Here is a 57,671-nt window from a genome sequence, read left to right on the forward strand (position 1 = left end):
TGTTTATTCGCATAAATCATAATTAGCTATTTACAAAGCTAATTCTGTTACCGAATTACTAAACCTTTACAATTGCGAGGAACGAAGCAATCTTATCCTTTTATTTCTTAAAAATGGGTTCTCATCATTTTGCTACAGCATTAAGATTGCTTCGTTCCTAAGCGATAACGATTTATCGAAGGTTAATCAATTATATCAAATCCGGTATACTTCACTAAAGCTTCCGGAATTTTAATTCCATTTTCGGTTTGGTAGTTTTCTAAAATCGATGCTACAATACGCGGTAAAGCTAATGCACTTCCGTTTAATGAGTGTGCAAGCTGTGCCTTACCTTCTTTTCCTTTAAAACGTAGTTTCAAACGGTTACTCTGGTACGTTTCGAAATTTGAAACAGAAGAAACTTCTAACCAGCGCTCTTGTGCAGCACTCCAAACCTCCATATCATAAGTCATGGCTGAGGTAAAGCCCATATCGCCACCACATAAGCGCAACACGCGGTAATGTAATCCTAGTTCCTGCAAAAGGGATTGCACATATTGGCTCATCTCTTCTAAAGTTTCGTAAGATTGATCAGGATGTGTAATCTGAACCACCTCAACCTTATCAAACTGATGTAGGCGGTTTAAACCACGTACATGGGCACCATATGACCCCGCTTCTCTACGGAAACAAGGGGTATAAGCCGTATTTTTAATAGGAAGATCCTCTTCTTTAATAATTACATCGCGGTATAAATTGGTTACCGGAACTTCGGCTGTTGGGATTAAATATAAATCATCAACAGTTGAATGATACATCTGTCCTTCTTTATCAGGTAACTGGCCTGTACCAAAACCAGAAGCCGCATTAACCAAATGAGGCACTTGCATTTCCTTATAACCCGCTGCAGTAGCATGATCTAAAAAGAAATTGATCAGCGCTCGTTGTAACCTCGCGCCTTTTCCTTTATATACCGGAAAACCAGCACCGGTAATTTTTACGCCCAGTTCGAAATCGATAATATCATATTTTGCAGCTAGCTCCCAATGCGGTAACGCTTTGCTTGGTAATTGAGCAGGCTCTCCATATGTTAAAACAATCTCGTTTTCTTCTGCAGTAGATCCAGGTTTTACCAAATGATAAGGCAGATTAGGTAATTGAACAACTAAATTGTGTTGAGCGGCTTCCAGCTCATTCAATTTATCACTCAGATTTTTAATATTTTCTTTATGAGAAGCTGTTTGCGCCTTAATTGCTTCGGCTTCTTCTTTTTTACCTGTACGCATTAAATCGCCAATCTGTTTGGCAGCTGCATTAGCCTCAGCAGAAATATTATCCAAGGAAGTTTGAGTGGAACGGCGGTCTTCATCAATTTTAATGATTTCATCTACCAGTTCTGGTTGTTTAAAATTACGGATACTTAAACGTTCTAAAACTTTCTCTCTATTTTCGCGGATATAGTTAACTTGCAGCATTATTTAATTTTTTAAGCAAAGATAATAATTAAGTCGTCATTGCGAACGCAGTGCGGCAATCTCTCAACAAAAAGATTGCTTCGTCGTTCCTCCTCGCAATAACAGATATTTGGAAAATATGGATGGTAAACTATTTCTCGTACCAACACCTATAGGCAATTTAGAGGATATGACCTTTAGGGCAATCCGTATACTAAAAGAATGCGATCTGATCCTCGCTGAAGATACCCGTACCAGTGCCCCGATGCTCAAACATTTTGGCATTGATAAAAGAGTTTTCTCACACCATCAGCACAATGAACATAAGGCAACTTCAGAAATTATCAAGTTTTTAAACGAAGGACAAAAAATTGCCCTGATATCTGATGCTGGAACACCTGCTATTTCTGATCCGGGTTTTTTCCTGGTACGCGAAGCCATTAAAAACGATGTCGCTGTAGAATGTTTGCCCGGTGCAACGGCTTTTGTACCTGCACTGGTTAATTCAGGTTTGCCTGCCGATGCATTTTGTTTCGAAGGTTTTTTACCAGTTAAAAAAGGCAGACAAACAAAGTTCAAAAAATTGGCCGAAGAAGACCGCACCATCATACTTTATGAAAGTCCGCACCGTTTATTAAAAACTTTGGAAGAGTTTGCACAATATTTGGGGGCCGATAGGCAGGCATCTGTAAGTAGAGAACTAACTAAAATGTTCGAAGAAACTGTTCGCGGAACTTTGGTAGAAATAAAATCACATTTTGAAAACAATACTTTAAAAGGAGAATTTGTAATTTGCATAGCGGGGAAACCCAATGTTAAAAGCAAAAACAAATATGAAGATGCCGAAGAGTAGCATCAAAAACGTAACCAACACAACAATTTTAAAAATATTATGATTAGCATAGATAGATTTCTGAGTGACGAACAAGACCCAAAAGCGGTTGAAAAAGTTATTGGAAAATTAAACGACCTTTTAACCACAGGCGAAGAACTTTTATATTTAGCCGTACAGAAAAAACCAGCAGTAAACTTGTTACCAGATAGCATCGCCATTTCGAACAAGCGTATTTTTTATTGCGAGCCAGGTAATTTAGGCTTAACCATGAACTTTAAAGACATTTCGTGGAAAAGCATTAAAGAGGTTTCATTTAAAGAAGAATTTTTTGGTTCTAAATTTATCTGTGTACCACAACATGGCGAAAATATCGTAACCGAATTTATTCCAAAAGTACAAGCGCGTAAATTGCATCAGGCTGCAAATCAGCAATTAGAAGAGTATAAGGAAATGCTCCGTCAGCAAAAACTGGAAGAAAACCGCGCAACGGCATCTCCCATAAATTTAAATGCACAGCCCCTTGCTGAAATTCCTGCTTACGAACCAACTCCTGAGCCAGTACAACCTGTTATTCAAATAGCTGAAGTGGTAGATGAGCCGGAAGACGAAACCACATTAAAATTACGCAAGCTTAAAACGCTGTACGATAAACACCTGATTACACAGGAAGAATACGAAGCCAAGAAAGCAAATATTTTGGATAGTTTGTAGGCAAGATACGTCACCCTGAATTTATTTCAGGGTCTTAATTCAACCTAAAAAACAGCATTTGAGATGCTGAAATAAATTCAGCATGACGACCTTGACACCTAAATGAACAAGAAACAAACCTACCTCCTCGCCCTCTTAAGTGCATTTTTACTTTGGCTAGCCTGGCCACCAATGCCTTTTACCACACCTTTGTTGTTAATTGGTTTGGTACCGTTATTCATTGCGCTTGATTCCATTTCGGGTAATGCCGAAAAAAAACAGGGAAAAAGAATTTTCCTGACTGCTGGTTTAACTTTTCTAGTCTGGAATACGGCATCAATTTATTGGGTATACAATGCTATAAGTGCTTATAATGGCCCGGCAGTTGCCCTCCCAGTTTCTTTAATTCCTTATGGATTGGGTGCACTTTTAATGACCTTTGCTTTTTGGTTATACTACAGGTTAAGTAAATATGTAAATAAAAAGATCGCGTACCTTGGGTTAATTGCCTTTTATATCGCTTTAGAATATCTGCAGCAAACCTGGGATTTGGCCTTCCCTTGGATGACATTAGGTAATGGTTTAGCAGGAATGCATCAGTTGGCGCAATGGTATGATTATACAGGTGTTTACGGAGGTTCGTTGTGGATTTTAGTGAGTAATATCCTGGCTTTTGAAGCTTATAAGAAATTAAAATCAGAAACAGGTTATTTAAGGTTTAGAACCACAGGAACCTGGGCTTTGGTGGTAATTATCCCCATCGGCATTTCATTAACCAAATACTTTACAGCAGAACAAAAAGGCACACCAAGTAATGTAGTAGTAGTTCAACCCAATATCGATCCCTATCAAAAGCTAGAAAATATTCCACCAGCTGAGCAGATTAAAATATTAACACACTTATCCGATTCGATTGGGCAAACCAACACCGAATATTTTATCTGGCCCGAAACGGCCATACCAAATTATGCTGATGAAGATAGGATCAGAAGCAATAACGATTTCATCACCCTGCAAAGCTTTTTATCAAAGTATAAAAACGGGACATTGATCACAGGTATAGAAAGTATTAAAATTTATCAGGATAAAAAAACAATCACCTCAAAATTTGATAATCAGCGGGGTATTTATCTTGATAATTTTAACACAGCCATGCAGGTAGAAAATTCTGCAAACGTTCAGTTTTACCATAAATCCAAATTGGTTCCTGGAGTAGAAAAAATGCCCTTCCCAAAAGTATTTTCATTTTTAGATGGTGTTTTTGCTCAATTAGGCGGAACTGTTGGCGGATGGGGTTGGCAAGATAAACCAAGTGTGCTTTATGCGCAAAGCGGTATTGGGGTTGCTCCTGTGGTTTGTTATGAAAGTTTATGGGGCGATTGGATTGGCGAGCAGGTTAAAGATGGTGCTCAATTTATCGCTATTATTACCAACGATGGCTGGTGGGGTAATACCTCTGGTAAAGACCAGCATATGATGTACGCCAAACTGAGAGCAATTGAAACCCATCGCGATGTGGCCCGCTCGGCCAATACCGGAATTTCTTGCTTCATTAACCAACGCGGAGATGTAACACAAAAAACCAAATGGTGGACCAGAACTGCAATTAAAGCAAACATTAATTTAAATGATGAAATTACCTTTTATGTCAAAAGCGGTGATATTATTGCAAAATTCTTTAGTCTTACAGCCATTCTTTTAGCTTTGATCATTCCATATAGAAAATGGATCAGGAAACCAGGCCATGCTTAAACAACAATACGATTTCATTTTATCATCCAGAAATACCCTATTAACTTACATCGGGAGCATTTCTGAACAGGATTTCTTAACCAACAACAGTTCGTTCAGCAGAAGATCTATCAGAAATTTATTGGTTCACATTTGCCAAACCTATTGTGCCTGGATTGGCGAAAGGGCTTTAAACATTAAACAGGAGTTTTTACCTTTCGAAAATTACCAGAACTTACACGACTGCCAAACTTATTTTAACCAGGTAAATGAATATATTGATTTATTTATCAAAAAATTTAAAGGAAATGAGCTGCAGGAAATGGAGTTGAACAGGAATGGAGAGATTTTAACAGTTAACCCATTAAAGTTGTTTACCCATGTTATTACCCACGAATTTCATCACAAAGGGCAAATCATGTCGTTAAGCAGGCATTTAGGTTACACACCGGTTGATGCCGATATTATCAGATAAAAATTATGCAAAACATAAAAAACCTCCGCTGGTCGGTATTGCTCTTGTTACTAGCCTTAAATTTTGGCTGCGATCAGATTTCTAAAAAAATTGCACGTACTGAGATTAGCGATTACGAACACATCAGTATCATAAAAGATCGCTTCACCTTAACCAGGGTAGAAAATACTGGTGCATTTTTAAGTTTAGGCGATCAGATGCCATATTTTTTCAGGTTAATCATTTTAACAGGTTTGCCGCTACTATTTTTGTGTTACGGCCTATATTACCTCTTCGCTAAAAAGAATCTCCCTGTTACCATGCAGGTTGCCCTGTGTTTCTTAATAGGTGGTGGTATCGGGAACCTTTATGATAGGATTATATATGGATCGGTTACCGATTTTATGCACATGGACTTTTATATTTTCCAAACGGGAGTTTTTAATTTTGCTGATATTTCCATCATGATCGGAATAGGGATCTTGCTTTTTCAATCCATTAAAAGCAATGCTACAAAACAGCATATAGATCAGGAGCAGTTAGACCATAATGCTGATTAAAAATACAAAATTAACGTATTAAACATACGTATTTGTGTTTTTTATATTATATTTAATGATGTAATACTCAGTTACAGCAAATTACGATCTAAACTAAAAACCTAAACTATGAAAAACCTATTTAAAAAGACTATGCTGATTGCATTGCTCTCAGTAGTGGTAATCTCCTGCTCGAAGAAAAATGAGATACCAGCAGATCAGGAAAAAGAAACCGTTCAAAATCAAAAAGTTCTTGCTTACATCAAAAATCTTGGATTTTCTGATGCGCAGATTGTAGAAAGTGGAGATAATTATGTCGTGGATGGCGATATCGTATTCAGCAAAAATATGGAAGTTCCTGCCGATAATGGAAAACCGATTACCGAACAGTATTATAATGGAAATATTGTAACCAACAGTACTAACATCCGCGTTAAAATCGACCCGTCTATAACCAGTATGACCAGTGAAATTAATTCTGCTATTAACCAATGGAATACAGTACCGAACTCGAAACTCAAATTTGTAATCACAACCGGTACGGTATATGATATCCTGATTAAGGTTGATAATACCATTGGAAGTTCTACATGCGGACAGGCATACCTATCAACCTCAAACGGTAAGGCTGGTAATACGGTTTGGATTAATCAGAACCTGATTCAAAACAATTCTTTTGCACAACGTACGAGAACCATCACTCATGAATTTGGGCATACCATTTCATTTAAACACACCAACCAATCTACAACCATTAATGTTCCAGGGGTTGGCGGAACCGATGCACTATCATTAATGAATGGTGGACAATGTGGAAGTGGGGTGCTACTGTTTTATCAGCAAAAGATAAACAGGCTACCGCAGTATTGTACCCTTTATAATTTAAAAATCAGATAAATAACCTCAAAAGATCGTAAATGCAATAGAAGCTGTTTCTCTGAAGCAGCTTCTTTTTTGAAATAATATTTGAAAATGATTTTAACACAAGGATTTCTTAACAAAGAATTGCCACCTTTAAACAAACATATTTTTATCTTTAGGTGTTAAACAATCTAAAAATAAAATCCAATCATGAAAAGAAATGCAACGGCCGTATGGCAAGGTTCAATTAAAGAAGGTAACGGTAACATCACAACCCAGAGTACCACTTTAAATCATACTCAATATTCTTTTAATTCCCGCTTTGCAGAAGGTGTTGGTACTAATCCAGAAGAATTAATTGCTGCTGCACACGCAGGCTGTTTTACCATGAAATTATCTGCTAACTTAACTGAGGCAGGATTTACAGCTGATAAATTGGAAACTAAATGCGAAATCAACCTTGATCCATCTAAAGGTGAAATTGTAGAATCGCATTTAACCTTAACTGCTTCTGTGCCTGATTTAACGCAGGAAAAGTTCGATGAGCTGGTAGCTGATGCAGAAAAAAACTGCCCGATATCTAAATTATTAAACACTACCATTACGGTTGATGCTACTTTAGTATAAAGCACTGTCATGCTGAGGCACGAAGCATCTGCCCAATAGCCTGTAGATGCTTCGTGCCTCAGCATGACAGCAGTTTTTAGTTGCCCTTGCGTAATCGGCCGTTCACAATTTAAACGATTAACCGCTTAACCAGTCAACCAACAATCAAACCAACCTAAGCCATATACTTCCCTACAATCGGCATTCTTCTTCCCATACCAAATGCTTTTGGCGATACCCTTAAAATAGGTGGTGTTTGATAACGTTTAAATTCTGCAATATTTACCATTTTTAGAACCCGCAGTACCAATGCTTCATCAAAACCCTGAGCAATGATGGCTTTCGAGCCCTGTTTCTTTTCAATGTGCTGATATAATATTTTATCCAGAATTTCATATTCAGGTAACGAATCTGAATCTTTTTGGTCGGGCCTTAACTCTGCTGATGGTGGTTTAACAATAGTATTGATCGGGATAATTTCCCTTTCTTTATTAATGTACCTCGCCAACTCAAAAACCTGCATTTTATACACATCGCCAATTACACCAATAGCACCACACATATCGCCATACAGTGTGCCATACCCCACGGCGCATTCGCTTTTATTAGAAGTATTCAACAAAATATAGCCAAACTTATTACTCATAGCCATATTAATAATACCACGGATACGGGCCTGGATATTTTCTTCAGTAAGGTTAAAAGGTAAGCCTTTAAAAGCTGGGGCCAATATATGATCAAAAGCTTCTGCAACCTCTTTAATCGGCACAATTTCATGCATGCAACCAATATTGTTAACCAAATCTAAAGCATCCTGAACAGAGTGATCAGAAGAGAATTTAGAAGGCATCAAAACGGCCATAACATTCTCTGGGCCTAATGCACGGCAAGCTAAGGCACAAACCACAGCTGAATCAATTCCGCCAGACAGCCCTAAAACGGCTTTACCAAAACCAGATTTCCTAAAATAGTCTTTTATCCCTAAAATCAAAGCATCATGAATCTGTTCAATATCTGTTAATCTCTCAGATTGGGGATATTTATTTCGCACATTTTCAACCTCTTCCAGGTCAAAAACCTGAAGATCTTCTTCAAAATACTTCATTTCTGCCTTCATGGTTCCATCAGCATCGAAAACCAAAGAACCGCCATCAAAAATAATTTCTGTCTGTGCGCCAACCTGGTTTACATAAAATACGGGTAGGTTATACTTTTTTGCATTATCGGCCAATACTTTTATACGTTCATCATCGTGGGTATAGGAGAAAGGAGATGCTGCAATATTAATCATTATATCGGGCTGCTGCTTAATCAGCTCATCCATTGGATTTGACACATATAGCGGATTATCATTAATATTCCATAGGTCTTCGCAAATGGTTAAAGCAATTTTTTTACCCTTAAAATCGATACAGTTAAATCGTGTGGCAGGTTCGAAATAGCGATATTCATCAAACACATCATAAGTTGGCAACAGTGCTTTTTTAACCACAGCCTTAACTTTTCCTTCTTCAATAAAATAGGCTGCATTGAATAGGTCTTTTCCCTGCAAAACTTCATTTTTAATCGGCAAGCCAACAATACAAGCAATATCTTTACAATGTTTGGCTATTTCCTGAGCAGCAGTTTCGCACAATGCGATAAACTCATCGAACTCCAAAAAATCTCTTGGCGGGTAACCACAGATAGCCAGTTCAGCAAAAACAACCAAATCAGCTCCTTTATCTTTCGCCAATTGAATATTTTCGGCTATTTTTTTAGTATTGGCCTCAAAGTTTCCGATATGGTAATTAAGTTGTGCTAGTGCTATTTTCATGTTTAATGTATCAAGTAGTGAGTATCAAGTATCAAGACAAATATCCCGATTAAAAGAATACGCCGAAATTAAGCGCTAAATAATGATTTCTAACATCTCTGGCTTTATCTGTTACGATATTGGTGAAACCATTATTAAAAGTTAAACCGGCAACAATACTGGTATTACCTGAAATATCAAATTCGCCACCACCACCGATAATTAATCCGGCACGATAAAATTTAATGTTATCAGATACATTTAAATTATCGCCAACAACTGTTCCTCCTGTTACAGCGTCCTGTTTAGCGCTGATGTTGATTGAATTTGATAATCCAAACTGGCCATACCAGCGTTTTCCATCAGTCTTTACCGTTTTTAGCTTAATGGTTAAAGGTAAGTCTACATATTGTAGTTTATATTTTAAATCGTAAGCTTTTGGTGTTGTACTGCCACTGCTTGCGTAATAAGGTAAAACATTTGCCTCCGTACTTTTACCATTAATTGAGGTGATGGTTAGTGCAGTAGAAAAACTATAATTCGGAGCAAAATTAAAATCACCAATTAATCCATAAGAAAAACCCAAAGCTACTCCGTCTGTTTTCCCCTGCTCGGGTTTAATCCAACCAAATGTTGGTGTAGCCGTTAAACCTAACCTAAAGCCGTAACTGGTTAAAGGAGAATTTTGCGCCCATGCGCCAATACTTAAAAGAGACAAAATTAAAATGGTCGATATTCTTTTCATGCTATAGGTGTTTATATATATTTGTTGTACATGATTTATAACGTAAAACACTGGCAAATTTATCTAATTTTTCTTTTTGCCATCACATTTATTTCCTGCAAGCAAAGCAACAGGCCTGATGTAAGTAACATACAGATAAACATTAAAATAGAAAGATTTGATAACGAGCTATTTGCCGGAAAAAATAAAGATGTTATTGCCGTAGATAAACAACTTGCTTCGAAGTATGGCATGTTCTATGACGATTTTATCCACCGGATTTTAGACAGTAAATATTCAAGCACCGAATCGTTAACCAATTTATACCACGATCAGGCCTATACCGATCTAAGTAAAGAAGTAGATAGCGTTTTTCCAAACTTAAAAGTACAGGAAGAGGGATTAAACGAGACTTTTAAATACATTAAATACTATTATCCAAAAGCTAAAATTCCAAAATTTATTTCTTTTGCATCAGGTTTTGCTTACCAAATGCCAGTGGGCGATAGTTATTTGGGTATTGGCTTGGATATGTTCCTTGGCAAAGACAGTAAATTTTACAGGGCTATTGTGCAAAGTGTACCCTTATACCTCTCGAGAAGATTTACGCCTGAATATATTGTGCCGCGTGTGGCCGAAACATATGCCCACGAGGAACTTTTTGCTGAGCCTGATGATAATAGAACCCTGTTATCTAAAATGATTTTCCAGGGAAAGATTTTATATTTTCTAGATCAGGTATTGCCCGAAAACATAGCCGATTCTACCAAAATTGGATACACTCAGCAACAATTGGATTGGGCGCAAAATTTTGAAGGTGATATTTGGGCATATTTTTTGGAGAACAATTATTTATATGAAACCGATTACCAAAAGATCCAGGTATTTTTATCAGAAGGACCTTTTACCCCTGGTTTAGGCGAAAATAGAGATTCGGCACCAAAATTGGGTGTATGGACAGGCTGGCAAATTGTAAGGAAATATATGAAAGCACACCCTGATGTTACTTTACAACAGTTAATGGCAGATAATGACGCACAGCGGATTTTAAATCAATCGAAGTATAAACCGAAACAACGGAAATAGTTTGCCGTTGCCAGTTAACCGATTAATCAGTTTAAACAATTAACCTCAAAAAAATGAAAGTTGGCATTGTATTATCAGGCGGAGGTATTAGGGGAATAGCGCATTTAGGCGTTTTAAAAGCCTTTAGCAATTTGGGCATTACCTTTAGTCATATTAGCGGTACCAGCGCAGGTGCAATAGCGGGAGCCTTTTTTGCAGCAGGCATAGATCCGGAAGAGGGATTAAATATTTTCTTAAAAACAAAACTTTGGCGCTTTGTGAGACCGGCTGTAGGCTCATTAGGTTTAATTAATATAGAAAACACAGCTTTAATTTTAAAGGAATACTTTCCTGACGATACCATTGAGAAGCTTAAAATTCCACTAACCATTGCCGCAGTAAATTTTAGTGAAGGCCGATTGGTTTATTTTACAAAGGGACCACTTATTAGGGCCATTCATGCCTCTAGTTGTATACCTGGCATTTTTAAACCCATTATGATTGATGGTCAGATGTATGTGGATGGCGGCATTTTAAATAATTTCCCGGTTGAACCTTTAATGGATGACTGCGATTTCATTATAGGCTCTTCCTGTAACCATCTTAAGCCCGTTGATAAAATTACAGGTATTACCAATTTAATGGGCCGTGCAGGCATAATGTCTATCAACCACGACATGGAAAGAAAAGCTAAATTCTGTAATGTATTAATAGAACCAAAAGGTTTAGGAGCCATTAGTACATTCGACATGAAACGTGCAGAAGATATTTATTGGCTGGCACACGAAGAAGCGCTAATTACAATTAAAAACAGTCCTACAATTTCTGAATTAATTACCAAATAAGGTTAATCCAAATATCATCTTCGTTCAAATTGTAATATTAAGAATACATATATATAATTTTATTAGATATTAAAAAGAGTGTAAATAATACACTCATGCAATAAAAATATTACATTTCTCTTGGCAGTAACATATTAATATTTTACTTTAGGATTATACTTCACATATGTGGAGGAAAATAACCTAAATGTCTATCTATGTTTTTCAACCTAATTATTCTTTTCCAAAGAAGAAGAATTCCTGTGTTCACAATTTTCTAACCTGATTTCCAGCCAAAAACAGATCATTATTTTTTACCTAAAAAACCTAAAACATGAAATTTTTAAAATTAAATAAAACCTTATTAACAGCCCTTGTGCTAACTACAGTATTATACGCCTGTAAAAAAGAAAGACCAACAGAAACTGCAGATTTAGAAAAACCAGAAATAGCTGCTGTTAATCCGCTTGGTAATATTCAGATCTGTACAGAAAGATCTTTAGATGGTACTACCCCAAGAGGTGCCGTTCTAAAATCCACAAAATGGACTCCTGGAACTACAATTAAAGTAAGTTTAAATGGAAGCACTTCGGCCATCAGAACCAAAGTGATCCAGTATGCCAGAGAATGGGAACAATACGCTAACATTAAATTCAATTTTGTAACAAACGATAATACCGCTAAAATCAGGGTAAGTTTCGTAAGCGGAGACGGATCTTGGTCTTACATTGGAAAATCTACGCCGAGCACTGGCGCTACCATGAACTTTGGTTGGTTAACCGCAAGTACAGCAGATTCGGAGTATAGCCGTGTGGTAATACACGAATTTGGTCACGCTTTGGGTATGATCCATGAACATCAGCACCCTTTGGTTGCTATTCCTTGGGATAAACCAGCCGTTTACGCTTATTACGCAGCTGCTCCAAATTACTGGACACAGGCAGATGTTGACAATAATATATTTGCAAAATACAGTACTACCCAAACCAATTATAGCGCTTATGATAAATATTCGATCATGCACTATTCGGTTCCAAATGAATTAACCATTGGTGATTACGAAGTGGGATGGAATACCGTATTATCTCCTACTGATAAGACATTTATCGCCTCAGTATATCCATTTTAGAAAATAAATAATTACACATAGTGGTATAATTGGCCACTATGTGTATTTTACTGCTATAAAATAAAAAATAGATATGCGCATCGCTTTACGGATTCCATTTGTCAAACAATTTTTAGCCTGCCTAACCCTTGTTCTATCCTGTAAAGTCGCATGCGCTCAAGATAGCCCATACAAGTGGAACGTAAAGCCTTATATTAGTCTCCAGCAATCTAAATTTGATTGGTCTATTGCAGGCAATGCAGCCGGAGCTAATCCAAATATATTATCAGAATTAATCTGGAAAAATCTTAAAGGACCTGGTTTTGGATTAGATATCAAATACAACATTACCAATCGATTCAGTATTAAAGCCACCAATCAATATAGCAGCATAACCAAGGGCGAAGCGGAGGATACCGATTATGCAGAAGATAACCGACAAAGTGCTTTTTATTTTGATCTGCTCAACGCAAATAAAGGTTACTTATACGATGCCAGTTTACAGCTCAGTTATCAACTTCTAAAATTTGGAGAATTTAACATCAATCCTATTGTTGGCCTGTCATATAATCAGCAAAAATTCCACCTATTAGAAAGTGCAAATAACCTGGATAGTAAAGGCTTAAACTCTACATATGAAGCAAGATATAAAGGCTTCGACTTTGGAACAGAACTTGTTCTTAAAACACAGAAATTTAGTATCGGCGCTACAGTTTTAGGCGGTTTTTATAATTATTCTGCAAAAGCTAACTGGAATTTAATCCCTAATTTTGCAAAACCGGTAAGTTTTACACATAAAGCAAACTCCTTTTCACTAAGTGGCGATATTAACCTGGCTGTGCCATTAAACAAGAGTTTACGGGTAGAGGTTGACTATAAAATCAATAACATCAACACTTATTCGGGCGTAGATAAAGCGTTTTTTGTTAACAAACCAACCGAAGAAACCCAATTTAACGGCGCAAATTTTAGAAAAAATGCAATATTATTGGGTTTAAACTTCAGCTTCTAAGATTAGTTTTACACTGTTCAGAGGTCTCGTGTGTAACAGGGACCATACTAATTAGTTTTTAAGGCCACCAAACGTTCACCCTCCAATACCGGAATTGTTTTGCACAGATTTAGCTGCAAACAGAAAACAACATCTTCCTCTATATTCAATTGAGCCAAGCGATGGCTATGCGATGATTTGTGAAGGTATTTCCTCAGATCTGCTTTAGCTAAAGCATATAAATCTTCAGCAGCAACACTGGAATCATCAAAATGTTCGAAATTTTGGCGGAGATTAGTTACCACCGCACCTGCAAAAAGGGTATCCTCTAAATTGAACTGATCTTTCCAGCCTGCACAAAGCAAAAGCACATTTTTATCCTGGCTTTTCAAATAACTGCAAAGTGAGTCTAAGTTCAGGAAAGATCCAATTACAACCTGGTAGGCCCTTTTCTGTGCCAAATGCAAAGCTTTAGTTCCATTTGTAGTAGTTAAAACAACCGTTTTTCCATTTACCTTTTCGCGGGTATAAGAGAATGGCGAATTGCCAAAATCATAACCTGCTACCACCTCTCCATTTCTTTCTGCTGCCAATAAAAATCCGCTATCACGATAGTTTAAGCAATCTTCTACATTAGCCACAGGGATGATTGCTTCAGCACCATTATCTATCCCGTAGGTAATAGATGAAGTGGCTCTTAAAATATCAATAACCACCACAATACTCTGCTCTATATCGTATAAATCGATCAAAGCCGGAGTTAAACATACTTCTATTTTTTTTGACATTTGGGGAGTATTAAAGTATCAAGTAGTTAGTAGCAAGACAAATTCATCTTGCTACTAACTACTTGATACTCTTTAACTATTTATAAAAAGGAAACTTAACCACCTTGGCTTTAATTGGCGTATTGCGGATTAAAATAAAAACTTCAGTTCCTTCTTTAGCGAAATCTTTTGCAACGTAGCCCATACCTATTGCTTTTTGCAAAGAAGGTGCCTGGGTACCAGAGGTTACTTTACCGATAATATTTCCTTCGGCATCAGCAATTTCATAATCATGGCGCGGAATACCACGATCGATCATCTCGAAACCAATCAATTTCTTTTGAATACCCGCTTCTTTTTGTGCTAACAAAGCTTCTGAGTTGGTAAAAGATTTAGAAAATTTAGTAATCCAACCTAAACCGGCTTCAATTGGCGAAGTTGTATCATCAATATCATTTCCGTATAAACAGAAACCCATTTCTAAACGTAAAGTATCACGCGCACCTAGGCCAATTGGCTTAATATTATACGGCGCACCAGCTTCAAAAATGGCATCCCAGATCTGATCAGCATATTGGTTTTCGAAATAAATCTCAAAGCCACCTGCACCGGTATAACCTGTTGCAGAAATAACTACGTTATTAACGCCAGCAAAAGTCCCTTTAACGAAAGTGTAATATTCCATTGATGCTAAATCAACATCAGTTAAGCTTTGTAAAGCATCTGCCGCTTTGGGCCCTTGAATAGCCAAAAGAGAAGTTTGATCAGAAATATTGTGCATTTCAACAGCTTTCGAATTGAATTGTTGAATCCAGTTCCAATCTTTTTCGATGTTAGAGGCATTTACCACTAACATATAGGTTTTATCATCTATTTTGTAAACCAATAGATCATCAACAATACCACCGTCTTTGTTTGGCAGGCAAGAATACTGAACTTTTCCATCGTATAATTTAGAAGCGTCGTTACTGGTTACACGTTGAATAAGATCTAATGCGTTTTCACCTTTAAGAATAAACTCGCCCATGTGGCTTACATCAAAAACACCTACACCGTTACGAACAGTTGCATGTTCGGCATTAATACCTTCGTAAGTAACAGGCATATTGTAACCTGCAAATGGAACCATTTTAGCGCCTAAAGCGATATGTTTTTCTGTTAATGCGGTGTTTTTCATCCGTAAATTTATTTTTTTTGATAATGAAGCAATTACAATTTAAAGTCTTAGATATGACGATTTCATTCTTATTCTTCGTGGGGCAAAACTACTAAGAAAAAGACAAAATTTTGAGGTTAATTTTAAGGAGTTTTTTAGACTGAAATCAGTTTTAACTAAGGCATCACAGCCTGCGGAAATCTTGATTTTAGGTCTTATTTAATTACATAAAAATCAACGTGAAAGACAACAAATTATACCCCTGCCATTTTAAGTTTCGGACAATTCGGATACAGGCGAAGGAAGGAAATACTGATTTGGAGCGCACTGCCTGTATTAAACAATAAGCTTCATCCCGTTTTCCGCTTTTACGCTTCGCTTCCTCGTACCTCGTTGCTGCAGGGTAATGCTTCAACCGGGGCTAATAGGCAAAGACAGCATTTCATTTTTTGAGATTGCAGGCTGCACAAATCCCTTGTTTCTAAACCCGTATTGGAGCGGACACGGAGTGCAACGGAGTAAAGCATAAAGCGGGACCAAACCACGCCAAGAACCACTACCTATTCCTTTCCAAATAATAAACATACCAATCACTAGAAAAAATCGCAAATAATTGCCCTTCGACTACGCTACCATTGACGTTATTTGGTAACTCATTAATATTTAACACATTACATTAACCCCTGCATTTCCGCCCAGCTGGGCCATAGCACAGCATCTCCGTTTCACTTAAACCCGGCCTAACAAATTTTTCGGACTGCACTGCCCAAGCCAACCTAGTAGCTTCGAAAGAAAACGGCAAAGCCCTCATGAATGCAGCTGAAAGCCACAAAAACAAATGAATAAATTTTCAGCCGGTGTTTTATTAATGGTTTTCTATTGCTTTCATTTGTATTAATGAGCTCGGCAATGCCTCGGTTTTGTTTCTTTTTGACACCAAAAAGAAAGAAGCCTGTCCGGCTAGGACTAATAAAACACCCCGTCCTGCGGACACCCCTCTGAAAGAGGGGAATTACATATCCCAAAAGACCAATAATTAAATGTCATTTATATCGATTTTTATACAATAAATTACCCCTCAGGGTGATGTCTCTTTGCGATTCATTCCTTAACTTAATGATATTGGGATAACGCTTCAATCGGGGATAATGGCTTGCGGGCTAGCGTTGACAACTTTCATTCTTGATGCCTATTAAAGTTGTCAACTCAATAAATTCACCTACGCGCTCACCAATTCTTCGTAAATCTTTAACATTTTACTGGAGATTAAATGTACACCATGATCATTTTCGACTGTCTTGCGAGCATTCTCTCCTATTTCTACCCAACGTTTAGGATTAATGATACATTGTAAAATAGACCGGTAAAATTCATCTGCAGAATCGGCAATTAAAATATCATGTCCGTGCCTGCAATTGATTCCCTCTGCCGCCGTAGTGGTTGCAATAATGCATTTTTTCATGGCCATACCTTCAATAATTTTTACGCGCATTCCGGTGCCAGAAATTAATGGCACAATCATTATTGCTTTAGAATTCATAAATTCTACGGCATCAAAAACTTCTCCCTCTACAATCAGGTTTTCAGAATCGTACTCGAAGAAATGTTTCTGCATATTTTTTCCGGCGATATAAAATCGGAGATCTTTATTCAGCTTTTCGATATCAGGCCAGATATCATCCAAAAACCATTCTAATCCCTCCTGATTTGGCCGCCAGTCCATTGCACCCAAATGAAAAAGTGTAGGAAAACTGGTTTTGGTTTTATCTACCTTATATTTTTCCAGATCGATGGCAACAGGAAAAACCGACATTGGAATTTCGCAGCCAAACATTAATATGCTTTGGCGGTCGGGCTCACTAATGGCAAAAATATGGTGGAAACGGTTAATCTGATCGGTTTCATATGCTTTAAGCCGCTGGGCTAAAAAAGCTAAATACTTACGCCGAATGAGAAACTTTTCTGAATGAGAAAGACGTTCCCAAAGGGTAAATTCTATATTATGTGCCCGGTAAATCAGCTTGGCATTGCTGTTTGCCTTAACCACATCCAGATAAGGAACAACAAAAAGCCCCTCAAATTGAATAATATCGAACGCATTTTCTCGTAAGAGATTTTCTAACTGTCGGGCAGCATCTTCGCTATAATACCTGGAAACATTGTACGATTCGTTGGTGAAAATATTAAAAAATGCCGACCATATATTTACGTCGGTATCTAAATCGCAGGTATGGTATTTTATCTGTTCAAAAATAGGATCGTAGACGTCTTCCATATCGATCCGCCCTTTGGTTGGGTTAAGGCTAAACAAAGTAATATCTGCACCAAGTTGCAGCAAACCTTTTATGGTATTATAAACCACGATAGGATAACCACTATTTGGCGGAAAGGGAACCCGCTTAGTAATCAACAGTATTTTCACAATGTTGTAAAATACGAAATTTTAGGTGCTTTTTGAAAACAGTTCTAATTGGGGATCGCTCACATTAAAAGTTTTGCGATGAAAAGGCGATAGCCCGATTTCAACTACAGCTTTACGGTGTGCAATTGTTGGGTATCCTTTATTCTGTTGCCAATTGTAGTGTGGATAATCGACGTGTAAGTTAGTCATATATTCATCTCGATGGGTTTTGGCCAATATAGAAGCCGCAGCAATATTTAAATATTTACCATCGCCCTTAACAATACAGCTGTGTGGAATTTGCGGATAGGTTTTGAAACGGTTGCCATCAATCACCAGGTATTGTGGCTGAGTCTGCAATTTTTCGATTGCTCTATGCATGGCCAGAAATGATGCATTTAGAATATTAATGCGATCGATTTCTTCATGATCACAAGAGGCTACTGCCCAAGCGAGAGCCTCCCGCTCAATAATTGGCCTCAACAAGGCCCTTTGTTCATGCGACAGTTGTTTGGAGTCATTTAAACCTTCTAGTACAAAACCTTTTGGCAATATTACTGCCGCGGCAAAAACAGGCCCCGCGAGGCAACCTCTTCCAGCTTCATCACACCCGGCCTCTAATAATTCTTCCTGATAGCAGTTTAACAACATGTTGCAAATTTACTGAAATAGAGATAGTAGGGAAATTATTTTGTTCAACATCTTTTAAACATTAATTTTAAGAATAAAGGACTTGTAATGCATAGAATTAAATTAACTCTTATCTTTTGCCTGTTTTGCCTCTTTGGTTTCGCTCAGCAGAAAAAAAAAGGTAAAATACCATCTCCTCCGTTGGCTCCCCCATCAGCTGCAGATTACGACGTCTTAGAAAAAAGAATGGCTTGTTTGTATCGAAATAAATATCAACCTGCGGAGCGGTTAAAATTTTTTCCATTTAACCAATACAAGAAGGTAATGTTGATTTCTTTTGAGCCTCCAGATATAAGTGCGGATATTATGATCACTGATAACATCGAAGCAAAAGTTAAAGCACCTTTTAAAGCAGAAGTTCATCAACCCCTATTGGCAAAACATCAGAAATTAGATCCCGCAAGGTTAAAAGAAAAAAAGATTTTATCAGCTTTAGAACTAAACAAACTGACCAATGTGCTGTATAATTTTGGTTCTACCTCTACCGAGCCTTATAAAGGCTTACTTTTACCAGCAGATGAAGGATATCGTTGTTATAACCCAAGAAATGCGATTGTGTTTTTAAATGAAAAGGGAATTATAGGCGAATATATTGAGATCTGTTTTGAGTGTCACCGAAACGAAGTAAGCTCGGAGGAGATTAAGATGGGAGAATTTTGTAATGAAAAGTACAAGCTGATAAAAGAATACTTTTATGCCAGGGGAATTAAGTACGGAACAGGCAAAAATGTCGATTAATTTTAGACTATGAAATATAACGAAACCTTAGCCCTTCGCGTTGCCGAACGTTTAATGCATATACAAGATATAGAGGAAAAAGAAATGTTCAGCGGGCTTGTTTTTATGGTTAATGGTAAGATGTGCCTTGGTGTTTCCAAAAATAGCATGATGGTAAGGCTCGATCCCAATACTTTAGAAAATTTATCCGATAAAGATGGCTGGCAACAGATGGTTATGGGTGGCAGACCAATGAAGGGTTATATCTCGGTATCAGAAGATGTTTTAGGCCGAAACGATGAGCTCGATTTTTGGGTTAACCTCGCCCTGGCCTTTAACCCCTTTGCCAAGGCATCTAAAAAGAAATAATCAGAAACACAATCTATTGCCCCACTCCTCATTCAAAAACTAGCAAGAGCCATATTTTTTGATTAATTTTATATTGACTAATCAAATATTATGAAAAAACAGGCTTTTATAGCGGTATTTCTACTATGTATTTCATTTACCATTCTTGCTCAGGTTAAAAGAAGCAGTACATCAACAGAAACTAAAGAAAATACACAGCAATTAAGAACTCAGGCACCGGAAGGGCATTATTGCGATTATTGTAAACTAAATTATCCCGAATCGCACTTCCCTTGCATCATGAAATCCATTAAAGGTAAACTAGATGTAACTACTGGCGAAGTAAGTTTTTTGGCCGGGCAACCTATTGGCGGAATTGTAGTAAAAGGTGGTAAAAACCCCGGAGACAACACCATTACATTAATAACCAACCAAAATGGGGAAATAGAGTTTAACAATGCGAGTGCAGGGAATTATAAATTTATCATTTTAGTACCATCTACCAATCCTAAATCGCGGGTAGCGGGATCACCAATCGGTGGAATAGTTGTTAAAGGCGGTAAAAATCCTGGTGGAAATTTAATCACATTAATTACAAACGAAAATGGTGAAATAGAGCTGAATAACCTGCCTGTGGGCACGTATAAATTCACCGCAATGGGAGCATCCGCAACGGAGAAAACTAATCCGTTATACAAATCAAGTTATTCTGAAAAGGTAAATCCTTTATATAAAAACTAAAATCGTTAAATTTACGCTACCTTCCATTTTTGGCACTATTATGGAATCTTTCAAGTCTGTGCATCTTTAAATTGTTACACATTTAAAACACACATTATGAAACGTTTAAATTTAATATTGAGCCTGGCATTTCTTTCGCTCGGATTTCAATCTTTTGCCCAAACCAATAAAGAAACTACAGTGAAAATTGTAGCGGATAAAAACTATACTTTTGTTGCCAACTCAGCTGTACCAATGTCAAACAATGATGTTAACAGGGTACTAGCAATGATGCCAGGCGGCCAGGGAGGCTCTACAATAAACCTAACAGGATCGCAATATGATGTAAAGGTTACCAAAGATAGTATTGTTGCTTATCTACCTTATTTTGGAAGGTCTTTTTCTGCCCCGATGGATCCGACACAAGGGGGGATTAAGTTTACCTCAAAAGATTTCACGTATACGGAATCGAAGAATAAAAAAGGATTGTACACCATCCAGATTAATACAAAGGATGTAAAAAGAGAAAACTATCGGTTTACCATCAATATCTCTACCAATGGTTATGCATCTTTGACGGCTAGCAGTGTAAATAAACAACCCATTATTTTTAACGGTTATTTAGATGAGCCGAAGAAACAAGATTAAAATTTGTCATCCTAAGGGATAATTTATTTTATAAAAATCAATATGAGTGACGTTTTTCACTCTACGGCGCAGTCATGCCTCGGCTCGCCGCCGCCGAACGGCTCTTTCTTTTTGGCATTAAAAAGAAACAAAAAATGCCGGCTGAATTTTTTTTTTCAAAGCCAGTGTCACGGCTAGAACAATGCAGTCCGAAAAATTTGTTAGGCCGGGCTTAAGTGAAACGGAGATGCCGTGCTGTGGCCTAGCGGGGCGGAAATGCAGGCACCGAGATAATACATTAAACATTAATGAGTTACTAAGTAACGTCAATGGTAGCCTGTCGAAGGACCTGTTTAAATTTATATTAAGGCATTTCGACAGGCTCAATCTGACATATCAATAATTAAATTATTTCTTCACCAGCTCGATCTGAAAAATGTGTGGCCATTTCTTGCCAGCTACAAAAAGCCTTTTACCTGCCTTATCGTAAGCAATGCCGTTTAGCACATTATTGGCTTTTTCATCTTCGGTTTTAAAATAATCGGCGGGTAATAATCCTGATAAATCGATCTTACTTTCTACAGCACCTGTTTCCGGGTTGATGATCAGGATTTCATTTGTTGTATATACATTGGCATAAATTTTACCATCAATAATTTCAAGTTCATTCAGGTTTTGAATTGGGCTTTTATTATCAAAAACATCAATCGAACCAATTTTTTGATAGGTATCTTTATTCAGAAAAAAGATCGTATTCGAACCATCGGTATTCAATACCTTCTCTCCATCAAAAGCCAAGCCCCAGCCTTCTCTACCGGTGGTATAAGAAAACTCAGATAATTTCTTGAAAGTTGCCTTATCATAAACAAAACCTACTTTTTCGCGATAAGTTAACTGAATAATCTTGTTTCCGATCACAGTTATACCCTCTCCGAAATACTGTTTATCTAAATCTGCTTTCTGAAGGACTTTCCCTGTTGACGGATCTACTTTCCGCAAGCTCGAATGGCCGTAATCGCCAGCACTTTCGTAGAAAAAGCCATCGTGATATTCTAAACCCTCTACATACGAAGAAGTATCGTGGGGTAAACTTTTAATCACTTTATAAGTATATTCAGTGGGTGCCTGAGCCGCTAACACATTGATATTTGAAGTGATATCTTCTGATTTTCCTTCACCAAATATTTTAGCAGTTAACAGGTGGTTACCTAATTTTAACCCCCCGGTTTTAAGTTTAAGAGCCGAAGTATCGGTTTTTGAAGCAACTTTGACGGTATCGATCAAATACACTACAGAATCTACTTTCTGTTCAGCGCCAAACTGCACTTTAACATCAAATTCGTTTCCCGATGGCACATTAAGACCAGTCATTGGGGAAAGAAAGCTACGATAAGTTGTAGTAGAACTGTCTTTACAAGAACTAACTAATGCAAGCGCAATTCCGATAAATATGAAATTTTTAATGGGGTTAATCTTCAGGCCAAAACGCATCTTCTATATGGTTTAAATTATAATCTTTATTTTTTGTAAATGTAATGGCAATAATATCAAAACGGATATCATTTTGATGGTTCATTATTTCAATATAGGCATTAGCTGCCAATTCCATCTGATTTTGTTTTGCTTTGTGCACAAATTCTTCTGGTTCTCCAAAAGCAATGGAACTACGGGATTTAACTTCTACAAAAACTATAATGCCGTTTTTATAAACAATTAAATCTACCTCAGCCTTACCATGCGTCCAGTTTTCATCTAAAACCTCGTATCCCTTATCTTCTAAATACTGTTTGGCTATTCGTTCACCTTCCCTACCTAACTCATTGTGAAGCGCCATATATGATTAATATTTTCATGTTAGTTCTTTGAGTGAAGTTAATTTACTTAACAATCACAGAACCTAAAAACTTAGAAATTTCCCTTTCAACTCCTTTAATTACCCCATAACGTTGCATTAAAATCATTTGATTATCCTCGTTCTTTTCCTCTTTAATTTCTTTCAACAAGTTCATCAGTATCTTTTCGACTTTCCGTTTTTTAAGGTGGAAAATCCCCCCTAAAATAGTCGCTTTTAAATTCATTGATTCATCTTTAACGTAGATAAGATGTTTATTTAGCCAGTTTTCGCTTAACGCATATTCTGAGGTGGAAAGTGTAATGGCCAAATCGGCAATATCTCTGTCCTCATGTTTAACAAAGTGATTTGAGGTAGGCAATCTGCCGTTATCGATCTCTGATTTATAATAGTCGATAATTCTTTTGCAAAGTGGGTCATCAAATTCTACATCGCTCAGGTTCTGCATAATAAAAGAGCCAATGTACATATCGTCAATTTTATCCCAGTTTACAAACTCGTGCCCAAAGGCCAATAATAAACGTACAATTTCTTTTTCCTGATGCTCATTTTCTTCTACAGGCGCTTCATTACCCATTGGCCCTGCGCTGTCATCCCATAAATCATCTGGCGGGCCAAGCGGCTCGGGCGGACCTGAAGAGTACGATTTCGCACCTGGCGAAGGGTTTGCCCTTTGGTTATTATCAAAGCTTTTTTTAAGCTTTGCCGAACGCATTTTATTTAATTCACTCAGTAAAATGTGCTCATCAATTTCGAGCAGGCTACTGCACTCTCTGATAAAAACTGAAGCCTTAATCGGATCAGGAATTTTAGCAATACTCTCTACAATATCTCTGATAATGCCTGCTCTTTTGATCGGATCATTGCCTGCATCTTTAAGCAATACATTCGCCTTGTATAAAATAAAGTCTTTTCTGTTTTGTTCCAGGTAAGTTTTAAATGCTCCTGCGCCCACGTGGTGCATATAAGAATCAGGATCATGACCATCAGGAAAGGAAACGATTTTCACATTCAGGCCCTCTTCCAAGATCATATCCAAACCACGGAGCGAAGCTTTAATACCTGCAGCGTCGCCATCAAATAGAATGGTAATATTCTGGGTAAAACGCCCGATCAGTTTAATCTGCTCTACGGTTAACGAAGTACCTGAAGAGGCTACTACATTTTCTATACCGGCCTGGTGCACCGAAAGCACATCTGCATAACCTTCGGCTAAGTAACAGTTATCTAAATCGCGGATCGCTTTTTTGGCATGGAATAAACCATATAGGACATTCGACTTGTGGTAAATTTCACTTTCAGGCGAGTTTACGTACTTCGGAACATTTTTATCGGTTTTTAGCGTTCTACCGCCAAAACCAATAATCCTACCGGTAAAGTTATGGATCGGGAACATTACCCGACCGCGGAAACGATCGTAAATTTTATTGTTATCGTTTTTGATCGATAATCCAGTGGCTTCTAGAAATTCTAATTTATGCCCGGCGTTAATTGCGCTTTGCGTCATCGCATCCCACACATCTGGAGAATAACCCACCTCGAATTTCTTTAGGATATCTTCTCTAAAACCACGTTCTTTAAAATAGCTAAGACCTATGCCTCTACCCTCTTCTGTTTCCCAAAGCTGTTTTACAAAAAATGTAGCAGCATATTGCGAAACTACGTAAAGGCTTTCTTTAGCACTTTGCGCCTCTGCATCCTGTGGGCTGAGTTCGGTTTCCTCAACTTCAATATTGTATTTATTGGCTAAAAATTTAAGTGCTTCGGGATATGAATATTTTTCATGATCCATAATAAACCGCACTGAATCGCCCCCTTTACCGCAGCCAAAACATTTGTAAATGCCCTTGGTTACGGATACATGAAAGGAAGGTGTTTTTTCGCCATGGAAAGGACAATTGCCAATTAAACTGGTTCCGCGTTTTTTTAAGTGCACAAAATCCCCAACTACCTCCTCAATACGGGCGGTATCCATTATCTTATCTATCGTTTCGCGGTTTATCATACTTGTTATTGTCCGTCATTGCGAGGAGGCACGACGAAGCAATCTTTTTTGCTATTGTTTATTTTCAACCTATTATGCATGATTGGAAAGATTGCTCCACTCCATCACTCAGCAGCCTTTCCTTCAGTTCGCAATGACGAGCCTACTTACTTCACTAAAGGTAATAACTGATCGGCTACCAATTTATTACCAGTTTCGTTCAAGTGTACTCTATCAACGGTTAAAATACCTTTTTCTTTATCTTCTGGATTATTTTTCTCCTCATATTCGGCAAAAATTTTCCTTAAATCGCATACGGGAAGATTATTTTTTGTAGCTAATGTTCTAATCCCTTCAGCATATTTATTCAAATCAGCATCCAACTCATTGGTGCCGTCTTTTTTCTCGCCAACAACCGATGGGGTAACCAATACCACCTTACTGCCCACACCTTGTATTTTATTAATCAAGGCCTGGTAAAACTTTAAATATTTATCATAATCGGTTCCGGTATGAGAAGATTGTTTATGCCATACATCGTTAATGCCCACATAAATCACCACTAGATCTGGTTTCTTATTCAGCACGTCGTCTTCTAAACGCAGGTATAAATCATAAACCTTGTTGCCGCCTATCCCAGCACCTATTACATCATATTTAGTAGAATCGAGCGATTTTTTGATCAGGGTTACATATCCGTTTTTTGAAACGCCCTGTTGGGTAATCGAATCGCCGAAGAAGATAATCCGTTTTGGTTTAAATGTCATTGATGTTAATGCAATTAAGCAAAAGCTTAGTAAAATACTCGTTTTTATTAATTTGTTCATCTTGTATAATTGGTTAGGTTATTTTTTATCTGCCTTTTTAAAATCAAGATCCTGAAAATCGAAACTAAAATCGGTTAACGGCGAAATCGCACTGATTTTAAATCCATCAGCTAAAGCATTATTATCTAAATTAAAATTAACAAAAGCATCGGCATCCAAACTTCTATCATACCATTTTACAATAAAGGTATTTCCTTTGTAGTAAGTCATGTCTCCTTTTAATTTTGGTGCATTCTTAGCCTGAAAATGCATCTTGCCGTTCACCTCGCTAATGGTTACATCGCCAAACCAGGCATCGTGGAAAGTACCATAATAATTTTTAGCATCTGGCTTAGTCACTGCTAATTTTTCTTGGGTTGCAATATCGTTCCAAACTTTGCTTATCATTTCATCGGCTTGTTTTTCGTTCCTGATCCTGTTATCATTATAGGTTTTAATCCGATCCTGTCCTTTAATTCCGAGATAACCATCTTTGATCGAATTGGTAATGGCATTAAAAGCAGCGCCAGACTGCTGGTTGGTTAATACAATAATACCCAATTTCATTTCGGGAAGAATAGTTACCTGCGTTACGATTCCGGATAGACCGCCCGTATGCGTAGCCTGAAAATTGCCGTTTACATTACTCAAAAACCAACCTAATCCATAACTACTAAAAGCCGCCGGATTACCACCTGCAATAATGGTCTGTGGGGTCCAAAGTTCTCTTGCTACAGCAGGGCTGAATAATTTCTTTTCTAATGCTTCTCCATATTTCCCACCATTGATCATCGTCATTACCCATTTACTCATATCGGTTACATTCGAGTAAATCCCGCCAGCCGCGTTGGCAATCTCTCCAAAGCTTAAACCTACCGGAAGCAGTTTCCCTTGGTAAGGTGCATGGCCATCAATTACATTCGATTTGTCTTTTAAGCGGTACCATGAAGCTGCCGTTTTCGTCATGCCCAGTGGTTTAATAATCCTGCTTTCTATAAAATCTTCATAGGTTATACCTGAAACTCTTGCCACTACATCACCAGCAACAATATACATCAGGTTATCGTAGTCGTACTTGGTACGGAAAGACGAAACTGGCTTCAAATAGCGGAGATTATGGATCAGTTGCTTTTTATCAACGGTCGAAGAATCTGGCCAGATCATTAAATCACCAGCCCCTAAACCTAAACCACTGCGGTGCGTGAGCAGATCGCGGATAGTAAATTCGCTGGTTACATAGGCATCGTACATTTTAAACTCTGGAATTACATCAGTAACTTTAGTATCCCAGGTAATTTTCTTTTCATCAACCAGCATGCCCAAAGCAGCGGCTGTAAAAGCTTTTGTATTTGAAGCCACGCCAAAAAGGGTATTCTCATCAACCTTTTTATTTGTTTTGATGGAACTTACGCCATAACCTTTTAAATGGATAATTTTTCCGTCTTTGATTACAGAAACTGCAATACCAGGAACGTTAAAGGTGCTTAATGTTTTTTCTACAACGCTGTCAATCTGTTTTGAAGTGAGTACCTGAGCACGTAAATTAATGCCCAACAACAATAATAAAACAAATGATATTTTAAATTTCAACGAAGAAAAGAGTTGCATGTTTATCGGTTTAAATAATCGTTTAAAGATAATAAATCTTTTAGGCGATAGTCAAATCCTTATTTGCCCTTTTCGAGTTTATAATCTTTATGTATGATTAAAAAACTTGCCCTTTCTTCTTTTTTGAAAGGATAATCCCAGTTACCCTGATAAGTAATTTTGGTTGGCAATTTATCTTCCCCGAAATAACCCATTTCTATATTCATCTGCACATCAAAATCAAATAGCATATTGCTGTACTTCATATCAACATAACGGCCAAGAATATTGAAATTCCGTTTATCGAAAATGGTAACCAGTTCTTTTATCATGATGCCATCTTTTGTCCAGCTACTTAAATCAGGCTTAACTGAAACCTTGAAACGATAAACCGGAATAGAATCGAGATAAGTACCACTGGTGAAGCCATAATCATAATATTGGCGCATATTGGCTGAAAATATTTCAGTTTTACTACCAATAAAAGGCACTTTCACCGGACGGCCAGGATTAAATATTAATGTTTTAAGTTTGTCTTTATAACTTTCGTTTGTTCCGCCCTTTCCATCAGGCTTGGGTGCATTGGGTACAAAATCAGTACTATAAGCGTTCATAAAAATGTAATCGAACATTTCTACTGTATAAAGCTGATATTTTCCATTTTTCTTATAAATTTTCCCCGTATCCTGTTTTACCAAATACTCCATTTTATAAGGACCACTATTATTGTGGCGGATTTTACGGTAAATTTTCCCATCAACTTTGTTTTTTTTATCGTAACTGTAAATCCTGTTTTCGGCAATAAAAGTATAACGTTTCATATCCCTGAACGACTGATAAAAGGAAGTATCGTACATCACCTTTCTGATAAATGTTTCTACATTCAACTTTTCGGCCTTAATATTTACTGCCGAATCGAGCGTAATGGTTTTAACTGTATCAGGATTAAAACGGTTGATTTCCTGTGCAAAACCTTTATAGAAGAGCGACGTAAACAGTATATAGAAAAATATTTTTTTCATGGAAGGTAAATGTAAAAGGTAAAATGAAAGAAGAATGATGGGGAATGTGTTACGGAAGATGGGAAATTTAACTCCTTCATCCATTCCACATCCTCCATTTTACATCTTTAGTTTCCCAGTTGTTTTAAAGCAATGTAAGCCATTAACCCTGTTGATATTTTCAAAGCATCTTCATCAATATCAAATTTTGGTGTATGAACAGAATATTGTGTGTCTTTTGCTGCGTTCCCAGTACCTAAACGATAAAAACAGGCATCTGTTACCTGAGAGTAGAAAGAAAAATCTTCAGCGGCCATCCAGATATCTAAATCAACCACATTTTCTTTACCCAAAAACTCTTCAGCGAAGGTTCTTGCATTTGCCGTTAGTTTTTCTTCGTTAATTAGAAACGGATAACCTCTATGGATATCAAAATCACAGCTTCCGCCCATGCTTTCGGCAATACCTTCTGCCATTTTTTTCATGCGTTTGTGCGCTTCGTCTCTCCAGTTTTCATCTAAGGTTCTAAATGTACCTTCAATTTTCACCTCGTTCGGGATAATATTGGTTGCACCATTCGCAGTCACTTTACCAAAAGACAGAACCGATGGAATACGTGGATCTGCATTGCGACTTACAATCTGTTGCAATGCAATAATGATATGTGAAGCGATTAAAACGGGATCGATATTTTGATGCGGTTGGGCACCATGGCCGCCCTTTCCGGTTACGGTAACATAAAGTTCGTCTGTCGAGGCCATATAAATACCCAAACGAAAACCTACTTTACCGGCATCAATTAATGGCATTACATGCTGGCCAACAATATGATGCGGTTTTGGATTTTCGAGTACACCTTCTTTGATCATAATGCTCGCTCCACCTGGCAGAAGTTCTTCAGCAGGCTGAAAAATCAATTTAATGGTCCCGCCGAAATCATCTTTCATTTGATTTAGGATATGTGCTGTTCCTAAAAGCGATGAAGTATGCACATCATGTCCGCAGGCATGCATTACGCCATGATTTTTGGAACGATAGGGTTTGTCGTTTGCTTCGTGAATAGGTAAAGCATCCATATCGGCACGTAAGGCAATAACTTTATCAGATGGTTGGTTGCCCTTAATTAAACCTACCACACCTGTATTGGCACAGTCGGTATATTCAATTCCCCATTTTTTTAATTTATCCTTAATGAACAATGAAGTTTCGAATTCTTTGAAAGATAATTCAGGATTGGCATGGATATGTTGACGATAGCCTACAACATCATTAAAAATATTATTGGCTAATTCTTGGATTTTATTTTTGATCATTACTTGTTGTGGTATCTAAATTTGGTGCATTAATTTTCTCCCTAAAAATAAACAATGTAGGGAAGTTTGGTCTGAGTTCGTTGATGAGGCGTTGTGCTTCTAAACGTGTTCTAAAATCGCCAACGCGAACGTAATAGTTGGGTTCTTTATAAACGAGATAAGTATTTAATTTAGGATAAAGACCTTTAAACCTGGCCTGTTCACTAAAAACTTCGCGCCGATCTGAGCCATAAAAAATCTGCACCCGGTAACCATAGGCCGAAACAATCGGTTTACCAGGTTTTATCTCGCCAGAAGTTTTATAAACCTGCAACCGTTTGGCAATTAAACTATCAATTAAAGGATCTTTTATAACGGTTACCTCTCCTTTTTGCGCAAAAGCATTGGAAAAAAGGAACAAACAGCATATAAAAGTTAGTATTGTTTTCATGTGTACAAACCCCTGCATTTAGTGAGCAGATGAATAAAATATCATCTCATTTCTTCTTAACAACAAGAATGCCGAAATCGTTACAAAAATCGGCATTCTTTATGGGTTAAGCAAATAGTTTAGTATGTAGGTATTTAATACGATCGCCATGCTGAATTTATTTTACAAGTAGAAGTCATGTTTTCAATTGTCCTGTAGCTACTATGTGGTTAGCATCTTTCTGCAAAATTGACCCTGAACTAAATTCAGGGTGACGACATGGAATATTAAAACAACACAGACTATTCCTTGGCAAACACCTATCTCGTAAGATTATTTTTTTAGCCACTATTTAATTTCATACTTTCATTATCTGCGGATGTTAAGACTCAAGAATGTCAATATAAAAACCCAGGCTCCTTTTTGAAACCTGGGTTTTAAGAATTATTTCCAGCAAGTTATGATTAATTCGCCTTCTTAGGTTCTAACGTAAATTCGTAAACTTTTGGATCATATTTCATCATTGCTCCTGTAGCGACATCAACAATAAAACCTGGAATAAACAAGAAATTTACGACAGATACGGCATTAAATGTGGATTGGGGCTGAAATGTTTTGGTTTCATAGCCATCAAGCTTCAAACTGATGGTTTGTCCGGTAAATCCCTTTTTTAGTGGTACAGCCATCGGTGTAACACCTGTTTTAACACCATCTACTTCGATAGTAGCGGCAGGAGGATTGGAATTGATCTGAACGGTTTGTTTTGTACCTGTAAAAATAGTGGCGCAGCTTGATAGCAGCAGTGTCGCTGAAACAGCGGCAATGTTAAAAATTCTTTTCATTTGTGTGTGTGTGTTTCCTACTCTTATGGCCTTTCGGTTACGCCCCGTTTTTGATGGTTGCTGGACTCCATTTTTAAGTTTATTAGTCATTAAGAAATTGCCTACCAATTTCAAATTGACTGTCCATAAATATAACTGTTAATTTGAGAATTAAAAATTTAGTTACAAAAAAAGCCTCAACAAATGTTGAGGCTTAGTAAAGCATTATATATCTTGATTATAAATTAGCACCGTGGCAGTTTTTGTACTTTTTGCCGCTACCGCATGGGCAGGGTTCGTTTCTGCCAACAGTTGCTTCCTTACGGATTGGCTGTTGTGGAACGGCCTCACGCGTATCGCCAAACTCAATACCTGGTTCTTCTCTGCCAAACTCTTGTTTAGTAGTTTGCAATTTTGGCTGTTTTACCGGAGCTGGCGCTTCCCTTACCTGATCTGGCTCTTGCTGAACCGGGATACCGCCTTTATATAAGAAACTTACTACTTCTTTATTTACTGCATTAAGCATGTTTTTAAACAAGTTAAAAGCTTCCATTTTATAAATTACCAACGGATCTTTCTGCTCGTAAACCGCATTTTGTACCGATTGTTTCAAATCGTCCATTTCGCGTAAATGCTCTTTCCAGCTATCATCTATCAAAGCTAAAACAATAGTTTTTTCGAATGAACGAACTACTTCTTTTCCTTTATTATCGATTGCTTTCTTTAAATCAACTGCTACCTGGATACCACGGATACCATCGGTAAACGGAACCACAATCTGTTCGATGTGCTCGCCACGTTCCTGGTAAACCTGTGTTAAAACGGGCAATGATTGCTGAATAATCGCTTCAGATTTACGTGCATAAAATGCTTCTGCTTCTTCAAATAACCTTTCAGTTAACTGAGGGATACTGGTTGAAGAAAATTCTTTTTCTGTAATATCCGTATCTAAAGAGAAGTTTTTAATTACTTCCAGTTTGAAACCATCGTAATTTCCTTCTTGTTTATATTCGCTTACGATATCTTCAGCAACATCGAAAACCATATTGTTCATATCTACATCTAAACGTTCGCCAAATAAAGCGTTTTTACGTTTAGCATAAATTACGGTACGTTGTGAGTTCATCACATCATCGTACTCCAATAAACGTTTACGGATACCAAAGTTGTTTTCTTCTACTTTCTTCTGTGCACGCTCGATAGATTTGGTAATCATGGAGTGCTGGATCACTTCACCGTCTTCGATACCCATACGCACCATGATACCAGAGATACGCTCTGAACCAAATAAACGCATTAAGTTATCTTCCAATGAAACAAAGAACTGTGAAGAACCTGGATCACCCTGACGACCAGCACGACCACGCAACTGCCTGTCTACACGACGGGATTCGTGACGCTCAGTACCTACGATAGCTAAACCACCAGCTTCTTTAACACCTGCACCTAATTTAATATCGGTACCACGACCAGCCATGTTGGTTGCAATGGTTACGGTTCCTGCCTGACCAGCTTCGGCAACAATATCTGCCTCTTTCTGGTGCATTTTCGCATTTAATACATTGTGTTTAATACCACGGAGTTTAAGCATACGGCTTAACAACTCTGAAATCTCTACAGAAGTGGTACCCACCAATACCGGACGGCCAGCTTTCGGCTCCAATTGCCCTGTTTCAGGGTTAACAGCAGGAATCAAACCACCTTTGGCATCTAATTTAGGTACGGGTCTGCCAGTTTGATCATATTTAATAACTGGTTTTCCATCTTTCTGTTTTACGTTGCCCTCTTTATCGGTTTCGTACTCAGTCTCGTAATGAGAATATGGGAAAACCAGGTATTGTATCTCTGCTGCAACGGCATTATATTTTTCACGAACTGTACGATAAACGTAATCCTGCTCGTCAATCCTCGAAATATTTCTGTTGGTAGGAATTTCAACTACATCTAATTTATAGATCGACCAAAACTCGCCAGCTTCTGTTGTTGCTGTACCCGTCATACCGCAAAGTTTGTGGTACATACGGAAATAGTTCTGTAAAGTTACAGTTGCATAAGTTTGGGTAGCATCTTCAACCTTTACATTTTCTTTAGCCTCAATGGCCTGATGTAAACCATCAGAGTAACGGCGACCATCCATAATACGGCCTGTTTGCTCATCAACAATTTTAATCTTTCCTTCATCAATGATGTACTCTACATCAATTTCGAATAAGGTATAAGCTTTTAATAATTGGTTAACCGAGTGGATACGTTCTGCTTTAACAGAATAATCGCGCATTAAAGCGTCTTTTTGAATCACCTTTTCTTCTAAAGGCAGATCTGATTTCTCTAATTCTGCTACTTCGGTACCAACATCTGGCAATACGAAGAAATGCGGATCTTCGCCTGATTGGGTAATCAATTCGATACCTTTTTCAGTCAATTCAACCTGGTTATTTTTCTCATCGATATAGAAATACAGTTCTGAATCTACCTTTGGCATATTCTTAGATTGATCTGCCATATAGTGGTTTTCGGTTTTTAATAACAAACCACGTACACCACTTTCACTTAAAAACTTAATTAAAGCTTTATTTTTTGGCAAACCACGGTAAGCGCGTAATAAGGCTAAGCCACCTTCACCTTCTTCAGTTCCACTATTACCTGCATTGATTAATTTCTTTGCTTCGTTTAATGCTTGTGTTACATAAGCTTTCTGTGCATTTACTAAACGTTCGATACGTGGTTTTAATTCATAAAACTCATGTTCATCACCACGTGGAATTGGCCCAGAAATAATCAAAGGCGTACGGGCATCATCAATCAAAACAGAATCGACCTCATCTACCATTGCAAAATGCAGCTTGCGTTGTACCAATTGATCAGGTGTCTGCGACATATTGTCACGCAGGTAATCAAATCCGAACTCATTATTGGTTCCGTAAGTAATATCTGCGGCATAAGCTTTTCTTCTTTCTTCAGAGTTCGGCTCGTGTTTATCAATACAATCAACAGTTAAGCCATGAAACTCGAATAATGGACCATTCCATTCACTATCACGACGAGCCAGGTAATCATTCACCGTAACGATATGTACACCTTGTCCGGCCAATGCATTTAAATAAGCCGGCAATGTACTTACCAGGGTTTTACCCTCACCGGTTGCCATTTCGGCAATTTTACCACTGTGCAATACAATACCACCAATCAACTGTACATCGTAATGTACCATATTCCAAGCCACTTCTGTTCCGGCAGCATCCCATTTATTGGCCCATTGCGCCTTATCGCCAACAATTTTAACGTTGTTTTTTCTTGCGGCGTAATCTCTATCAAACTGGGTCGCGGTAACCTCTAAATAATCGTTTTCGCTTAAACGGCGTGAAGTTTCTTTAATTACAGCAAATGCTTCAGGAAGGATTTCCAAAAGTACTTTTTCCAATTCTGTATCGCGGTCTTTACCTAAGGCATCAACCTGATCATAAATCGCTGTTTTTTGGTGAAGATCTAAATCTTCGCTCTCTGCTTCAGCCTTTAGTGCTGAAATTTTCTCATCAATAGCGGTTAAAAAACTAGAAATCTTGTCTTTAAATTCTGTGGTCTTACCACGTAACTCATCGTTGCTAAGCGCAGATAGTTTACTGTAGTGTTCGTTAATTTTAACAACCAATGGCTGAATAGCCTTTATATCTCTTTCTGATTTACTTCCGAAAATCTTCGCTAAAAATCCTAACATTATAATATTTTAAATCGTATTTATTATTAAAAAATGGTGTGTTACAACAACCAAGCCATTGTCTTTCTTAAGTCAGTTTGGCAGTTGTTGATATAAATGGGGCATAAAATCTTCTAAAAAGATCTTTCCGAAAAAAATTTAGGGACTGTTGTTCTTCGGTTTTTTCCTGATGGTTAAATCAGCAATCACCTGATTTACACTCACATATTTTGCAACTTTTAATGGGGCTTGGGTTCCGATTAAAGCTAAAGTGGTGTATGATAATAAATAAGGGTTACGGTCTTCGTTTAGTTGGACCGAGGCTTTGCCACTTGCATTAACGCTAATATTATGCTCATTGCAATATTCGTTTAATATCCTTAGCCCTTCAACGCGTTCGGCTTTTGCCAAATGTGTTAAGCTAAAAAATACAAGCGATATGGTAACGAGGTGTTTCATGAATTGCGGCAAAGCTAGTTTTAATCTTTTATAAAAAGAAATTACTTCATTGCAAAAAGCATACCTCAATCTTCCTGTCGTTCTGAACGTAGTGAAGAATGTTTAATTCATTGGACAGATTCTGAAACAAGTTCAGAATGACGGATCGCATGCAAAAGACTCTCCGACATTATCCATTATTTAAAAACTACTTCTGTAGCCCCATAGCCAAACTTTTCTTTTCTGGCATCCATATATGTTTTTACATTTGGGTTTTTACTGATCAGTTTATGAATTTTATCCCGCAAAGTACCGTTACCCGAGCCGTGGATAAAAACGATTTTATCAAAATGATGCACAACCGCGGCATCCATTGCAGTTTGAAAATGATTAATCTGTATCTGCAACATTTCATCAGCTTCTAAAAAATGATGGTCATCTCTTAGTTTTTCGATGTGCAGATCAATTTCTTTTTGTGGCGCTTCAACTGTTTTTTTCTCTTCAGTCGATCTGAAAAAACTTTCCTTCAACTTCTGTGGATCGATGGTTACCGGAACAAGATCATCCAAGCGGATCAACCAACCTTTATTTTTTAATTGAGGCAACTCCTTTTGCTCGGTACTAAAATCTTTTGCCCTAAACTTTTTACGGATTACCAATGGATCGATAGGTTTCACATCAGCTTTACTAAACACTAAAACCTGAAAATTAAATTCTGGCCAAAGATCAAGATCTGCCAAGGAAGCAGAATAAACCAAAGTGGAGCCATAAGATTCAATTATCCCATAAAAAGCACCCGCATACTTTTCTTTACGTTCGGTGGTTAAGCTTATCAATAGAATATTTGACGAATGGTTTTGGAGGTGAAAATGCACCACATTACCCGCCTTATCATCGGTAGCCACAGCTATATAAATACCGTTTTCGATTTTGTTAATACTGGGAATATTTACTTGAATGGTTTTTGGTGCATCCAGCTCTTCGGTTACCACACCATGGCCATGTACAGAAGTTAAATTACTTACCGCAACAGGTATTTCGAAACCATCTTCATCGGTAACACCCAAAGTTTGATTGTCGATAATTTTGGTTACGTAACCTTCACGCTTTTCATCAACAAAACGTACAAAATCTCCTAGTTTAAATTTCATTTCTATATTTTTTTAACCACCAAGACACAAAGATTTTTAAGCAGTTTGAATTAAAATACCTTAGATGAAGCTATTTACCTCCTTTGGTCTTTGGCCTTTCAGCTTTTTTAATGCCTTGTATCGTTTCCGTGGTAAATGCTCAGGTAACTTTCATATCTCGAAACTGCAATTTCACCATCATTTACGGCTTCAATAACGGCACAGCCCGGTTCGTTAATATGCCTGCAATTATTAAAGCGGCAATTGTGCGAGATTTTAAAGATTTCTCTAAAAAAATGCCCCAATTCTTCTTTTTCGATGTCTATTACACCAAGTTCCCTGATACCAGGAGAATCTACAATAAAACCGCCTTGTGGTAGTTCAAACATTTCAGCAAAAGTGGTGGTATGCTGCCCCTTATCGCTCCAATCCGACACCTCTCCTGTTCTTAAATCACGATCGGGCATTAAAGCATTGATCAAACTTGATTTCCCTACTCCCGAATGTCCGGAAATTAATGTAATCTTATCAGTAATCAACTCCTGGATAACAGGAATGTTAATACCTTTTAAAGCTGAAACTTCATAACAGGCATAGTCGATATTTTCGTAAATATCTTTAAACTCCTGAAGAATTTCTAATCCCTGCTTACTAAACAGATCAAGTTTATTAAATACCAATACAGCAGGCACATCATAAGCTTCGGCAGTAACCAAAAAACGATCGATAAAACCCAAAGAAGTACGAGGTGAAGCGAGTGTAACCACCAGCATGGCCATATCCAAATTAGCAGCCAATATTTGCGCCTGCTTACTCAGGTTGATTGATTTGCGAATGATGTAGTTTTTACGGGGCAACATTTCGTGTATCAAACCCTGGTTACTGTCCCGTTCCAGATCAAACTTCACTCTGTCGCCAACCGCAATCGGATTGGTGGTTTTAAGTCCTTTAATCCGAAATTTCCCTACAATACGACAGTCATAGCGTTCGCCATTATCGGCCAAAACACTATACCAGCTCCCTGTAGATTTAATAACTAATCCCTGCATATTTGCGGTAAAGGTATGAATATGATTCCATTGGTAGAAGCGGCTAACCAGGATAAAAGTTTGTATATTAATGATGAAGAATAAAAAAGAATAGAGACATTTCGGCGATATATTTTCTTATCCACTAAATATCTTACATAAATCCAACGCTTTAAAAGGCAAAAAACCTAAATTTGCGACAACAAAAAATCAAAAATATAATGAGTTTCAGAATAGAACACGATACCATGGGCGAGGTGCAGGTACCAGCCGACAAATACTGGGGTGCACAAACCGAACGCTCACGCAATAACTTCAAAATCGGACCAGAAGGTTCAATGCCAAAAGAAATTATCCACGCTTTTGGATATCTGAAAAAAGCAGCTGCCCTTGCTAATACCGAACTGGGTGTATTATCAGCAGAAAAAGCAGCTTTAATTGCTAAAGCTTGTGATGAAATTATTGCAGGACAGCTAGATGATCAATTTCCTTTGGTAATCTGGCAAACTGGTTCGGGTACACAAAGCAACATGAATGGTAACGAGGTAATTGCAAATCGTGCTCATGTCATTAACGGCGGTTCATTAGCTGACGATAAAAAAGTACTTCACCCTAATGATGATGTAAATAAATCACAGTCATCAAACGATACTTACCCAACTGCAATGCACATTGCAGCCTATAAACTCACTGTAGAAAATACCATTCCTGGCTTAACCCATTTAAGAAACGCTTTGGCTAAAAAGGCCGAAGAATTTGCAGGCATTACCAAAACCGGCCGTACCCATTTTATGGATGCTACGCCACTTACTTTAGGCCAGGAATTTTCAGGTTATGTACAACAGATTGACAACAGCATTAGGGCAATCAAAAATGCTTTGGTAATGGTTGCCGAACTGGCTTTGGGCGGTACCGCCGTTGGTACGGGCTTAAATACACCAAAAGGATATGATGTTTTGGTGGCTAAAAAAATTGCCGATTTAACCGGCTTGCCTTTTGTTACTGCCCCAAATAAATTTGAGGCTTTAGCAGCGCACGATGCAATGGTAGAGCTTTCTGGTGCATTAAAACGTACTGCAGTTGCCTTAATGAAAGTGGCTAACGATGTAAGAATGTTAAGTTCTGGTCCCCGTTGTGGCATTGGCGAAATTGTGATCCCCGATAACGAACCTGGATCTTCTATTATGCCAGGAAAGGTTAATCCTACGCAACCAGAGGCTTTAACAATGGTTTGTGCACAGGTAATTGGTAACGATGTAGCCGTTTCAGTAGGCGGAATGTCAGGTCATTTTGAACTGAATGTATTTAAACCCCTTATTGCCGCTAATGTTTTGCAGTCGGCCCGTTTACTTGGCGATGCCTGCGTTTCTTTCACCGATAAATGTGCGGAAGGAATTACCGCCAACTTGCCAGAAATTGAGAAACATTTACAAAATTCTTTGATGTTGGTTACTGCATTAAACCCACACGTAGGTTACGAAAACGCAGCAAAAATTGCTAAAAAAGCCCATAAAGAAAATAAAACCTTAAAAGCAGCAGCTGTAGAATTGGGATTATTAACCGCCGAGCAGTTTGATGAGTGGGTACGCCCCGAAGATATGGTTGGCAGCCTGAAATAAGCCAACAATTTAACCGCTAAGTTGCTGGCAACTTAGCGGTTAATATAATACCACTTATAAGTGAGGTTCAAATCAAAATATTAAATAAACAATAGACCATAGACCATATGGAACCAATAATTGCTACAATGATCAGCATGATATCTATCATTGCCCCTTGCATCGTACTTGGAGCTTGCTGTTATTTTTTAGCAAAAAAAGTAGTTATTGAGGCCATTTTAATGACCATTGGGTCAGGAATGGGATTAATTATTCACTTATTTTACCTTTTGATCCCTATTTAACGAACTATAAGGGTATGTCCTACAGCAATATTTCAAAATATTATACTGTAGTTGGTATTTTCAACCTCATTTCCAGCCTATGCTTTGCCATTGGTTTTTCAATATTGATCATTAATACCGTTAAAAAGAATAAGACCGTTAAGGAACAGTTCCCTAAAAGCAACGATTATAACCATGAGTAAACCGCAATTAGGATTAAGGTTTTGTTACATTCTCCTTTTTACATTATCCATTTTACAACTGGCGTGTAGTCCGCGACCTAATATTCAGGGTAAAGGTGAAGATTTTATGCAAGGGGTTTGGAATGAAGATTCTATTGCTTTTAGTAATAAATTGAGCAACTACACACAACACCATTTCAAGTTTACCTGCGATTCGGTTTATATTGATATGGTTACCCATAGCAAAGTAAATTTTTACGAAGACTCTTGTTATAACAATGGCATCTGGAAAGAATATGCCAAAGGTGTTTATGCCGTTAAAGGTGATACTTTATTTATAGGCGCCACCTTTACACATGCTAACTATAAACAAAAAATATCGGGATGTTACCGCATTGGCAGGTACGACAAGAACTTCCTGATCAAAAAAAAATCTGCAGATTCGTTATTTTTGGAAAGTTTGAGCGATCAGCGTGAAATTAAGCTAACACTTAAAGAAAAAATTACCTGCGTACAAAAAGAATTATAAAATGATTTTAACATCAATTAAAAAGAAATTAACCTCTGCTTTAGCCATTGGTTTTTTAGCCTATTTACCTATTCAGGCAGGTGCATGGGGCACCATTGGTCATCGTGTAGTTGGCGAAATTGCCGATAGTTATTTAAAGACTAAAACACGCAAGGCTATTCAAAGTATTTTAGGTTACGAAACTTTGGCCATGAGTGCCAACTGGGGCGATTTTATTAAATCGGATTCCACTTATAACTATATGTATAACTGGCACTTTGTTAATCTTCCGGCTGGATTAGATAAAAATGGGGTATATCAATTTTTGGACACTGAAAAAACACCAAATCTTTACAATAAAATCCCTGATTTAATCGCTATTTTAAAGAAAACAAGCAGTACTGCGACCGAAAAAAAACTAGCCTTGCGCATGTTGGTTCACCTGGCAGGCGATTTGTGCCAGCCTATGCATGTTGCCCGTAAGGATGATTTGGGCGGCAACCGCATTTCGGTATTATGGTTCAATGAAAAATCGAATATCCACAGGGTTTGGGATGAACAGCTCATCGAATATCAGCAGTTAAGTTATACAGAATATGCGAAGGCAATCAATCATCCTTCTGCCATTCAGTTGTATAACTGGCAAAACACAGGCCTTAAAGATTGTATTTACGAATCGTATGGCATTTGCAATAAAATTTACGAAAACACCAAACCAGACGCTAAATTAAGCTACCGCTATAATTTTGACTGGGTAGATACCCTTAACGAACAGTTATTAAAAGGTGGCGTACGTTTAGCCAAAATGTTAAACGATATCTACGGATAACATTTCCAAACATTTTAGATGCTCCAACGCTAACCAGCTTGGGGCATTTTTTTTAAGTATCGTAGCAATTCAACTATGGCATTCGTTTTACCGGATATAAACTAAAACCAATTATAAACCGATGAAAAAATTACTACTTATCTTATCCCTATGCCTAGCATTTGCCTGTAAAAAGAAAGAAATTGTTGCAATTGACGATATTACAAGTTACAGCTGGCCCTTGCAATCGGCAACTGTTAGCCCTGTTTTAACGGTAGATGGAAAATCGAGCAGTAATTTCATGACACTTTCAGGTCTTAGTGCCTGTTTAAACAACAATTACGCACTAAGTTTTTCGGCAAACGGATCTTATGCTTTCACCTCAACAGGTCCATTATGCGACATGTTTTCCTCTCAAAATGCCAAATGGACAAAAATGGGGAATGAAATCACGTTAAACAATGGTTTCGGCAATACAGAAACTATAAATTTAAGCGGGACAAATATCATTCAAAAATATACTTTTGAGAAAGAAGGAAAAACCTACACCGTTACTTATATATTTACAGCAAAATCTAAATAATATTGAAAATTTTAATGGTTTGCCTCGGTAACATCTGCCGTTCGCCTTTAGCCGAAGGCATTATGCGCCAACTGGCAGATAAACAGAACTTAAACTGGGAAATTGCTTCGGCAGGAACGGGTAACTGGCATATTGGGAAAGCACCCGACCATAGGAGCATTGCTGCGGCTAAAGCCCTCGGTTACGATATCAGCAAACAACGGGCACAACAATTTAACCACTCTATGTTTGCCAAATACGACCTGATTTTGGTGATGGACAGGAATAATTTAGCTCATCTTAAAAACCTTGCTAAAAGCGAGGAAGAACGAAAAAAGGTTAAACTTTTTCTTGATAACGACGAAGTTACAGACCCATATTGGGATAATGCACTGTTTAGCCCGGTTTGTAAACAGATTGAAGAAAGATGTATGGAAATTATCAAACAACTTTCTTAAATTTAAAGTTCAATATTCATCACTAACCAAGTTAACAAAAATGAAAAAGTACCTGTCCCTATGTTTATTAATTGCCTCCGTTTTTTTATTCCAAAGTTATACTGCCGCTAAGAAATCAGCAAAGGTTTTAGTTTTTTCCAAAACCAAAGGTTTTAGGCACAACTCTATTGAAACCGGAAAAGAAGTTATCCAAAAATTAGGCACCGAGCATCATTTTGAAGTAGATACCACCGAAAATGCCGATCTGTTTACAGAAGATAACCTTAAAAAGTATGCCGCTGTTATTTTTCTAAATACAACAGGCGATGTTTTAGACAATAAACAACAGGTAGCTTTCGAGAGATATATCCAGGCTGGTGGAGGTTATGTAGGCATACATGCTGCAACCGATACCGAATACGATTGGCCTTGGTATGGTAAATTGGCTGGCGCTTATTTCATCAGTCATCCAGCTGTTCAGGAGGCTAAATTTATTGTTAAAGATAAAAAACATCCAGCTACTAAATTCCTCACTGATTCGATATGGATGAGAAAGGATGAACTATATAACTTTAAGGATATCAATCCAGATATTAAAGTGCTAATCACGCTAGACGAGAAATCGTATACAGGCGGTAAAAATGGCGATTTCCATCCTTTTAGCTGGTACCACAATTTTGATGGAGGAAGAGCTTTCTACACTTGTATGGGCCATACTAAAGAAGGCTGGGCAGATGATAAATTTCAGAATCATTTATGGGGAGGGATCGAATATGCCATGGGCAGCCAAAAGAAATTAGATTACAGCAAAGCGCATTCAAAATTATAAGATTAAGGTTGAGCTTACTGGAATTATTAGCCAGCTAGCTCAACCTTTAATTCATGTCTAATAAAACAACTGCGAAAGTACATTGCTTGCACTAGGTGCTGCAGGTTTTAAAGAAGTAAACTTTGCCAATTGTGCAACAGTTAAAGCGGTTCCAAGTTTCGATTTCAACCCAGAAAACAATTTACCAAATTTGCTTTGATAAGCAGCAGGGTCTGTTTTTTGAGTAGCCATAATTGTTGCTTTCTGCACCAAAAAATCTTTCACAATTGTAGTTACGGTTGGTTTTTGAGCCGGAGTTAAACTTAGGGAAGGAGTAAGTTTACCAATAATGCCCGAGGTTAAACTTGCCGCATCGAAACCAGTGCTTGCTGCTGCAGCAGATCCAACTTTACTTAAAAGACTTTGTGCATTAGATGCAAAGTTCAGGCCTAATATGAAGGCAGATAAAATCAATACTTTTTTCATTTCAATAGTTATATATTTAACTAAGGTAAACAATTTACACCTTTTGGGAATGAATATTTTATGAAGTTTTGACTTTTTTCAGGTTAGCCAAATAAATATAATTCAGCATACAGAAAGAAGCTACAGCCCCAAAAGTATGCCATAAAAAGTGCGTACCTATTGCAAACACATCCCATTTATCGGCAATACGGAAAGTTAGTGCGAATATGAAAGCAATTAGGGCAAAGCCAACCCATTTGCCGTTTTTCCACTCAGTTTTGATTAAATAGCCAAATACTGGAAATAAAACCAGTGCGGCCATAAAAGCATAATTGATATTAATGAAAATCTGAAAATCGCCATTGCTAAAAAGCTTTCGGACATAAAATTGAAAGAAAGCATATACTGCTACAATTAAAACAGCAAAGTACCATCTGGTTAGTTTAGAAAGAAAATAGACACCGGCCGAAAGGCACAGCAGCATAATCGGCATCCAATCCATCATGATAAAGATTGGCCAACGTCTTAGCCCATGGTAGGTAGTCCCTCCTATTCCGCCTATATAAAGTAAAACTAATGCAATGGTTAAAAAGCTGTGTTGCTTAAAATTTCCCCAGATTTTTATTGTCCAATACACGGCAATAGCCAAGAAAAAGCAACTTGTGATGGCATTAAATGGCTCTGGAAAAAGTTGGCTAAGATTGGTTTCTGTATATATTGTACCCCCATCTGGAGGCGTCTGGATAAAAGCGCTCATGTTTAATTAACGTATACTGAAACTAAATGTTTGATAGATCTATGCAACGATCAAGATGTAAAAATAATTTAATGTTTATATCTCCAGGAGATTAAATATTAGTTAACGCTTACTTTACCAATGGGAATTATTTGTACTTTAGTTTTATCTAAGCTATACTATTATGAAACAGTTATTGATTCTTTTTTTACTTCTTTCGTCGGCTATTTATGCCCAAACACCTCCTCAACCTTATGGTGCATTACCATCAAACAGGCAGTTGGCCTGGCATGATATCGAGGTTTATGGTTTAATCCATTTTACACCAACTACTTTCGAAAATAAAGAGTGGGGTTATGGTGATGCTGACCCAAAAACATTCAACCCGACAGATTTTAATGCTGAGCAGATTGTTAAAGCCGCTAAAGCAGGAGGTTTAAGAGGTATTATTTTGGTAGCTAAACATCATGACGGTTTTGCCCTGTGGCCAACTAAAACTACTGAATATAATATCAGTAAAAGTCCGTTCAGAGGGGGAAAGGGAAATTTAGTTAAAGAAGTAGAACAGGCTGTACGTAAAAACGGTTTAAAATTTGGCGTTTATTGCTCGCCATGGGACAGGAACAATCCGCTTTATGGAACAGATAAATATCTTTCCATTTACCAGGCGCAGCTAAAAGAGCTTTACAGCAATTTCGGTGAACTTTTTATGAGCTGGCATGATGGCGCTAACGGTGGCGATGGCTATTATGGTGGCGCTAAAGAAAAACGCGCTATAGATAACACCACCTATTACGATTGGAACAATACCTGGGCAATTACGCGTAAAATGCAACCAATGGCCAATATTTTTAGCGATATCGGTTTAGATATCCGCTGGGTAGGGAATGAGGATGGGCATGCTGCGCCAACCTCTTGGGCAACCTTCACTCCGATGGCACCGGATGGAAAAAGTGTAGCAGTGCCCGGGCAGGCAAATTACCCACAAAGCCCCGAAGGAATTAGAAATGGTAAATTCTGGATGCCGGCAGAATGCGATGTTCCGCTAAGAAAAGGATGGTTCTATCATGCTAACGAAAAACCAAAAACCCCAGAAACCTTATTCGATCTGTATTTAAAAAGTGTTGGCCGTGGTGCAGGCTTAGATCTTGGTTTAGCACCCGATACCCGTGGACAATTGCATGAAGATGATGTTGCTGCGCTGAAAACTTTTGGCGACATGGTTAAACATACTTTTGAGAATAACCTGGCCAAAAATGCATCAATCAAAGCAAGCAATAGTAGAGGCAAAAAGTATGATGTTACTGCGCTGCTTGATGGAAAAAGGGAGAGTTACTGGGCTACTCAGGATGATATCCATCAGGCAAGTTTAGAACTAGATTTAAAAGGAGCTAAAACCTTTGATATCATTAGCCTACAAGAGTACATTCCTTTAGGACAGCGAATAGAGGCTTATACTATTGAAATATCTGAAAACAATGCCTGGAGAAAAGTTTACGATGGCACAAGTATCGGTGCAAAACGTTTAATAAAACTCGACAATCCGGTTACTGCAAACAAGATAAAAATCAACATCATTAAATCTCCTGTGTGCATTACTTTGAGTGAAATTGGATTATACAAGAAAGCGGGCAATTAACTTACTCCGGTTTATAAAGAATTTCGAAAACCTTTGCCAATGCATTAGAAGTTTCTTTACTGTAACGATAGGTGCTATCGGCCTTAATGTCTCTGTACATTAACATTACGGCCCTGTGTGATGCCTTACTCAGCTTTATTTTTTCAGCACGTTCTTTAGCATCTTCAGGCTTTAAATTTAAGGCCTGCATTTGCTTAATTACGACCAGGTTCCTTTCCATGGGGATAATACCATCTGCTTTGATGGAAGCGAGCTTGATATCTTTAGGCAAAGAGATTTTTAAATTCATAATGCTGTTGAGTGAGCCCAGGTTACCATTAAAAGTATCGCTTAATTTGCGGTATTCTTCTGTTCCATACTTAGGATTAAAGTAAATTATCCCACTAAAAAACATCAGGAATAAAAGCATTGAAACGGCATACCTTGTCCAGGTTTTAACTTCAAATGTTTTGTCCCATTTATAATTAAGGAGGTAAGCAAAAATAAATCCCGATACAAAACCGCCTATGTGTGCTGCATTATCTACCCTTTTGCCAAAAGCACCGTTCATCAGTACCAGTAAGGAAACAATCAATGTACTTACCAACAATGCTTTAGTGGCCTTCGGTTCGAAAGTTTTGGTAAGTAGAAGTGCAATAAAAGCACCATATAAGCCCATAATGGCTCCTGATGCCCCCATCATTACCCCTTCCTGGTGAAAAATCAAACTCAACAGCCCTCCACAAATACCACTAACCAAATAAATAAACAGGTATTTTTTCCAGCCCAGTTTATTCTCTATCATTAAACCAAGGTAAATCAGCGCATACATATTAAAAAATAAATGCGACTTAGATCCGTGAATAAACTGATAGGTAATTAATCGCCAATATTCGCCCCCCAGTACAAGATTACGCTGATTAACCCCAAAATTTAACGCTATTTTTTTTAGCTCTTCTATAAAATCAGGATCATAACTACTTCCATTTCTTACAAACTGATACCTCAGGTACACTATCGAGAAAAGAATAAGTGTTATATAATAAAAGATATTTAGAAGCACCAAAATTGGCGTTACCGTATAGCCTTTTTGAGGAAAAAACAAGAACAACACATTCTTGATCTTGTTTTTCGTTGCTAAGGGCGCTTTCTCAAAATACCGATCATCCTGAGTTGCGACAAATTGATGAAACTTAAGTAAACTTTCTTCCCAAATATCTTTGAGATGAAACTCTACATATTCAAACTCATGAAAAAACTTCTCAAGGTTTGCATCATTTTTGCCATAATCATTGAAAAACATCTGGATACCTACACACTCACTTTTTACTACAGCGAAATTTCCATGGATACGGATAGATATTTCCTCACTATAGGATTGGAAAGATATTGGTGTGTACGCAATTAGTCCGCTTTCTGACACATGGCTAAGGCTCCAGCCCAGATTTTCGATAGCCTGCCTGGCTACAATTAAATATTTATCTGCCGGAAAATCGGCCAAAGGAATAAACTTTTCAATTTTAGGTGAGTAACCCCAACTGATTAACATAGCGCGTTATATTTTTTTCGCTACTAAGATAATATAAGGTGATAGATTTTTACTTTCGAATGGAATAATCTTTGTAAATACTTTTCCAGTCAGCCAAACTGCCTTTTTAAATAGGCGAACGCCTGCAGATTTTTGGCTTTCATTTTCTAGCCATATACTAAAACGGCCAAAATAACCAGATTTTACTTCTTTAAGTCCGGCTTGTTCACAAATCGATTTTAACAGTTCTGGATCCATGCTATCGATATTGTGTTTATCGTAATTTTCTCTATCGAAATTCTTTTGGAACCAACCATTTACCGCCTTAAAATTTGGTAGCGTGACAAACAAGGTACCGCCCGGTTTTACAAAAGCAATGTGGCGGTTAATAATATCGGTAGTATCGTTAAAATGCTCAATTAAACCGCAGCTTAGCACAAGATCATACTGCTTTTCGGGTATGTAATTAAAAAGATCGGTTTCGATAATGTGAATATCCTTTTCGGTTAAGCCGTTCTTTACCAAAAGCTCGTTTACAACCGGTGGATGAACAAAATAATCGAGAAGAGTAACATCAAGCTGAAAATATTTTTTCAGGAACACAGCATAATAACCAGGGAAGCCGCCCAATTCTATAGCGGTTTTAACATTATCCTTCTGAATAACATCTGCCAGTTGCTGATGAAATAAATAATTGGAAGGTAACTGAACCGCTAGCCCTTTTTTACTTTCCCAATAATTTACCCAAAAAGCCCTGTCGGTTAATAAATTTGCCATGTTTTAAATAATTCCAACCTCAAAGAAACGGAAAAAATGGTTAACTGCCTAAAATGGTTAATTGTTTAAACCATGAAATCACTCAAAGCATAAGTTGTCAAAATCATATCTTAAAATTTTATCGTCATTTCGACCGCAGTGGAGAAATCTTTTAAACTTGCTGAAAAGATTTCTCCATTTCGTTCCACTTCAGTCGAAATGACGATTTTGGGGGCTCAATTACCCGATTTAAACAATAACTGATTAACCCTATTTAAGGTCCTTCAAAATCTCAGCCACTGCTTTTTCGAGTTGAGGATCTTTATTTGCCAGGCGGTCTTCAAAAGTATTTTTAACGAAGATGTCTGGCTTAACACCCTCCTTTTCAATATTCTTGCCATCCATAGTATAACAACCCCATGATGGCAGACGATAAGAAGAACCATCAACCAAACCTTTAGCCGAAGTAAAAATAATCCATCGATAGGTTTCTGTACCAATAATCTTACCCAGTTTTAATTGCTTAAAACCAGCGGCCGTCATTTCAGCATCACTTAGAGATTGCTCGTTAATCAGCAATACAATCGGTTTCGCTGCAGGGCCAAAATTACCTTGTGGGGCCATTTTACCACCACGGTATTTCCATTGTAAATACGGACGCTGAGAAAGGAATTTTAATACATCATCGTGCACATTTCCTCCGGTATTGTAACGCAGATCGAGAATAATAGCTTCCTTATTTTCTTCTTGTGCAACCATATCTAAAAGGAAAGTTTCCAACTCGCCACCACCCATATTTTTCATATAAGAATAAGCTATACGGTTGTTGCTCCATTTATCTACATTTTTATGGTTTTGGCTAATCCACTCATCGTAAAGGTTTCCGCGCAAAGTACCAGAACTTTCAGGATGTACATTTACATAAACATCTTTTCCATTGCGTTTAAAGGTTAAAGTGATTTCTTTATCTAGTGATGGTTTACTAAAATAATAATCGCGGTCTATTTTCTCATCTACTTTAACACCATTTACTTCAGTTAAAATATCTCCTGCCAAAATATTTGTCCCGGTGTGTGCAGCATTACTTTTAGCGGCAATACGTTCAACTTTTAAAGGGTTTTCATTATCGAAGATAATCCCCGTTTCATTAGTGATGTAAGTAAGGTTTTTACGTTCCTCTGCCCCTGAGCTATTAAAGCCCATGTGAGAAGAATTCAGTTCGCCCAGCATATCATTCAATAAAATCCTAAGATCACTCCGGTTATTTACATAAGGCAGATAAGCCGCATAACGTGTTCTCATTTTATCCCAATCTACGCCATGAAATTTTTCATCGTAAAAATTTTCATCCAAACCTACCCAAGTTTCGTAAAACATCTGATTAAACTCGGCATTCAGGTTTCTGGTAAATTTATAACCATGGTCTACCCGATCAAGTTTATTCCCTTCTAAGGTATATTTGTTGATTACACCTCTCGATAAAACGAAAAATTTATCCCCGGCCGAAATAATGGAGTAATCACCCCCATCGGCAACTTTTTCAGTTTTATTGGCTTCAAAAGGTTCTATGACGGTGCGATAAAGACCAAATGCACCACCTTCATGGTTAGATGAATAATAAACATAGGTTTTATCGCCCTTAGCATAAGCATCTGTTCCGTACTGGCCACCAAACGAAGGGCCAACCAATTCTATTCTATCAAGGATATCTTGAGTATTAATGATAATTACGTTAGCGGGCTTAGGTGTAGGTTTAACTTCTGTTTTCTTTTTAGCCGTATCGGTTTTTGCTTTTTTATCATTTTTATTTTCAGGTGCAGGCTTAACATCGGTTGGTGCGGGCTTGCTTTCTTTAAACAGATCGTCGAACTTATCTGAACGGTAGGGTTCATCGTAATCGTTCAACGCCATTCGATAAATGTGCGCGTTCGACATTCCGGTTGGATAAGATGGTTTGGTACGAGCACTGGTAAAGAAAATATATTTCCCATCTGGCGACCAAGCCGGACCAGTTTCGGTAACACCTGTATTGGTTAAGTTAATGGTTTTATTGTTTTTAATGTGATGCACCATAATATCCTGCTCGAAATTCCGGTAAACAGTGAAAAGCACATATTCGTCATTTGGCGAAAAACTTGGTGCCGAGCTTTGTATAGCCCAAAACTCGTCAGTCACTAAAGTTTTGGCTTCAAAAGTTTTAAGGTCCATCAGTTTAAGTTCGTTTCTACCACTCAAATACACAGCCATTGTTTTGGTTTTATTTAAAGTAATATCCCGTACGTTTGCCTTCTCCTTAGTGAGCTGTTTTATTGAGCCCTTACCATCGCCGGTAATGGTAAACCAGTTTTGATATCCGTTAGCTGTTTGACTAAACAGGATGGTTTTGTTATCAGCCAACCATTTACATTCTAGTGCCCTTTCTCCACTATTGGTAATCTTACGGATAAATTTCCCGTCGGCATCGCTTACAAATACCTCTCCGCGCGAGATAAATGCCATCTTTTTACCATCAGTAGAAACATCGAACGCCGAAATATTGCCTCGCACATCGTACTCTTGTTCTTTACTCAATACTTGATTCCGTGAAGTACTAATATTGATTTTCTCGGTTTTCTTAGAAGCTACATCGTAGGTGTACAATTGATAATCTTTCTCAAACACAACCGTAGTTCCATTGGCCGAAACAAAAGGGCGTTTAATGGAAGTATCAAAATTGGTCAGGCTTGTTTTCTTGCCACCTATAAAAGTGTAGAGATTGTATTCTTCATTGCCTTCATCCGATACGAAAAAGATATTTCCTTTTTGATCAATACTTGTCCAAAAATCTTTCCCGATGTAATCGGTATAGCGTTTATAGCTTTTCGATTTTGGATTGTACGACTGGATATCGGGATTATAGGCTCCTTTGTAATGTTTACGGTTTGTAAAGCGATAACTCTCCCATGTATCATTAAAAAACAGTTCTCCATTTGGTGATTCGGCAATGTGGTGCGTAGTGTTGAAATAATTATCGAATAAACGAACAGCCGTACCACCGTTTACGCTTACCTTATAACTCGAAAAAGAATTGTACCGACCAGATGTAAAATAAATTGTTTTCGAATCCCAACTCCAGTTGTCTACTTCATCAGCAGCATCGTTAAAAGTTAATTGTTTAATGTCGCCACCTGTTAGCGGCATAACATAAACATCATAATTACCAAATTGATTAGACGAAAAAGCCATCCATTTTCCATCGGGAGATATTTTCGGATTAATTTCTTCACCTTGCATGGCTGTAACTCTCGAAGCTACACCTCCTTTTACAGGTACTTTCCAGATATCGCCATCATAGCTAAATACTATTGTTTGTGCATCTGGCGTTAAAGCAGGGTATGCCGCAAAATAAGTTTGGCTGTAGGCCAAGGAATAAATGGGTAACAAAAAAGCTAATGTTGCTAACGATTTCAACAGGGATTTGATCATGATTTATTTTGTTTGGCTTTTGATGCCTCAAAATACGCAACAGATTTTATATTCGTAAACAATAAAATGTATTTTTGATTGATTTGAAAGTAGTACACCTAAATACCTACGATGGAAATGGCGGAGCAGGACGTGCCTGTTTGCGCTTAAGTGACGCATTAAACGCTAGTGGAATCGATTCGAAAGTATTGGTTTACTATAAATTTGGTCAAAATCCTAAGATTGAAACCTTTAGCAAATCTCCTTTGCAGAAAGCAAAAGCCATTTATAACATCTTATCAGAAAGATATTTTGCCAAATGGCTCAGTAAATCTGTAAAAACACCATTTAGCTTGCATTGGTTTGGCCGTTCGGTTATAAACCATCCAGATGTTAAAAATGCCGATATTATCCATCTGCATTGGGTAAACCATGGCTTCTTAAACCCCAAGTTTTTAGCACAGCTTGATGAACTGGAAAAACCGATTGTGTGGACTTTTCACGATAGCAATGCTTTTACTGGAGGCTGTCATGTGCGCTATGGATGCGAAAATTTTCACCAACAATGTGGCAATTGCCCGATTTTGAAAATCAGCGGTAAAAATGATATTTCTCACAAAACCTGGTTACGCAAGCAGAAAGCTTACACGAAATTAAATTTCCATATTGTGGCGCCTAGCAAATGGATGGCGGCTTCGGTAAAGTTCAGCAGTTTGTTGGGCACGCGAAAAACTACAGTTATCCCGAATACAATAGAAACGAAAATTTTCAAACCCTACGTTAAATCAGAAGCTAAGAAAATCCTGAAGATTAATCCAGATAAATTTGTGTTGATGAGCGGATTTATGCCTTCAAAAAACGACAAGCATAAAGGAACGCCCTATTTAATCGAAGCACTAGAAATTTTGTCGCGTAGGGCAGGAATACAGAAAGAAAATATTGAGCTGGTTATTTTTGGAAATAAGGAAAATACCGAAATGCCTGAATTTCCCTTTAAAACCACTTTTCTCGGGACCATTAATAAGGACGACCATTTGGCAAAATGTTATTCTGCCGCCGATGCTTTTATTACTCCCTCTCTTGAAGATAACCTGCCCAATACCGTGATGGAAAGTTTATCATGCGCTACCCCTGTTGTTGCTTTTACCACTGGCGGGATTCCGGATATGGTTAAACACATGCAAAACGGCTATCTGGCCGAATATCAGAACGCTGAAGATTTGGCAAACGGTATAGAGTGGCTTTACCATCGTCCAAATAAAGAAGAGATCCAAAAAGCAGCCAGATTAAGTATTTTAACAGATTTCTCTGAAGAAGTAATTGCTGCAGAACATATCGATCTTTATGAAACGCTGATTGATTTACAACCGAAATAATTTCAATATCTTAATAAAATTTACAGTTCTATTTACGATTCAATTGGTAAAATCTCATTTTCTTTTCTACAAATAAAAATTTGGTCAATCTTTATTAAATTTATACCGATTGAAACTGTTTAATGGAACGCATCACAAATTATTCTGAAAGTATTAAGGCATTAAAATCGGCTATTTTATCGAGCCGATATAAAGCTGCTACTTTAGTAAATAAAGAACTTTTGCTGTTATATTTTACAGTTGGTAAATTTATTTCTGAGAAGACTAAGAAAGAGAAATGGGGGGCAAAAGTTATTGATAACCTTTCTACCGATTTACAGACCGAACTACCTGGTTTACGGGGATTCTCAGCTACAGGCATAAAGAGAATGAGGTTCTTTTTCGAGTCGTGGGAAGAATATTTCCTCACCAAGCCATCCATAAAGGGACAATCATCCATCATTGATATTGAAGAAATTGCATTTAGACCAACACTGTTGGACCAAATCCAAAATACTGATAATGAATCATTTAAAATCAGGCCAACACTGTTGAACCAAATTGAAAATCATTTTTTTAAATTAAGCTTTTCACATCATATAGAGCTAATCCAAGCTACTGAAACTTTAGAGGAAAAAATATACTACATCAAAAAAACGGCAACAGAATTCTGGAGTTTAGCTACTTTAAAATATCAACTCAAAAACAAATCTTTTAGCAATTCGGGTAGTTTACCTAATAACTTTTTAAAAACGATTTCTAACGAAGAGATAAGGAATAAAACGCTCCTATCTTTCAAAGATGAATACCTGCTGGATTTTATTAATATAGAAGATAATGATGAGCAGGATGAACGGGTTTTAGAAAGTGGAATAGTACAGAATATTAAAAAATTTTTAATGTCGTTAGGAACCGATTTTGCCTTTATTAGCAATCAATATAGATTGATTGTTGAAGACGAAGAATATTTTTTAGACCTTTTGTTTTTTAACCGCCGTTTACAATGTCTGGTTGTTTTCGAACTAAAAACCGGAAAATTCAAACCTGAGTATTTAGGCAAAATGAATTTCTATTTATCTGCCCTTGACGAATATGTTAAACAATCACACGAGCAGCCGTCAATAGGCATCATACTTTGCAAGGAAAAGAAAAACAAAATTGTAGAATTTTCATTCCGCGATTTTAACAAAGCAATGGGTGTTTCCACCTACAAAACCAGTACAACATTACCTAAAGCATTTAAAGGTTTAATCCCAGATGCCGAAACCTTTAAAAAATTAATGGATTAACCCATGCCCAAATTAACCGTCATTACCATCGTATACAATAATGTTCGCGATATCGAACGTACCATCCATTCTATTCTTAATCAAACCTATAAAAAAATTGAATATATTGTAATAGACGGCGCATCTACTGATGGGACTTTGCAAGTTGTGCAACGCTATAAGGAACAGATTACAAAAATTGTATCAGAACCTGATAAAGGCATTTATGATGCCATGAACAAAGGTTTAGCGCTCGCTACGGGCGATTATGTTTTATTTATGAATTCAGGCGATGAGATTTATGATAACCACACTGTAGAAGATGTTTTCGCTACAGCTCCTGGTGCCGACATTTATTACGGAGAAACTGAAATGTACAATGACAATTGGGAAAATTTAGGCCGAAGAAGGCACGAAGCGCCAGAAGAATTCGACTGGACGAGTTTTAAATATGGTATGAACATTAGCCACCAGGCCATTTATATCCGCCGCAGTATTATTACGCCATACGATTTAACCTATAAGTACAGTTCAGATATTGATTGGATTATTAAAGCTGCAAAAAAAGCCTCAAATATTGTTAATGTTCACCGTTACGTAGCCAAATACCTGGTTGGTGGCATGAGCAAGAAAAAACACCGCGAAAGCTTAAAAGAACGGTTTAAAATATTTACGAAATATTATGGTTTGATCCCCAATATTTTTAATCACATCGTTATTGCAGGTAACCTGATCTTGTATTTTGTTAAGCACCGCAGGACAAATGATTAGGTTATGAATGAAGAAATTAACGAACTACTCTCTATTTATAAGCAGGAAAAGGAACTCATTGAATCCCTAATCGAAAGCGATAAGATAGACAATGATTATAAGGCGATCTATCTGAATTCTAAAATCCTGGTTAACATCCAGCGCCAGATTAGATTAATTGAATCTCTACTCGATCCTCACGCTCAGGAAAAAGAGCAATTGAAACGAACAATTGATTTTTACGTTAATAGAGGCGGGTTTCAGAAAGATAACGACTACCAAAAACACATACTAGAACAAATTGACCAAAAACTTGACCAATTAAACAGCTATAAACCTGCCTACTTTGACGATGGACAAGAGTTTGATGATGCTATTTTTGATTTAGCAGAACAAAGGATTAAAGGTTTTATATTCAACTTGAAAAAAGAAGAAAAACTATTCTTACTGTTTGAACGTAACGAGAAAGAAATCCTATTGTCAATTACAAATGTTAAACGGCTCAAAAAAAAATACATATTAGATAAAACGACCAGAAATGCACTTAAATTTATTGGTTTTAAAGAGGAAAAACACATTGATTCATTTGTTTTTAACTATAACTTAGACCATTTTAAAGACGCTATTTTTATTAAAACTATAGTGAGCAGAGTTATTTTTGATGCATTTCATTTTCAAAATTTAGACAATAAAACAACTATTGAGTTCTTTTAGTAATCTCAAATTTCTAAAAACAATAATTTTCCCCAACTGTCTTTAATATATCACCTATTAAAAATTTAAAGATTATGGGACAATTAAGTAACCGCACTATTGCTGTACTTTCAGAAAGCGGATTTGAAGAAGTAGAATTAACCGAGCCAGTTAAACGGTTAAAAGAAGAGGGCGCAACCGTTCACATTATCTCCTCAAAAAGCGGAAAAATAAAAGCCTGGGATCACGATCACTGGTCGATAGAAGTTGATGTAGATAAAACCATTTCGGAAGCAAATGCGGATGATTATAATGGATTACTTTTACCAGGTGGCATAATAAATCCAGATCAGTTACGTATTAACGAAGATGCATTGGTTTTTGTAAAATCATTTTTTGCCGACGGGAAACCTGTTGCCGCCATTTGCCACGGTCCACAAACGTTGATTAATGCCGATGTAGTACAGGGCAGAAAGTTAACTTCAGTAAAAAACATTTCGCAGGATTTAATTAATGCCGGAGCCATCTGGTCAGATGAGGAAGTGGTGGTAGACCAAGGCTTGGTTACCAGCCGTACACCAGAAGATTTACCAGCTTTTAACGATAAAATTGTAGAGGAATTTGCCGAAGGTGTTCATGAAGGGCAGCACGCCTAAAAACTTTCGACGCTCTTTCTAGATTCACTCAAAAAAGGTAGGCAATTTGCCTACCTTTTTTATTTTAGTCCTTTTTGTGCCGTCAGATGTTACCATCTGACGGATAAATTTATTTTGATTATTTTTAGTGTCGGATGGTGACATCCAACACCACTTATAGCTTAACCTGCCTAATAATATTTTTGATATTCAATTCAATAATATCCGTCATGGTTTTGCACTGTAGATAATTTGTATCCTTAAAATAATCGCTCATACCCTGCTTTAGCAAAGCGATATTTTCGGGTGTAGTTAATTCTTCTTTGTTCGAAACATCACGAAGATCGGTTAAGCGGTGACGCTCGCTCCTTACGCGATGTACAATTGACGACCGTTCCTCCTGCTGATATTGCAGTACAGTTTTCTCCGTTAACTGCTCCATGCTCATTTTCACATAAGGCAAATTCTCTTTAAAAAACTGAGGTAGATAAACTTTTAAATTGCCTTCGTAAAACTGTTGATCAAAATCTATAGCCCGGATACGAAACTGGATATCATCAAAATCGGGCGTAATCTGTACCACAAAATTATAGGCACGCATATCCCCCAAAAGCATAATCAAACAGCGTTCATTAAACTTCACAAACTCTTTTGCTATACGGGTAGGGTTAAATTCTGGTGTATATAACTGTCCTTTTGTAAAAACATCACCCGGGATCCCTGCAATGTGTTCTTCTACCAGGGTATCGCCATCTACCAGGTAATTTACCTGATTTGGTGAAAGGATTTCTTCCATTTCTAAACCGTAAATTCGAGAGGCATCCGCTTTTTTAATGTAGAAGTAATCGTAAACATCGTTTAAGCGGTTTACAATACGGACGCGAAAGGGGTGGGTATTTCCGAAGGTGCAGTATTCTATTTTATCGATGTACTTATGTTCAACAATGCGCAAGTTACCTGATGCTTTAAGATTTGCATAAATTTCCTTTAAACCTTCGTGTAAGGGCCCGATTAAATCCTGTGCATAAATAGGACCTTCCCAAAGCGAATCTTTACCAAACTTATCCATTAGTGGGAAAGCCTCGTTAAACTGCATTAAATCATTATAACCAATGGGTAATTTCGCTTCACGCTGATAGGTGCGCAAATATTTCTGCAAAGCAGGTGTAACCGGAAAAATCGGCTTCTTTTTTGAAATTTTTACATCATTGTTTTCCATGCAGAGGCAATGTACTATTTTATGGAAATATGTCTAAATCTTTTACCACAAACATACAGATTGTAAGCATTAGCCTATAAAATGATATGCTTTTTTTAAGGTTTAGGGGAAACAATCTGTGCCAACAAAGTTTAAACATATTTTTTAGAAAAGCAAAACCTGCCATCTATAGTAACGTTAGCCCCGCCACATACTCATACGCCTGCAGGCATTACACACTGGCCGGTATCCGCTATGTGGGGTTTAGACTGTTGGATACATTGCACAGCTGTGAGTTAACTAAACCCGGTAGCAGCGAACACGAGGTAATAGTTCATTGCCAAAGTAAAGCGGATAACGGGACTTTCGGGACCGATTGACACTAAACCCTGATTTTCAAAATCTCAAAAAGGAATTTAGGACACCACATCCGAGACTTGAGACCCTAGTTCACCCGGTATTCTCCTGTAGCTATTAACCTTTCGGATAACTAAACGGCAATCCAGCCAGATACCGGCTGATTTTCCGGTATGGATAATTCCCCGCACCATGATCGGCAAATTGCACAATAATGGTATTTGTTTTCGGATCTACATACAACCTTTGGCCAAGCATACCCTCTGCCGCATAATCGCCTTTATCACCTGCCTGCGGAATCCACCAAAGGTAATGATGTGCTGATTTTTGCCAGCCTTTTGCTGATGCTGGAATTTCGTTACCAATATTGGTGGATTGATTTACCCAGTTTTCAGGAACAACCTGATTTCCATTGTACCTGCCCTTATTTAAATAAAGGCGACCAATTTTAGCTAAATCTATTGCCGTTACCTGAAAACGGCTGGCGGTATTTGTTAAACCATTTACCTGGTCTAAGCCCCAAGTCGAATTATATT

Annotated in this window: 56 protein-coding genes (1 of these 56 running past the window's edge); 28 read left to right on the forward strand and 28 right to left on the reverse strand. The window is 37.5% G+C overall.

Features of this window, described 5'->3' with window-relative positions; translation table 11 throughout:
* Positions 1 to 182: 182 nt before the first annotated feature.
* Positions 183 to 1,454 carry a serine--tRNA ligase gene (serS, locus tag HDC90_RS11010; RefSeq protein ID WP_184466283.1) on the reverse strand — a complete coding sequence of 424 codons (1,272 nt, stop codon included), beginning with the start codon at positions 1,452 to 1,454 and terminating at the stop codon, positions 183 to 185.
* Between the two features lie 118 nt (positions 1,455 to 1,572).
* Here serS and rsmI point away from each other — a divergent pair, with 118 nt between their 5' ends.
* From rsmI to HDC90_RS11045, 7 genes are all read left to right on the forward strand, one after another.
* Complete coding sequence (rsmI, locus tag HDC90_RS11015) at positions 1,573 to 2,286, forward strand: 16S rRNA (cytidine(1402)-2'-O)-methyltransferase (RefSeq protein ID WP_184466285.1); 714 nt, start codon at positions 1,573 to 1,575, stop codon at positions 2,284 to 2,286.
* Positions 2,287 to 2,325: 39 nt separating this feature from the next.
* Complete coding sequence (locus tag HDC90_RS11020) at positions 2,326 to 2,979, forward strand: PH domain-containing protein (protein WP_184466287.1); 654 nt, start codon at positions 2,326 to 2,328, stop codon at positions 2,977 to 2,979.
* Positions 2,980 to 3,081: 102 nt separating this feature from the next.
* Positions 3,082 to 4,710: an apolipoprotein N-acyltransferase gene (lnt, locus tag HDC90_RS11025; protein WP_184466289.1), complete on the forward strand. Its 1,629-nt coding sequence runs from the start codon at positions 3,082 to 3,084 to the stop codon at positions 4,708 to 4,710.
* A complete protein-coding gene (locus HDC90_RS11030) occupies positions 4,703 to 5,164 on the forward strand; it encodes a DinB family protein (RefSeq protein WP_184466291.1) in 462 nt (153 codons plus the stop codon). Before lnt ends, HDC90_RS11030 begins: the two co-directional genes overlap by 8 nt.
* Before the next feature lie 5 nt (positions 5,165 to 5,169).
* Positions 5,170 to 5,703, forward strand: a complete 534-nt coding sequence (lspA, locus tag HDC90_RS11035; protein ID WP_184466293.1) for a signal peptidase II — start codon at positions 5,170 to 5,172, stop codon at positions 5,701 to 5,703.
* Positions 5,704 to 5,811: 108 nt separating this feature from the next.
* Positions 5,812 to 6,579 carry a M57 family metalloprotease gene (locus tag HDC90_RS11040; protein ID WP_184466295.1) on the forward strand — a complete coding sequence of 256 codons (768 nt, stop codon included), beginning with the start codon at positions 5,812 to 5,814 and terminating at the stop codon, positions 6,577 to 6,579.
* Between the two features lie 174 nt (positions 6,580 to 6,753).
* Positions 6,754 to 7,170 carry an OsmC family protein gene (locus tag HDC90_RS11045; RefSeq protein WP_184466297.1) on the forward strand — a complete coding sequence of 139 codons (417 nt, stop codon included), beginning with the start codon at positions 6,754 to 6,756 and terminating at the stop codon, positions 7,168 to 7,170.
* A 154-nt stretch (positions 7,171 to 7,324) separates the two neighbouring features.
* Here HDC90_RS11045 and HDC90_RS11050 read toward each other — a convergent pair whose 3' ends face one another.
* Together HDC90_RS11050 and HDC90_RS11055 are read right to left on the reverse strand one after the other, a co-directional pair.
* Positions 7,325 to 8,965: an NAD+ synthase gene (locus tag HDC90_RS11050; protein ID WP_184466299.1), complete on the reverse strand. Its 1,641-nt coding sequence runs from the start codon at positions 8,963 to 8,965 to the stop codon at positions 7,325 to 7,327.
* 49 nt (positions 8,966 to 9,014) lie between these two features.
* The gene (locus tag HDC90_RS11055; RefSeq protein ID WP_184466301.1) at positions 9,015 to 9,689 is read right to left on the reverse strand and encodes a porin family protein; all 675 of its coding nucleotides are present in this window, start codon (positions 9,687 to 9,689) and stop codon (positions 9,015 to 9,017) included.
* A 30-nt stretch (positions 9,690 to 9,719) separates the two neighbouring features.
* On the opposite strand from HDC90_RS11055, the gene gldB reads away from it, so the two are divergent.
* The 4 genes from gldB to HDC90_RS11075 all read left to right on the forward strand — a co-directional run bounded on the left by gldB (position 9,720) and on the right by HDC90_RS11075 (position 13,677).
* Positions 9,720 to 10,754, forward strand: coding sequence for a gliding motility lipoprotein GldB (gene gldB, locus HDC90_RS11060; RefSeq protein WP_184466303.1), 1,035 nt, complete (start codon positions 9,720 to 9,722; stop codon positions 10,752 to 10,754).
* A 53-nt stretch (positions 10,755 to 10,807) separates the two neighbouring features.
* The gene (locus HDC90_RS11065; RefSeq protein ID WP_184466305.1) at positions 10,808 to 11,578 is read left to right on the forward strand and encodes a patatin-like phospholipase family protein; all 771 of its coding nucleotides are present in this window, start codon (positions 10,808 to 10,810) and stop codon (positions 11,576 to 11,578) included.
* 313 nt (positions 11,579 to 11,891) lie between these two features.
* Positions 11,892 to 12,686, forward strand: coding sequence for a M12 family metallopeptidase (locus HDC90_RS11070; protein WP_184466307.1), 795 nt, complete (start codon positions 11,892 to 11,894; stop codon positions 12,684 to 12,686).
* 73 nt (positions 12,687 to 12,759) lie between these two features.
* Complete coding sequence (locus tag HDC90_RS11075) at positions 12,760 to 13,677, forward strand: omptin family outer membrane protease (RefSeq protein ID WP_184466309.1); 918 nt, start codon at positions 12,760 to 12,762, stop codon at positions 13,675 to 13,677.
* Positions 13,678 to 13,724: 47 nt separating this feature from the next.
* On the opposite strand, the gene HDC90_RS11080 is transcribed toward HDC90_RS11075, so the two are convergent.
* The 5 genes from HDC90_RS11080 to HDC90_RS11100 form a co-directional block, all read right to left on the reverse strand.
* The gene (locus HDC90_RS11080) at positions 13,725 to 14,444 is read right to left on the reverse strand and encodes a 2-phosphosulfolactate phosphatase (protein WP_184466311.1); all 720 of its coding nucleotides are present in this window, start codon (positions 14,442 to 14,444) and stop codon (positions 13,725 to 13,727) included.
* Positions 14,445 to 14,520: 76 nt separating this feature from the next.
* The gene (gene gcvT, locus HDC90_RS11085; RefSeq protein WP_184466313.1) at positions 14,521 to 15,600 is read right to left on the reverse strand and encodes a glycine cleavage system aminomethyltransferase GcvT; all 1,080 of its coding nucleotides are present in this window, start codon (positions 15,598 to 15,600) and stop codon (positions 14,521 to 14,523) included.
* A gap of 1,198 nt (positions 15,601 to 16,798) precedes the next feature.
* A complete protein-coding gene (locus HDC90_RS11090; protein ID WP_184466315.1) occupies positions 16,799 to 18,001 on the reverse strand; it encodes a glycosyltransferase in 1,203 nt (400 codons plus the stop codon).
* 21 nt (positions 18,002 to 18,022) lie between these two features.
* A complete protein-coding gene (locus HDC90_RS11095; RefSeq protein ID WP_184466317.1) occupies positions 18,023 to 18,631 on the reverse strand; it encodes a ribonuclease HII in 609 nt (202 codons plus the stop codon).
* Positions 18,632 to 18,740: 109 nt separating this feature from the next.
* Positions 18,741 to 18,914 carry a hypothetical protein gene (locus HDC90_RS11100; RefSeq protein WP_184466319.1) on the reverse strand — a complete coding sequence of 58 codons (174 nt, stop codon included), beginning with the start codon at positions 18,912 to 18,914 and terminating at the stop codon, positions 18,741 to 18,743.
* Between the two features lie 20 nt (positions 18,915 to 18,934).
* Between HDC90_RS11100 and HDC90_RS11105 the strand changes: the two genes are divergently transcribed.
* The 4 genes from HDC90_RS11105 to HDC90_RS11120 all read left to right on the forward strand — a co-directional run bounded on the left by HDC90_RS11105 (position 18,935) and on the right by HDC90_RS11120 (position 21,103).
* Entirely contained in the window at positions 18,935 to 19,408 is a 474-nt protein-coding gene (locus HDC90_RS11105) for a hypothetical protein (RefSeq protein ID WP_184466321.1), read from the forward strand.
* A gap of 9 nt (positions 19,409 to 19,417) precedes the next feature.
* Positions 19,418 to 19,756 (forward strand): TfoX/Sxy family protein, encoded by a 339-nt coding sequence (locus tag HDC90_RS11110; RefSeq protein ID WP_184466323.1) that lies wholly within the window; start codon positions 19,418 to 19,420, stop codon positions 19,754 to 19,756.
* Positions 19,757 to 19,846: 90 nt separating this feature from the next.
* The gene (locus HDC90_RS11115) at positions 19,847 to 20,476 is read left to right on the forward strand and encodes a prealbumin-like fold domain-containing protein (RefSeq protein WP_184466325.1); all 630 of its coding nucleotides are present in this window, start codon (positions 19,847 to 19,849) and stop codon (positions 20,474 to 20,476) included.
* A gap of 96 nt (positions 20,477 to 20,572) precedes the next feature.
* Complete coding sequence (locus HDC90_RS11120) at positions 20,573 to 21,103, forward strand: DUF4251 domain-containing protein (protein WP_184466327.1); 531 nt, start codon at positions 20,573 to 20,575, stop codon at positions 21,101 to 21,103.
* Positions 21,104 to 21,490: 387 nt separating this feature from the next.
* On the opposite strand, the gene HDC90_RS11125 is transcribed toward HDC90_RS11120, so the two are convergent.
* The 13 genes from HDC90_RS11125 to rsgA all read right to left on the reverse strand — a co-directional run bounded on the left by HDC90_RS11125 (position 21,491) and on the right by rsgA (position 37,166).
* Positions 21,491 to 22,573 (reverse strand): glutaminyl-peptide cyclotransferase, encoded by a 1,083-nt coding sequence (locus HDC90_RS11125; RefSeq protein ID WP_184466329.1) that lies wholly within the window; start codon positions 22,571 to 22,573, stop codon positions 21,491 to 21,493.
* Complete coding sequence (locus tag HDC90_RS11130; RefSeq protein WP_184466331.1) at positions 22,551 to 22,916, reverse strand: YraN family protein; 366 nt, start codon at positions 22,914 to 22,916, stop codon at positions 22,551 to 22,553. The genes HDC90_RS11125 and HDC90_RS11130 overlap by 23 nt, the downstream gene beginning before the upstream one ends.
* A gap of 43 nt (positions 22,917 to 22,959) precedes the next feature.
* Positions 22,960 to 24,939 carry a DNA primase gene (gene dnaG / locus HDC90_RS11135; protein ID WP_184466333.1) on the reverse strand — a complete coding sequence of 660 codons (1,980 nt, stop codon included), beginning with the start codon at positions 24,937 to 24,939 and terminating at the stop codon, positions 22,960 to 22,962.
* 146 nt (positions 24,940 to 25,085) lie between these two features.
* Positions 25,086 to 25,745 (reverse strand): SGNH/GDSL hydrolase family protein, encoded by a 660-nt coding sequence (locus HDC90_RS11140; RefSeq protein WP_184466335.1) that lies wholly within the window; start codon positions 25,743 to 25,745, stop codon positions 25,086 to 25,088.
* A gap of 18 nt (positions 25,746 to 25,763) precedes the next feature.
* A complete protein-coding gene (locus HDC90_RS11145) occupies positions 25,764 to 27,332 on the reverse strand; it encodes a serine hydrolase (protein ID WP_184466337.1) in 1,569 nt (522 codons plus the stop codon).
* 59 nt (positions 27,333 to 27,391) lie between these two features.
* Positions 27,392 to 28,333 carry a hypothetical protein gene (locus HDC90_RS11150; RefSeq protein WP_184466339.1) on the reverse strand — a complete coding sequence of 314 codons (942 nt, stop codon included), beginning with the start codon at positions 28,331 to 28,333 and terminating at the stop codon, positions 27,392 to 27,394.
* Between the two features lie 107 nt (positions 28,334 to 28,440).
* Positions 28,441 to 29,625, reverse strand: coding sequence for a M20 family metallopeptidase (locus HDC90_RS11155; protein ID WP_184466341.1), 1,185 nt, complete (start codon positions 29,623 to 29,625; stop codon positions 28,441 to 28,443).
* On the reverse strand, positions 29,612 to 30,055 hold the full coding sequence (locus HDC90_RS11160; RefSeq protein WP_255497610.1) for an SPOR domain-containing protein: 444 nt from the start codon (positions 30,053 to 30,055) through the stop codon (positions 29,612 to 29,614). The genes HDC90_RS11155 and HDC90_RS11160 overlap by 14 nt, the downstream gene beginning before the upstream one ends.
* A 443-nt stretch (positions 30,056 to 30,498) precedes the next feature.
* Positions 30,499 to 30,876 (reverse strand): PEGA domain-containing protein, encoded by a 378-nt coding sequence (locus HDC90_RS11165; protein WP_184466345.1) that lies wholly within the window; start codon positions 30,874 to 30,876, stop codon positions 30,499 to 30,501.
* 217 nt (positions 30,877 to 31,093) lie between these two features.
* On the reverse strand, positions 31,094 to 34,570 hold the full coding sequence (locus HDC90_RS11170) for a preprotein translocase subunit SecA (RefSeq protein WP_184466347.1): 3,477 nt from the start codon (positions 34,568 to 34,570) through the stop codon (positions 31,094 to 31,096).
* Positions 34,571 to 34,708: 138 nt separating this feature from the next.
* Complete coding sequence (locus HDC90_RS11175) at positions 34,709 to 35,008, reverse strand: hypothetical protein (protein ID WP_184466349.1); 300 nt, start codon at positions 35,006 to 35,008, stop codon at positions 34,709 to 34,711.
* A gap of 176 nt (positions 35,009 to 35,184) precedes the next feature.
* Positions 35,185 to 36,138, reverse strand: a complete 954-nt coding sequence (locus tag HDC90_RS11180; RefSeq protein ID WP_184466351.1) for a Smr/MutS family protein — start codon at positions 36,136 to 36,138, stop codon at positions 35,185 to 35,187.
* 107 nt (positions 36,139 to 36,245) lie between these two features.
* Entirely contained in the window at positions 36,246 to 37,166 is a 921-nt protein-coding gene (rsgA, locus tag HDC90_RS11185) for a ribosome small subunit-dependent GTPase A (protein ID WP_184466353.1), read from the reverse strand.
* A gap of 200 nt (positions 37,167 to 37,366) precedes the next feature.
* Between rsgA and fumC the strand changes: the two genes are divergently transcribed.
* The 7 genes from fumC (at position 37,367) to HDC90_RS11220 (ending at position 42,353) form a co-directional block, all read left to right on the forward strand.
* Positions 37,367 to 38,764 (forward strand): class II fumarate hydratase, encoded by a 1,398-nt coding sequence (gene fumC, locus HDC90_RS11190; protein WP_184466355.1) that lies wholly within the window; start codon positions 37,367 to 37,369, stop codon positions 38,762 to 38,764.
* Between the two features lie 298 nt (positions 38,765 to 39,062).
* Positions 39,063 to 39,230 carry a hypothetical protein gene (locus HDC90_RS11195; RefSeq protein WP_184466357.1) on the forward strand — a complete coding sequence of 56 codons (168 nt, stop codon included), beginning with the start codon at positions 39,063 to 39,065 and terminating at the stop codon, positions 39,228 to 39,230.
* A complete protein-coding gene (locus tag HDC90_RS11200; RefSeq protein ID WP_184466358.1) occupies positions 39,223 to 39,738 on the forward strand; it encodes a fumarate hydratase in 516 nt (171 codons plus the stop codon). Before HDC90_RS11195 ends, HDC90_RS11200 begins: the two co-directional genes overlap by 8 nt.
* A gap of 1 nt (position 39,739) precedes the next feature.
* The gene (locus tag HDC90_RS11205; RefSeq protein ID WP_184466360.1) at positions 39,740 to 40,546 is read left to right on the forward strand and encodes a S1/P1 nuclease; all 807 of its coding nucleotides are present in this window, start codon (positions 39,740 to 39,742) and stop codon (positions 40,544 to 40,546) included.
* A gap of 121 nt (positions 40,547 to 40,667) precedes the next feature.
* The gene (locus HDC90_RS11210; RefSeq protein ID WP_184466362.1) at positions 40,668 to 41,108 is read left to right on the forward strand and encodes a hypothetical protein; all 441 of its coding nucleotides are present in this window, start codon (positions 40,668 to 40,670) and stop codon (positions 41,106 to 41,108) included.
* 2 nt (positions 41,109 to 41,110) lie between these two features.
* Positions 41,111 to 41,545 (forward strand): low molecular weight protein-tyrosine-phosphatase, encoded by a 435-nt coding sequence (locus HDC90_RS11215; RefSeq protein WP_184466364.1) that lies wholly within the window; start codon positions 41,111 to 41,113, stop codon positions 41,543 to 41,545.
* Positions 41,546 to 41,585: 40 nt separating this feature from the next.
* Positions 41,586 to 42,353: a ThuA domain-containing protein gene (locus HDC90_RS11220; protein WP_184466366.1), complete on the forward strand. Its 768-nt coding sequence runs from the start codon at positions 41,586 to 41,588 to the stop codon at positions 42,351 to 42,353.
* A 57-nt stretch (positions 42,354 to 42,410) separates the two neighbouring features.
* On the opposite strand, the gene HDC90_RS11225 is transcribed toward HDC90_RS11220, so the two are convergent.
* Together HDC90_RS11225 and HDC90_RS11230 are read right to left on the reverse strand one after the other, a co-directional pair.
* Complete coding sequence (locus tag HDC90_RS11225) at positions 42,411 to 42,818, reverse strand: hypothetical protein (RefSeq protein ID WP_184466368.1); 408 nt, start codon at positions 42,816 to 42,818, stop codon at positions 42,411 to 42,413.
* A 58-nt stretch (positions 42,819 to 42,876) separates the two neighbouring features.
* The gene (locus tag HDC90_RS11230) at positions 42,877 to 43,554 is read right to left on the reverse strand and encodes a hypothetical protein (protein ID WP_184466370.1); all 678 of its coding nucleotides are present in this window, start codon (positions 43,552 to 43,554) and stop codon (positions 42,877 to 42,879) included.
* Positions 43,555 to 43,717: 163 nt separating this feature from the next.
* Here HDC90_RS11230 and HDC90_RS11235 point away from each other — a divergent pair, with 163 nt between their 5' ends.
* Positions 43,718 to 45,172 carry an alpha-L-fucosidase gene (locus tag HDC90_RS11235; RefSeq protein WP_184466371.1) on the forward strand — a complete coding sequence of 485 codons (1,455 nt, stop codon included), beginning with the start codon at positions 43,718 to 43,720 and terminating at the stop codon, positions 45,170 to 45,172.
* A gap of 1 nt (position 45,173) precedes the next feature.
* Here the strand turns inward: HDC90_RS11235 and HDC90_RS11240 are convergent, their stop codons facing one another.
* From HDC90_RS11240 to HDC90_RS11250, 3 genes are all read right to left on the reverse strand, one after another.
* A complete protein-coding gene (locus HDC90_RS11240; protein ID WP_184466373.1) occupies positions 45,174 to 46,700 on the reverse strand; it encodes a rhomboid family intramembrane serine protease in 1,527 nt (508 codons plus the stop codon).
* Positions 46,701 to 46,706: 6 nt separating this feature from the next.
* Entirely contained in the window at positions 46,707 to 47,456 is a 750-nt protein-coding gene (locus tag HDC90_RS11245) for a bifunctional 2-polyprenyl-6-hydroxyphenol methylase/3-demethylubiquinol 3-O-methyltransferase UbiG (RefSeq protein ID WP_184466375.1), read from the reverse strand.
* 249 nt (positions 47,457 to 47,705) lie between these two features.
* Positions 47,706 to 50,900 carry a S41 family peptidase gene (locus HDC90_RS11250; protein ID WP_184466378.1) on the reverse strand — a complete coding sequence of 1,065 codons (3,195 nt, stop codon included), beginning with the start codon at positions 50,898 to 50,900 and terminating at the stop codon, positions 47,706 to 47,708.
* Between the two features lie 74 nt (positions 50,901 to 50,974).
* Between HDC90_RS11250 and HDC90_RS11255 the strand changes: the two genes are divergently transcribed.
* From HDC90_RS11255 to HDC90_RS11275, 5 genes are all read left to right on the forward strand, one after another.
* A complete protein-coding gene (locus HDC90_RS11255) occupies positions 50,975 to 52,255 on the forward strand; it encodes a glycosyltransferase family 4 protein (RefSeq protein WP_184466380.1) in 1,281 nt (426 codons plus the stop codon).
* A gap of 122 nt (positions 52,256 to 52,377) precedes the next feature.
* Positions 52,378 to 53,523 (forward strand): YhcG family protein, encoded by a 1,146-nt coding sequence (locus HDC90_RS11260; protein ID WP_184466382.1) that lies wholly within the window; start codon positions 52,378 to 52,380, stop codon positions 53,521 to 53,523.
* 3 nt (positions 53,524 to 53,526) lie between these two features.
* Positions 53,527 to 54,273, forward strand: coding sequence for a glycosyltransferase family 2 protein (locus tag HDC90_RS11265; RefSeq protein ID WP_184466384.1), 747 nt, complete (start codon positions 53,527 to 53,529; stop codon positions 54,271 to 54,273).
* Positions 54,274 to 54,276: 3 nt separating this feature from the next.
* Entirely contained in the window at positions 54,277 to 54,966 is a 690-nt protein-coding gene (locus tag HDC90_RS11270) for a hypothetical protein (RefSeq protein WP_184466386.1), read from the forward strand.
* 74 nt (positions 54,967 to 55,040) lie between these two features.
* Entirely contained in the window at positions 55,041 to 55,601 is a 561-nt protein-coding gene (locus HDC90_RS11275; RefSeq protein WP_184466388.1) for a type 1 glutamine amidotransferase domain-containing protein, read from the forward strand.
* A 154-nt stretch (positions 55,602 to 55,755) separates the two neighbouring features.
* On the opposite strand, the gene HDC90_RS11280 is transcribed toward HDC90_RS11275, so the two are convergent.
* Together HDC90_RS11280 and HDC90_RS11285 are read right to left on the reverse strand one after the other, a co-directional pair.
* Complete coding sequence (locus HDC90_RS11280) at positions 55,756 to 56,799, reverse strand: hypothetical protein (RefSeq protein WP_184466391.1); 1,044 nt, start codon at positions 56,797 to 56,799, stop codon at positions 55,756 to 55,758.
* A 453-nt stretch (positions 56,800 to 57,252) separates the two neighbouring features.
* Positions 57,253 to 57,671: the end of a serine hydrolase gene (locus tag HDC90_RS11285; protein WP_184466393.1), read on the reverse strand. It continues 772 nt past the right edge of the window; only the last 419 of its 1,191 coding nucleotides appear in the window; the start codon falls outside the window, past its right edge — the gene reads right to left on this strand; it ends in the stop codon at positions 57,253 to 57,255.

This window comes from Pedobacter sp. AK013 (assembly GCF_014205835.1).
Classification (GTDB): domain Bacteria; phylum Bacteroidota; class Bacteroidia; order Sphingobacteriales; family Sphingobacteriaceae; genus Pedobacter.

Coding starts and splice junctions, on each gene's coding strand:
- serS (WP_184466283.1), bottom strand. CDS start 1,454: ATGCTGCAAGTTAACTATATCCGCGAAAATAGAGAGAAAGTTTTAGAA.
- rsmI (WP_184466285.1), top strand. CDS start 1,573: ATGGATGGTAAACTATTTCTCGTACCAACACCTATAGGCAATTTAGAG.
- HDC90_RS11020 (WP_184466287.1), top strand. CDS start 2,326: ATGATTAGCATAGATAGATTTCTGAGTGACGAACAAGACCCAAAAGCG.
- lnt (WP_184466289.1), top strand. CDS start 3,082: ATGAACAAGAAACAAACCTACCTCCTCGCCCTCTTAAGTGCATTTTTA.
- HDC90_RS11030 (WP_184466291.1), top strand. CDS start 4,703: ATGCTTAAACAACAATACGATTTCATTTTATCATCCAGAAATACCCTA.
- lspA (WP_184466293.1), top strand. CDS start 5,170: ATGCAAAACATAAAAAACCTCCGCTGGTCGGTATTGCTCTTGTTACTA.
- HDC90_RS11040 (WP_184466295.1), top strand. CDS start 5,812: ATGAAAAACCTATTTAAAAAGACTATGCTGATTGCATTGCTCTCAGTA.
- HDC90_RS11045 (WP_184466297.1), top strand. CDS start 6,754: ATGAAAAGAAATGCAACGGCCGTATGGCAAGGTTCAATTAAAGAAGGT.
- HDC90_RS11050 (WP_184466299.1), bottom strand. CDS start 8,965: ATGAAAATAGCACTAGCACAACTTAATTACCATATCGGAAACTTTGAG.
- HDC90_RS11055 (WP_184466301.1), bottom strand. CDS start 9,689: ATGAAAAGAATATCGACCATTTTAATTTTGTCTCTTTTAAGTATTGGC.
- gldB (WP_184466303.1), top strand. CDS start 9,720: ATGATTTATAACGTAAAACACTGGCAAATTTATCTAATTTTTCTTTTT.
- HDC90_RS11065 (WP_184466305.1), top strand. CDS start 10,808: ATGAAAGTTGGCATTGTATTATCAGGCGGAGGTATTAGGGGAATAGCG.
- HDC90_RS11070 (WP_184466307.1), top strand. CDS start 11,892: ATGAAATTTTTAAAATTAAATAAAACCTTATTAACAGCCCTTGTGCTA.
- HDC90_RS11075 (WP_184466309.1), top strand. CDS start 12,760: ATGCGCATCGCTTTACGGATTCCATTTGTCAAACAATTTTTAGCCTGC.
- HDC90_RS11080 (WP_184466311.1), bottom strand. CDS start 14,444: ATGTCAAAAAAAATAGAAGTATGTTTAACTCCGGCTTTGATCGATTTA.
- gcvT (WP_184466313.1), bottom strand. CDS start 15,600: ATGAAAAACACCGCATTAACAGAAAAACATATCGCTTTAGGCGCTAAA.
- HDC90_RS11095 (WP_184466317.1), bottom strand. CDS start 18,631: ATGTTGTTAAACTGCTATCAGGAAGAATTATTAGAGGCCGGGTGTGAT.
- HDC90_RS11100 (WP_184466319.1), bottom strand. CDS start 18,914: ATGGAAAAAATTTTAACCGCTCCGCAGGTTGATATTTATTTCGATACA.
- HDC90_RS11105 (WP_184466321.1), top strand. CDS start 18,935: ATGTTGATTTCTTTTGAGCCTCCAGATATAAGTGCGGATATTATGATC.
- HDC90_RS11110 (WP_184466323.1), top strand. CDS start 19,418: ATGAAATATAACGAAACCTTAGCCCTTCGCGTTGCCGAACGTTTAATG.
- HDC90_RS11115 (WP_184466325.1), top strand. CDS start 19,847: ATGAAAAAACAGGCTTTTATAGCGGTATTTCTACTATGTATTTCATTT.
- HDC90_RS11120 (WP_184466327.1), top strand. CDS start 20,573: ATGAAACGTTTAAATTTAATATTGAGCCTGGCATTTCTTTCGCTCGGA.
- HDC90_RS11125 (WP_184466329.1), bottom strand. CDS start 22,573: ATGCGTTTTGGCCTGAAGATTAACCCCATTAAAAATTTCATATTTATC.
- HDC90_RS11130 (WP_184466331.1), bottom strand. CDS start 22,916: ATGGCGCTTCACAATGAGTTAGGTAGGGAAGGTGAACGAATAGCCAAA.
- dnaG (WP_184466333.1), bottom strand. CDS start 24,939: ATGATAAACCGCGAAACGATAGATAAGATAATGGATACCGCCCGTATT.
- HDC90_RS11140 (WP_184466335.1), bottom strand. CDS start 25,745: ATGAACAAATTAATAAAAACGAGTATTTTACTAAGCTTTTGCTTAATT.
- HDC90_RS11145 (WP_184466337.1), bottom strand. CDS start 27,332: ATGCAACTCTTTTCTTCGTTGAAATTTAAAATATCATTTGTTTTATTA.
- HDC90_RS11150 (WP_184466339.1), bottom strand. CDS start 28,333: ATGAAAAAAATATTTTTCTATATACTGTTTACGTCGCTCTTCTATAAA.
- HDC90_RS11155 (WP_184466341.1), bottom strand. CDS start 29,625: ATGATCAAAAATAAAATCCAAGAATTAGCCAATAATATTTTTAATGAT.
- HDC90_RS11160 (WP_255497610.1), bottom strand. CDS start 30,055: ATGAAAACAATACTAACTTTTATATGCTGTTTGTTCCTTTTTTCCAAT.
- HDC90_RS11165 (WP_184466345.1), bottom strand. CDS start 30,876: ATGAAAAGAATTTTTAACATTGCCGCTGTTTCAGCGACACTGCTGCTA.
- HDC90_RS11170 (WP_184466347.1), bottom strand. CDS start 34,570: ATGTTAGGATTTTTAGCGAAGATTTTCGGAAGTAAATCAGAAAGAGAT.
- HDC90_RS11175 (WP_184466349.1), bottom strand. CDS start 35,008: ATGAAACACCTCGTTACCATATCGCTTGTATTTTTTAGCTTAACACAT.
- HDC90_RS11180 (WP_184466351.1), bottom strand. CDS start 36,138: ATGAAATTTAAACTAGGAGATTTTGTACGTTTTGTTGATGAAAAGCGT.
- rsgA (WP_184466353.1), bottom strand. CDS start 37,166: ATGCAGGGATTAGTTATTAAATCTACAGGGAGCTGGTATAGTGTTTTG.
- fumC (WP_184466355.1), top strand. CDS start 37,367: ATGAGTTTCAGAATAGAACACGATACCATGGGCGAGGTGCAGGTACCA.
- HDC90_RS11195 (WP_184466357.1), top strand. CDS start 39,063: ATGTCCTACAGCAATATTTCAAAATATTATACTGTAGTTGGTATTTTC.
- HDC90_RS11200 (WP_184466358.1), top strand. CDS start 39,223: ATGAGTAAACCGCAATTAGGATTAAGGTTTTGTTACATTCTCCTTTTT.
- HDC90_RS11205 (WP_184466360.1), top strand. CDS start 39,740: ATGATTTTAACATCAATTAAAAAGAAATTAACCTCTGCTTTAGCCATT.
- HDC90_RS11210 (WP_184466362.1), top strand. CDS start 40,668: ATGAAAAAATTACTACTTATCTTATCCCTATGCCTAGCATTTGCCTGT.
- HDC90_RS11220 (WP_184466366.1), top strand. CDS start 41,586: ATGAAAAAGTACCTGTCCCTATGTTTATTAATTGCCTCCGTTTTTTTA.
- HDC90_RS11225 (WP_184466368.1), bottom strand. CDS start 42,818: ATGAAAAAAGTATTGATTTTATCTGCCTTCATATTAGGCCTGAACTTT.
- HDC90_RS11230 (WP_184466370.1), bottom strand. CDS start 43,554: ATGAGCGCTTTTATCCAGACGCCTCCAGATGGGGGTACAATATATACA.
- HDC90_RS11235 (WP_184466371.1), top strand. CDS start 43,718: ATGAAACAGTTATTGATTCTTTTTTTACTTCTTTCGTCGGCTATTTAT.
- HDC90_RS11240 (WP_184466373.1), bottom strand. CDS start 46,700: ATGTTAATCAGTTGGGGTTACTCACCTAAAATTGAAAAGTTTATTCCT.
- HDC90_RS11245 (WP_184466375.1), bottom strand. CDS start 47,456: ATGGCAAATTTATTAACCGACAGGGCTTTTTGGGTAAATTATTGGGAA.
- HDC90_RS11250 (WP_184466378.1), bottom strand. CDS start 50,900: ATGATCAAATCCCTGTTGAAATCGTTAGCAACATTAGCTTTTTTGTTA.
- HDC90_RS11260 (WP_184466382.1), top strand. CDS start 52,378: ATGGAACGCATCACAAATTATTCTGAAAGTATTAAGGCATTAAAATCG.
- HDC90_RS11265 (WP_184466384.1), top strand. CDS start 53,527: ATGCCCAAATTAACCGTCATTACCATCGTATACAATAATGTTCGCGAT.
- HDC90_RS11270 (WP_184466386.1), top strand. CDS start 54,277: ATGAATGAAGAAATTAACGAACTACTCTCTATTTATAAGCAGGAAAAG.
- HDC90_RS11275 (WP_184466388.1), top strand. CDS start 55,041: ATGGGACAATTAAGTAACCGCACTATTGCTGTACTTTCAGAAAGCGGA.
- HDC90_RS11280 (WP_184466391.1), bottom strand. CDS start 56,799: ATGGAAAACAATGATGTAAAAATTTCAAAAAAGAAGCCGATTTTTCCG.